This window comes from Sorangium sp. So ce1335, assembly GCF_051521615.1.
GTDB lineage: Bacteria > Myxococcota_A > Polyangia > Polyangiales > Polyangiaceae > Sorangium.
The window spans coordinates 3,391,372-3,449,042 of sequence record NZ_CP150363.1 but is presented as its reverse complement, the minus strand read 5'-3'; the positions used below and the strand labels follow the sequence as shown (position 1 = coordinate 3,449,042).

Annotated in this window: 41 protein-coding genes and 2 tRNA genes (2 of these 43 only partly in view); 34 read left to right on the top strand and 9 right to left on the bottom strand. The window is 71.9% G+C overall.

What is annotated here, in order from left to right; genetic code table 11:
- Both WMF24_RS12925 and WMF24_RS12920 read right to left on the bottom strand, forming a co-directional pair.
- Window positions 1-1,225 carry the 5' portion of a formylglycine-generating enzyme family protein gene (locus WMF24_RS12925; protein ID WP_437736693.1) on the bottom strand. It extends 68 nt beyond the left edge of the window, so the window shows 1,225 of its 1,293 coding nt (coding positions 1-1,225); the start codon lies at window positions 1,223-1,225; its stop codon lies beyond the left edge, outside the window.
- Window positions 1,226-1,229: 4 nt separating this feature from the next.
- Window positions 1,230-2,681 carry a sigma-54-dependent transcriptional regulator gene (locus WMF24_RS12920; protein ID WP_437738799.1) on the bottom strand — a complete coding sequence of 484 codons (1,452 nt, stop codon included), beginning with the start codon at window positions 2,679-2,681 and terminating at the stop codon, window positions 1,230-1,232.
- A gap of 395 nt (window positions 2,682-3,076) precedes the next feature.
- Between WMF24_RS12920 and WMF24_RS12915 the strand changes: the two genes are divergently transcribed.
- From WMF24_RS12915 to cyaY, 10 genes are all read left to right on the top strand, one after another.
- Complete coding sequence (locus WMF24_RS12915) at window positions 3,077-3,880, top strand: tetratricopeptide repeat protein (protein ID WP_437736692.1); 804 nt, start codon at window positions 3,077-3,079, stop codon at window positions 3,878-3,880.
- Between the two features lie 187 nt (window positions 3,881-4,067).
- On the top strand, window positions 4,068-5,219 hold the full coding sequence (locus WMF24_RS12910; RefSeq protein WP_437736691.1) for a hypothetical protein: 1,152 nt from the start codon (window positions 4,068-4,070) through the stop codon (window positions 5,217-5,219).
- Window positions 5,216-6,499, top strand: coding sequence for a hypothetical protein (locus WMF24_RS12905; RefSeq protein WP_437736690.1), 1,284 nt, complete (start codon window positions 5,216-5,218; stop codon window positions 6,497-6,499). Before WMF24_RS12910 ends, WMF24_RS12905 begins: the two co-directional genes overlap by 4 nt.
- A gap of 10 nt (window positions 6,500-6,509) precedes the next feature.
- Window positions 6,510-7,088: a hypothetical protein gene (locus WMF24_RS12900; protein ID WP_437736689.1), complete on the top strand. Its 579-nt coding sequence runs from the start codon at window positions 6,510-6,512 to the stop codon at window positions 7,086-7,088.
- 173 nt (window positions 7,089-7,261) lie between these two features.
- Complete coding sequence (locus WMF24_RS12895; RefSeq protein ID WP_437736688.1) at window positions 7,262-7,963, top strand: winged helix-turn-helix domain-containing protein; 702 nt, start codon at window positions 7,262-7,264, stop codon at window positions 7,961-7,963.
- Window positions 7,964-7,966: 3 nt separating this feature from the next.
- A complete protein-coding gene (locus WMF24_RS12890) occupies window positions 7,967-9,343 on the top strand; it encodes a histidine kinase dimerization/phospho-acceptor domain-containing protein (RefSeq protein ID WP_437736687.1) in 1,377 nt (458 codons plus the stop codon).
- A 293-nt stretch (window positions 9,344-9,636) separates the two neighbouring features.
- Window positions 9,637-10,377 (top strand): polyprenyl diphosphate synthase, encoded by a 741-nt coding sequence (gene uppS / locus WMF24_RS12885; RefSeq protein WP_437736686.1) that lies wholly within the window; start codon window positions 9,637-9,639, stop codon window positions 10,375-10,377.
- Between the two features lie 161 nt (window positions 10,378-10,538).
- Window positions 10,539-10,612: transfer RNA gene (locus WMF24_RS12880), tRNA-Arg, on the top strand.
- Between the two features lie 63 nt (window positions 10,613-10,675).
- The gene (locus WMF24_RS12875; RefSeq protein ID WP_437736685.1) at window positions 10,676-10,960 is read left to right on the top strand and encodes a hypothetical protein; all 285 of its coding nucleotides are present in this window, start codon (window positions 10,676-10,678) and stop codon (window positions 10,958-10,960) included.
- A gap of 54 nt (window positions 10,961-11,014) precedes the next feature.
- A complete protein-coding gene (cyaY, locus tag WMF24_RS12870) occupies window positions 11,015-11,353 on the top strand; it encodes an iron donor protein CyaY (protein ID WP_437736684.1) in 339 nt (112 codons plus the stop codon).
- A 10-nt stretch (window positions 11,354-11,363) separates the two neighbouring features.
- On the opposite strand, the gene WMF24_RS12865 is transcribed toward cyaY, so the two are convergent.
- Window positions 11,364-12,983, bottom strand: coding sequence for a hypothetical protein (locus WMF24_RS12865; RefSeq protein ID WP_437736683.1), 1,620 nt, complete (start codon window positions 12,981-12,983; stop codon window positions 11,364-11,366).
- Window positions 12,984-13,442: 459 nt separating this feature from the next.
- On the opposite strand from WMF24_RS12865, the gene WMF24_RS12860 reads away from it, so the two are divergent.
- From WMF24_RS12860 to WMF24_RS12820, 9 genes are all read left to right on the top strand, one after another.
- Window positions 13,443-15,638, top strand: a complete 2,196-nt coding sequence (locus tag WMF24_RS12860; RefSeq protein WP_437736682.1) for a pseudouridine synthase — start codon at window positions 13,443-13,445, stop codon at window positions 15,636-15,638.
- Between the two features lie 283 nt (window positions 15,639-15,921).
- Window positions 15,922-17,409 carry an HD domain-containing phosphohydrolase gene (locus WMF24_RS12855; RefSeq protein WP_437736681.1) on the top strand — a complete coding sequence of 496 codons (1,488 nt, stop codon included), beginning with the start codon at window positions 15,922-15,924 and terminating at the stop codon, window positions 17,407-17,409.
- A 2-nt stretch (window positions 17,410-17,411) separates the two neighbouring features.
- Window positions 17,412-18,260 (top strand): lipoyl(octanoyl) transferase LipB, encoded by an 849-nt coding sequence (gene lipB / locus WMF24_RS12850; RefSeq protein ID WP_437736680.1) that lies wholly within the window; start codon window positions 17,412-17,414, stop codon window positions 18,258-18,260.
- A 72-nt stretch (window positions 18,261-18,332) separates the two neighbouring features.
- On the top strand, window positions 18,333-20,606 hold the full coding sequence (locus WMF24_RS12845) for a hypothetical protein (RefSeq protein ID WP_437736679.1): 2,274 nt from the start codon (window positions 18,333-18,335) through the stop codon (window positions 20,604-20,606).
- Window positions 20,607-20,772: 166 nt separating this feature from the next.
- Window positions 20,773-21,486 (top strand): hypothetical protein, encoded by a 714-nt coding sequence (locus WMF24_RS12840; RefSeq protein ID WP_437736678.1) that lies wholly within the window; start codon window positions 20,773-20,775, stop codon window positions 21,484-21,486.
- Window positions 21,487-21,610: 124 nt separating this feature from the next.
- A complete protein-coding gene (locus tag WMF24_RS12835) occupies window positions 21,611-22,162 on the top strand; it encodes a hypothetical protein (protein WP_437736677.1) in 552 nt (183 codons plus the stop codon).
- 23 nt (window positions 22,163-22,185) lie between these two features.
- Complete coding sequence (locus tag WMF24_RS12830; RefSeq protein ID WP_437736676.1) at window positions 22,186-23,424, top strand: PQQ-dependent sugar dehydrogenase; 1,239 nt, start codon at window positions 22,186-22,188, stop codon at window positions 23,422-23,424.
- Window positions 23,425-23,586: 162 nt separating this feature from the next.
- Window positions 23,587-26,682 carry a hypothetical protein gene (locus WMF24_RS12825; RefSeq protein ID WP_437736675.1) on the top strand — a complete coding sequence of 1,032 codons (3,096 nt, stop codon included), beginning with the start codon at window positions 23,587-23,589 and terminating at the stop codon, window positions 26,680-26,682.
- A 102-nt stretch (window positions 26,683-26,784) separates the two neighbouring features.
- A complete protein-coding gene (locus WMF24_RS12820) occupies window positions 26,785-28,911 on the top strand; it encodes a S9 family peptidase (protein ID WP_437736674.1) in 2,127 nt (708 codons plus the stop codon).
- A 144-nt stretch (window positions 28,912-29,055) separates the two neighbouring features.
- Here the strand turns inward: WMF24_RS12820 and WMF24_RS12815 are convergent, their stop codons facing one another.
- Window positions 29,056-29,781, bottom strand: coding sequence for a hypothetical protein (locus WMF24_RS12815; RefSeq protein ID WP_437736673.1), 726 nt, complete (start codon window positions 29,779-29,781; stop codon window positions 29,056-29,058).
- A 469-nt stretch (window positions 29,782-30,250) separates the two neighbouring features.
- Here WMF24_RS12815 and WMF24_RS12810 point away from each other — a divergent pair, with 469 nt between their 5' ends.
- The gene (locus tag WMF24_RS12810) at window positions 30,251-31,054 is read left to right on the top strand and encodes a hypothetical protein (protein WP_437736672.1); all 804 of its coding nucleotides are present in this window, start codon (window positions 30,251-30,253) and stop codon (window positions 31,052-31,054) included.
- A gap of 40 nt (window positions 31,055-31,094) precedes the next feature.
- Window positions 31,095-33,338: a type VI secretion system Vgr family protein gene (locus tag WMF24_RS12805; protein ID WP_437736671.1), complete on the top strand. Its 2,244-nt coding sequence runs from the start codon at window positions 31,095-31,097 to the stop codon at window positions 33,336-33,338.
- 139 nt (window positions 33,339-33,477) lie between these two features.
- Here the strand turns inward: WMF24_RS12805 and WMF24_RS12800 are convergent, their stop codons facing one another.
- The 3 genes from WMF24_RS12800 to istA form a co-directional block, all read right to left on the bottom strand.
- Window positions 33,478-34,557: a hypothetical protein gene (locus tag WMF24_RS12800; RefSeq protein ID WP_437736670.1), complete on the bottom strand. Its 1,080-nt coding sequence runs from the start codon at window positions 34,555-34,557 to the stop codon at window positions 33,478-33,480.
- 578 nt (window positions 34,558-35,135) lie between these two features.
- Window positions 35,136-35,957 carry an ATP-binding protein gene (locus tag WMF24_RS12795; protein WP_437730028.1) on the bottom strand — a complete coding sequence of 274 codons (822 nt, stop codon included), beginning with the start codon at window positions 35,955-35,957 and terminating at the stop codon, window positions 35,136-35,138.
- Complete coding sequence (gene istA / locus WMF24_RS12790) at window positions 35,957-37,522, bottom strand: IS21 family transposase (protein ID WP_437730029.1); 1,566 nt, start codon at window positions 37,520-37,522, stop codon at window positions 35,957-35,959. Before istA ends, WMF24_RS12795 begins: the two co-directional genes overlap by 1 nt.
- A gap of 745 nt (window positions 37,523-38,267) precedes the next feature.
- Between istA and WMF24_RS12785 the strand changes: the two genes are divergently transcribed.
- The 7 genes from WMF24_RS12785 to WMF24_RS12755 all read left to right on the top strand — a co-directional run bounded on the left by WMF24_RS12785 (window position 38,268) and on the right by WMF24_RS12755 (window position 46,862).
- Window positions 38,268-38,401 (top strand) — tRNA-Ser (locus tag WMF24_RS12785).
- A 133-nt stretch (window positions 38,402-38,534) separates the two neighbouring features.
- A complete protein-coding gene (locus tag WMF24_RS12780; RefSeq protein WP_437736669.1) occupies window positions 38,535-40,133 on the top strand; it encodes a TROVE domain-containing protein in 1,599 nt (532 codons plus the stop codon).
- 212 nt (window positions 40,134-40,345) lie between these two features.
- The gene (locus tag WMF24_RS12775; protein ID WP_437736668.1) at window positions 40,346-43,012 is read left to right on the top strand and encodes a DUF2169 family type VI secretion system accessory protein; all 2,667 of its coding nucleotides are present in this window, start codon (window positions 40,346-40,348) and stop codon (window positions 43,010-43,012) included.
- The gene (locus tag WMF24_RS12770; RefSeq protein WP_437736667.1) at window positions 42,999-44,063 is read left to right on the top strand and encodes a pentapeptide repeat-containing protein; all 1,065 of its coding nucleotides are present in this window, start codon (window positions 42,999-43,001) and stop codon (window positions 44,061-44,063) included. Before WMF24_RS12775 ends, WMF24_RS12770 begins: the two co-directional genes overlap by 14 nt.
- 18 nt (window positions 44,064-44,081) lie before the next feature.
- Window positions 44,082-44,732: a DUF3540 domain-containing protein gene (locus WMF24_RS12765; RefSeq protein ID WP_437736666.1), complete on the top strand. Its 651-nt coding sequence runs from the start codon at window positions 44,082-44,084 to the stop codon at window positions 44,730-44,732.
- A 40-nt stretch (window positions 44,733-44,772) separates the two neighbouring features.
- The gene (locus tag WMF24_RS12760) at window positions 44,773-45,165 is read left to right on the top strand and encodes a DUF4150 domain-containing protein (protein ID WP_436611144.1); all 393 of its coding nucleotides are present in this window, start codon (window positions 44,773-44,775) and stop codon (window positions 45,163-45,165) included.
- 320 nt (window positions 45,166-45,485) lie between these two features.
- Window positions 45,486-46,862 carry a hypothetical protein gene (locus WMF24_RS12755; protein WP_437736665.1) on the top strand — a complete coding sequence of 459 codons (1,377 nt, stop codon included), beginning with the start codon at window positions 45,486-45,488 and terminating at the stop codon, window positions 46,860-46,862.
- A 74-nt stretch (window positions 46,863-46,936) separates the two neighbouring features.
- Here the strand turns inward: WMF24_RS12755 and WMF24_RS12750 are convergent, their stop codons facing one another.
- A complete protein-coding gene (locus WMF24_RS12750; protein WP_437736664.1) occupies window positions 46,937-48,160 on the bottom strand; it encodes a hypothetical protein in 1,224 nt (407 codons plus the stop codon).
- A 145-nt stretch (window positions 48,161-48,305) separates the two neighbouring features.
- Window positions 48,306-49,553 carry an aspartate kinase gene (locus WMF24_RS12745; RefSeq protein WP_437736663.1) on the bottom strand — a complete coding sequence of 416 codons (1,248 nt, stop codon included), beginning with the start codon at window positions 49,551-49,553 and terminating at the stop codon, window positions 48,306-48,308.
- Window positions 49,554-49,923: 370 nt separating this feature from the next.
- Between WMF24_RS12745 and WMF24_RS12740 the strand changes: the two genes are divergently transcribed.
- From WMF24_RS12740 to WMF24_RS12715, 6 genes are all read left to right on the top strand, one after another.
- On the top strand, window positions 49,924-51,117 hold the full coding sequence (locus WMF24_RS12740) for an ATP-binding cassette domain-containing protein (RefSeq protein WP_437736662.1): 1,194 nt from the start codon (window positions 49,924-49,926) through the stop codon (window positions 51,115-51,117).
- Window positions 51,118-51,122: 5 nt separating this feature from the next.
- Window positions 51,123-51,857, top strand: a complete 735-nt coding sequence (locus tag WMF24_RS12735) for an ABC transporter permease (protein WP_437736661.1) — start codon at window positions 51,123-51,125, stop codon at window positions 51,855-51,857.
- Window positions 51,858-51,865: 8 nt separating this feature from the next.
- The gene (locus tag WMF24_RS12730) at window positions 51,866-53,707 is read left to right on the top strand and encodes a GldG family protein (protein WP_437736660.1); all 1,842 of its coding nucleotides are present in this window, start codon (window positions 51,866-51,868) and stop codon (window positions 53,705-53,707) included.
- A 27-nt stretch (window positions 53,708-53,734) separates the two neighbouring features.
- On the top strand, window positions 53,735-54,814 hold the full coding sequence (locus WMF24_RS12725; RefSeq protein WP_437736659.1) for a DUF4340 domain-containing protein: 1,080 nt from the start codon (window positions 53,735-53,737) through the stop codon (window positions 54,812-54,814).
- A 485-nt stretch (window positions 54,815-55,299) separates the two neighbouring features.
- Window positions 55,300-57,117: a fatty acyl-AMP ligase gene (locus WMF24_RS12720; RefSeq protein WP_437736658.1), complete on the top strand. Its 1,818-nt coding sequence runs from the start codon at window positions 55,300-55,302 to the stop codon at window positions 57,115-57,117.
- On the top strand, window positions 57,104-57,671 hold the 5' portion of the coding sequence (locus WMF24_RS12715; RefSeq protein WP_437736657.1) for a class I SAM-dependent methyltransferase. 317 nt of this gene lie beyond the right edge of the window; only the first 568 of its 885 coding nucleotides appear in the window; its start codon is at window positions 57,104-57,106; its stop codon lies beyond the right edge, outside the window. The genes WMF24_RS12720 and WMF24_RS12715 overlap by 14 nt, the downstream gene beginning before the upstream one ends.

Here is a 57,671-nt window from a genome sequence, read left to right as displayed (position 1 = left end):
TCCCCCACTCGTACGTGACGCGGCGACGGAACGCGCCCAGCGCGTCGCCGCCGTAGAGCAGGAGCTCGCGCGGGGAGTCCGTCTCTCCCAGCGTCGGCTCCCAGAGGTCCGACGGGACGAACGCGAGCAGCGCCGGCGCGCCGGAGCGCATCCGGGCGACGATGAGCCCGCACGCCGTCCCGTCCGCCGGGCGCGCGCGCTTCGCGCGCTTGCCGCGACCGCGCGGCTCCGCCTTCGCGGCGCCCGGGCGCGCGCAGCCTCCGCCGAGCACGAGCTCCTCGTTGTCGCGGGGGTGCCACGTCCACGTGCGCTCGACCTTGAACGCGTCCTCGGCCGGCGCGGGCCCGGCCGCGGCACGCACCTCCTCCGGCGCGAGCAGCGAGAGCTGCGCCGCCGCGCGCGGGTCGAAGAGCGGCTCGAGCCGGAGCGGGCGATCCCGATCCACGTCGAGCACGACCTCGAAGCTGTTCACCTCGCCGGCGCAGCAGCGCACGCCGACTTCGGGGCGGCGCGCGTCGGGCTTGACGCCGCGGCCGTGGGCGCAGCGCCCCACGAGGTCGCCGCTCGGCCCGTTGCCCCCGCGCAGCGTCACGAGCCCCGGCTTGCTGCGGTCCCGCAGCCACTGGCTCGAGGTCCACGTCCACACGCCGCCGTGCAGGTCGTGCACGCCGAACCCGCTGATGCACCCGGCGTTCACCCCGTTGGGCGTCAGCACCCGGCTCTGCCCTGTCGCGCAGGCCGAGGCCTTGTACGTGTCGCCGTACTCGTACGTGGTGTTCTCGGGCCCCTTGCAGGCCCGCTCGATCTCGAGCTCCGTGCAGAGGCGCTTGCCCTGCGCCTCGCAGAGCGCGCGCGCCTCTTCTTGCGTGACGTTCGTCGTCGGGATCGCGCCGACCTCGTTGGGGTACGAGTAGACGTCGATGTAGAAGCCGTGCATCACGACCTGCGCGCCCGCCATCTCCTCGTCGGCGATGCGCGGCAGCCGGTCCGGCGGCGTGCCCGCGATGAGCACGCCCTTCGGGATCCACGCCATGCCCGGGCGCGGCTCCGGCTCGGTCAGGCTCACGTCCCAGGGCGGCGCGGCGTCGAGCTCGGCGTCCGCGCGCGGCGACGCGCCGCCGCGATCGCAGCCGGGCGAGGCCGCGAGGAGCCCGGCGAGCGACACGGCGGCGGCGAGGGCCTTCCCCCTCGGCGCGCGGTCGGAGCGCTGCTCGCCGGTGCCCACGGGATCACTCGGGGTCGCGCTCGCGGAGGTTCAGCTCCTTCATCTTGAGCTGGAGCCCCTTGCGCGAGATCTTGAGGAGCCGCGCGGCGTGCGTGACGTTGCCGTGCGTCTGCTTGAGGGCGCGCTCGATGAGGTCGCGCTCGAGCTTGCTCATCGCCGCCTTGACCTGCTCCTTGAGCCCGTCGGGCGTCGACGGGGCCAGGGCCAGGGCCGGATCCGCGGCCGCCGCCACGAGCGGCACCGACGCGCCCGTGGACGAGCTGGGGCCGCTGCGGATCTCCTCCGGCAGGTCGTCGAGGCGGATGCGCGAGCCGTCGGCGAAGAGCAGCGCGCGCTCGACGACGTTCTCGAGCTCGCGGATGTTCCCCGGCCACGCGTGCGACGAGAGGCGCTCGAGGGCCTCGGGCTCGATGCCCTCGATGCTCTTCTTCAGGCGCGCGTTGAACTTCGCGACGAAGTGGGCGCAGAGGTGGGGGATGTCGCTCCGCCGGTCGCGCAGCGCAGGCAGCGCGATCGGGACGACGTTGAGCCGGTAGAAGAGGTCCTCGCGGAACGTGCCCGCCGCGATCTCCCGCTTCAGGTCGCGGTTCGTCGCGGCGACGAGCCGGACGTCGACGTGGATCGTCTTGATGCCCCCGACCCGCTCGAACTCGCTCTCCTGGAGCACGCGCAGGAGCTTCACCTGCATCTCGGTCGGGATCTCGCCGATCTCGTCGAGGAACAGCGTCCCGCCGGAGGCGAGCTCGAAGCGCCCCGGCTTGGACGCGACCGCGCCCGTGAACGCCCCGCGCTCGTAGCCGAAGAGCTCCGACTCCATGAGATCCTTCGGGATGGCCGCGCAGTTGACCTTGATGAACGGCCTGTCGCGCCGGCTGGAGTTCTCGTGCAGCGCCCGCGCGACGAGCTCCTTGCCGGTGCCGCTCTCGCCGCTGATGAGCACCGTCGTCGGCGTGTCGGCGACCCGCTCGAGGATCGCGTAGAGCTCCTGGATGGGCGGGCTCTCGCCGATGATGCCGAACCGGTCGGAGCCGCCCCGGGGCGGCGCCGCGGTGACGTCGCGCGTCGCGTCCGCGCTCGCGAGGTCGCGCGTGCGGAGCGCCTTCTTCACGACGACGCGCACCTCGTTCTGATCGAACGGCTTCGTGATGTAGTCGAAGGCGCCGGTCTTGAGCGCCTCGACGGCGTTGTCGACCGTCCCGTGCGCCGTGAGGAGCACGACGGGCCGCGAGGGGTCGTCGCGGAGCGCGGCGCGGAGCAGGTCCATGCCGTCGACCTTGGGCATCCGGAGATCGGTGATCACCAGGTCGATGTGGTGCTCCTTCAGGAAGGCGAGGCCTTCCTCGCCGTCCTCGGCCGTGTGGACCTCGTAGCCATCCCGGCCGAGCTGGGCGCTGAGGACCCGCCGGAGGTTCGCCTCGTCATCCACGACGAGGATCTGCTTCTTTTCGGGGAGCATCACCGGGCGAGACTAGCAGAACCGGCACCTTGGCAAGCGTCGGGACCGCGCCTCTCCCTGTCGCGCCCCCGCGCCGGCGCGCCCTCGTGCGCCCGCACCGGCGCGCCGTGACGCCGCGCGCGCCGCGCCGTGATGCCGCGCTCGCCGCCCGCGCGGGCGCGCTGTACGGGCGTCGGCTTTCCCTGGAGGCCCTCGCGGGGCGCCTGGCTCGGCCGCCCGGTCCGCCGGTCCGGCAGGCCGATCGCATTGCCTCGAAGTCCGTCGTGATTCCTTTTTCTCGCTGCCGGCGAGACGGATCAGTATGCTGCGCCCACTTCTCGTGGAGGGCGGCTCGGATGCGTGTGCTTCGGACTTGGCTGGTCGGTCTCGGCGCGGGGATGTTCCTCGCTGCGGGGTTGGCCCTAGCAGGAGATCCGGCCACCCAGTACCCCGAGTGCAACCGCACGGCGACGCCGGCCGACCTCGAGGGCGCCAAGGGCGCGCACAAGGCCGCCACGCAGTTCTACGAGCGGGCTGACTACGACCGCGCCATCCAGTACTGGAAGGACGCCTACCAGCTCGACTGCACGGCGCACCCCGTGCTCATCAACATCGCCAACGCGTACGAGAAGAAGGGCGACCGCGCGGAGGCGATCAACGCGCTCGAGACGTACCTGGCCCGCACGCCGGACGCGAGCGACGCGCAGACGATCCAGGACAAGATCCAGAACCTCAGGAACTCCCTGCGGTCGGCGCCGACGCCGACCGCGAGCGAGTCCGCGTCGGCGCCCGTGCCGCCCCCGCCTGTCCCCACCGTCTCGGCGGTCCCGAGCCGCACGGTGGAGGCGCCTCCGCCGCAGCCCCCTCACGGCTACGCGCCGTGGATCGCCACGGGCGCCGGCGTCGTCACGCTGCTCGTCGGCGGCATCCTGACCTCGAGCGGCTTCGGGGACATCAGCGCCGCCGAGGAGAGCTGTCCGACGCGGATCAACTGCGAGCCGGACGTGGCCGATCAAGGAAACCAGGGCCGCACGTACGCGACCGTCGGCGGCGTGCTCCTCGGGCTGGGCGCGGCCGGCATCGCCGGTGGCCTCATCTGGGAGCTCGGGTTCAACCAGCCCCGGTCGCCCTCCGGCCTGCTCGCCCCCGCCGCGAAGCTCCGTGTGACCCCGGTCGCCGGGCCTGACGCGGCCGGCATCGGCGTGTCCGGCCGCTTCTGAGCGCGGGTCACCCCGTGAGCCGCCGGCGGCGGGCGCGGGGGCAAGGTGAGCTGCCACCCCGGACGACCGGGGCGCACCGGCGCGATCCCGCAGGTAAGGGGGCGATCGCCGGCGCATCGTTTACTCTTCCAGCGTGCGTCTCAGCTCCTCCGCCCGCTCTCTTCTGATACGGTTCCGCCTGAGCAGAATGGCGCTCGCCGGCGCGCTCGCGATCGCCGCGGCGGCTGTGCTCGCCGACGGCGGCGAGCGCCCTGCGCCCGCGCTCGCGCCGGTCGGCCGGCTCCTCGTGCCCGCGGCCCTCGCGGCGCCGGCCGCGAACGCCGCCCCCGTGCAGGTGGCGATCCTCGCGACGTACCCGGGGACACCCCGGACCACGCTCCACATCGCCCCCGTGGGCGGCGCCAAGGCTGGCCCCGCGCTCGCCACGCTCCGTCATCTGGACGATGCGGTCGTCCGCGCGCGCGTCGTGCCGCGGACGCAGATCGTCGTCGCGACCGCCGACACGAGCCCGTCCCGCGATCGCTCGTTCAACGCGAGCCTCTTCCGGATCGAGCCGCACGCGGAGCCCGTCGCGCTCTGCGACGGCGTCGTGCACGCGAGCCGCCCGCTCGTCACCGCCGGCGGGCGCGTCTTCGTGTCGCGCGGGGTCGCCGGCCCGGAGCCGCCCCCCGACGGCGATGTCGCGCGCCTGCGGGTCGATGCGCTGACCATCGACGAGGTCGACCTCGCCACCGGCGCGACCCGCGCCGTGCACAGGCACACGGGCTACCTCGCCTTCCTCGCCGGCGCGTGGGGCGGCGAGCTCGTGATCTACCGCGTCGCGCCGGGGTCGGCCGACATCGTCCTCGTGAACCCCGACACCGGCGCGACGCGCGTGCTCGCCCCGTCGATCCCGCCGTTCGCGCGCGATTTCTCCATCGATGAGGCGGCGGGCGCGCTCGTGTACCAGGGGCGGCACGAGGTCGACCCCCGCACGTGGGTCATCGATCGGATCGATCTCGGGACCGGCAAGCGCACCCGGCTGGAGACGAGCGCGAGCAACGGCCTCGCCCCGCACGTCTGGCCGGGCGGCGGGCTCGCGTACACGCCGGATCCCAGGAAGGGGCTCGTCCTCGTCGGCGCCCGCGCCGCGGTCCGCGGCCCGCTCGGCGCCGGCGTCGACGCCATCCAGGCCGTCTCGCCGGACGCCGCGTGGGTGGCCGCGCTGCACACGAGCCCGTCCGCGTTCCCGGTGCCGTTCGCGATCCGCGCGGAGAGCGGCAAGGTCGCCGCGATCCCCGCGCCACCCGGGGCGCGCGTCGCCGTCGCCGGCTTCACCACGTCGGAGGCGCCGCGATGAGCCGCCGCCTCCTCGCGAGCGCCGCTGTTTTCGCCGCGGCCGCGCTGATCGCGCCGGCCGCGCGCGCGGCGTACTGCCCCTGCTACACCGCGGCGAGCGCCTACAACGATCGCGGCTGCGCGATCGACGCCGTGCCCGGCGCCAACCCGTCGATCGCGGAGTGGAACGCCATCTTCGATCGCGTCTCGCGGGGCCCCGCGGCCTGGGGCGACGCCGGCCCCGCCGCGTTCAATCTCCGCCAGGGCTGCGACGCGCCCGAGGCGCCGCGCGACGCCTCCGCCACGTTCCCCTGCGAGCTGCTGAAGGCGATCGGCATGCAGGAGTCCGGGTGGCGGCAGTTCTGCGCGCCGGACAGGCCCATGGACCAGGTCGGCGGGAGCTCGCAGACGATCATCTCGTTCGACTGCGGCTACGGTGCCGTCCAGATCACGAGCGGCATGCGGAGCGGCGACAGCCCGGACTTCGATCCGCGCCGCGTCGCCGCGGACCCGGCCTACAACGCGGCCACCGGCGCGCACATCCTGGCGATGAAGTGGAGGGCCACGCGCTGCGTTGGCGACCGGCAGCCGTCGGTGATCGAGCACTGGTACAGCGCCCTGTGGGCCTACAACGGCCTGTCGTACGTCAACAACCCGAACAACCCGAACCACGACGCGGGCCGCGGCGTCTACGACCCGGCGATCGGCGGCGCGGCGCCGTACCAGGAGCGGGTGCTCGGCTGGATGGAGCACACAGGGGAGCGCTGGGAGCGGACCCAGGTCGCCTACCCGGCCCTCGGCGAGATCGGCGGCGACAGGGCGCCGGCCGCGCTCCCGGATCCGCGCTGCGCTTCGCCGACGGACTGCACGCGCACGCGCCCGCTCCACGTCACGCGCTGCGCGGACGACGGCGGGGAGACGGGCGGCGGCGGCGAGGGCGGAGCCGGTGGCGAGGGCGGCCCCCGCGGCGCGGGCGGGGCCGGAGGTGAAGGCGGAACTGGCGGCGCCGGCGGAGACGGCAGCGGAAGCGGAGCCGGCGGCGCGGATGGAACCGGCGGAACGGACGGCCACGCGGGAGGCGCGCCGATCACGGCGGGCCAGGGAGGCACGGGAGCCTACCCGGGCCACGAGGACGACGACGGCGACGACCCCTCGACGACGGTGGGCATCTATGGCCGCTGCACGTGCGACGCGCCCGGGAGCGGCGCCGCGGCCGGCGCGGCGTCGTGGCTCGCGCTCGGCGCCGGCGCGCTCGCCGCGGCGTGGCGGCGGAGGCTTTCGGGGCGCCGCCGCGCCGATTAACCTCGCCGACATGCTGCCTCCGCCCGGATCCGAGCTCATCGCATCGTGGGCTGCCCGGCGCGGCCTCGCCTTCACCCCGCGCCCCGACGAGGGCTGGTTCCGCCGCTGGGAGCCGTACGACACGATCGCGCCGCCCTCCGCCTACGTCTCCGCTTGCACGTGGACGGCCAACCCCGGGCACGCGGTGATCGTCGAGCCCTGGTACGCGGAGGGCGAGGCCGAGCCGCTCGAGCGGTCGCTGCTCGGCTTCGCGACGCACCCGGCGCTCCCGCGCCGCGCCGCGATGCGCGTGGGCGAGCACTTCCTCACGCGGGTCGCGTTCATCGAGAGCCCTCCCCCGCCCCGGGTCGAGCTCGGCGACGCGCTCTGGGACGCGCACGTGACGACCTTCGCCGCCTCCCGGAGCGACGCCGCCGCGGCGTTCCATCCGCGCCTGCGCAAGCTCCTCGCCCGCCGCGGATTCCAGGGGCACCTCGAGCTGCGCCGCGGCGGGCTCGTCGTCCACTGCGCCGGCCTGCGGCCCGTCCCGGAGCACTACGAGAGGCTGCTCAACGTGGTGCGCGAGATCGTCAACGCGGCGATCGCGTGAGCGCATGAACCAGCGGGAGGCATGGCCGCGCAAGCTGACACGACGAGCTGACGCATGACGACGTGATCGCGCGCCCATGCGGCCACGCCGCTACGTGACGCGCAGCAGCGACGGCCGCCCCCGCCGGCCTGCCCAGTCGACGCGTCCGCCGCGCCGTTCTAGGCTCCCGGACCATGGCCAAGGTTCTGGTCGTCGAGGACGAGCCGGCGATCGCCGAGTCCATCGCCTACTTCCTGCGGCGCGACGGGTTCGTCGCCACCGTCGCCACGACGCTCGCGACCGCGGAGCGGGAGATCGACAAGGCCGACCTCATCATCCTCGACCTCATGCTCCCCGACGGCAGCGGATTCGACCTCATCGGCCAGGTGCGGCGGAGCGCGGCGCGCGCCGCGATCATCGTCCTGTCGAGCCGCGACAGCGAGGCCGACCGCGTGGCCGCGCTCGAGACCGGCGCCGACGACTACGTCACGAAGCCCTTCTCGCCCCGGGAGATCGTGGCGCGCGTGCGGGCCGTCCTGCGCCGCGCCGCGCGGCCCTCGCCCGCCGCCGACGCCCCCGCGCCGCTGCCGCTCGCCGTCGACGAGGCCACGCGGCGGGCGCACGTCAACGGGCAGAAGGTCGACCTCACCCGCGTCGAGTTCGATCTGCTCGCCTGCATGCTCGCCGCGCCGGGCCGGGTCTTCACGCGCGCGCAGCTCATCGACAGGGTCTGGGGCGACGGGTTCGCGATCACCGACAGGACCATCGACTCGCACGTGAAGGGGCTCCGGAAGAAGGTCGTCGAGGCCGGCGGCGACGCCGACCTCATCGAGACGGTGCGCGGCGTGGGCTACCGCGTCACGGACCGACCGGGCCCCAGGGAAGGCGGCGACTGACGCATGCTGCGCCTCGTCGTCACCGCGGCGGCGGCGGTCTCGATCATCCTGCTCGTCGCGCTGTTCGCCTCGCGCCTCGTCCGCGCCCGGACGGCCGGCATGAGCATCCGGATGCAGATCTTCATCGCGCTCGGCGGCATCGTCGGCGCGTTCGCGTTCGGGCTCGGGCTGCTCGTGATCGATCGCATCGAGGCGCGCGCGACGCTGCTCGCCGAGGGCAGCGCGCGCGACGAGGCCGCCGCGTTCGCCGCCGTCGCCGCGATGGAGATGGAGGTCCGCGGCGTCGACCTCGCGGCCGTGCGCGCGCTCGACGGCGAGGCCGACGGCCCCGCCGCGCAGAGCATCGCGCTGCTCGACCCGGACGGCCGCGTGCTCCGGGCGCGCGGCGCCTCGCCGGGCGAGCCCGGGACCGTCTTCGTGACCGCGCCCATCGAGGTCCGCGGCCGGCGCGTCGGGAGCGTCCAGGTCGTCAAGCCGACCATCGTCGTGCAGCGCATGGTCGCCGACTTCGCCCCGCCGATCCTCGTGATCAGCACGGTGCTCGGCGCCGCGGCGGCGCTCTCGTCGTTCCTGATCGGCCGCGCCATCGCGACGCCGATCGAGGCGCTCACCGAGTTCGCCGTGCGCGTCAGCGAGGGGGAGGTGCGCGCGGCGCCGCCGCCGGCCCAGGGCCGCGAGGTCCAGCGGCTGACGCGCGCGATCGACTCGATGCGGCGCCAGATCGAGGGCCGCCCCTTCGTCGAGACGTTCGCCGCGGATCTCTCGCACGAGCTCAAGAACCCGGTCGCCGCCATCCGCGCCAGCGCGGAGGTGCTCGCCGAGGGGGCGCTCGACGACCGCGAGGAGGCGGGCCGCTTCGTCGCGCGCATCCGCGAGGCGATCACGCGCATCGAGGCGCTCCTCGGGGAGCTCCTGTCGCTCGCGCGCCTCGAGGCGCGCGGCGTGGAGCAGGCCGCGGTCGTCGACCTCGTCGAGATCGCGCAGAGCGCCGCGGCGCGGGCGCGGGAGCGCGGCAGCCGCGTCGAGCTCGACGCCCCGGGCTCGGCGGCGGTGCGCGGCGACGAGCTGTGGCTGTCGCGCGCGCTCGACAACCTGCTCGACAACGCGCGCACGCACGGCGACGCCGCCGCCCCGATCCGCATCGCCGTGTCCCGCCTGGGCGGACAGGTCGCGATCTCGATCCGCAACCGCGGCGAGATCGGGCGGCACGTCGCCGGCCGCCTGTTCCGCCGGTTCGTGACGACCCGCGCCGACCGGGGCGGCACCGGCCTCGGCCTGGCGATCGTCAAGGCGATCGCCGAGGCGCACAGCGGCTCGGCCGAGTGCACCCACCGCGGGCCGCCCGAGGTCGAGTTCAAGATCACGCTGCCGGGCGCCTGATCCGGGGTCCTCGCGCGCTCCCCGGCGCCCCCGGCCCTCCCCCTGCACGCCCTCCTGGTTTCCGGCAGGTTTCCTCCATTTGACACCGCGCGCGATCGGTGGTTGCGAGGGCGCGACCGGCGGTCGAGCGAGGCGATCCGGGCGCTCGCGTCGCGTCACGGGCCGCGTCACGAGCAACGCCCTTGAGCTCTCCCGCGCCATCCTCCACAGAACCTCCACAATCGCATCACCGTCGGCCCCCCTACCGCGCCCATCCTCGGCGCACAGTGCGCCGTCCCCACCCAGGAAACCCCATGACGTCCAGCACTCTCCCCAAGCACGTCGCGATCATCCTCGATGGCAATGGCCGCTGGGCAGCGGCACGGGGCCTGCCCCGCATGCAGGGGCACCAGCACGGCGCGAAGGCCGTGCGCACCTCGGTGCGCGCCTGCCGCGATCGCGGCATCCCGTACCTCACGCTCTACGCGTTCAGCGTCGCGAACTGGTCGCGGCCCAAGGACGAGATCGACGCGCTGATGCGCATCTGCCAGGAGTTCGCCGAGGGGGAGCACGACGAGCTGATCCGGCGCGGCATCGCGGTGCAGGTGGTCGGCGACCTCGAGGACATCCCGACCCCGACGCGGCGCGCGATGGAGAAGCTCGTCGAGGACACCGCGGGCGGCACCGAGATGACCCTCGCGCTCGCGCTGAGCTACGGCGGCCGCCGCGACATGGCGAACGCGATGCGCGCGCTGGCCGTCCGCGCGCGCGCCGGGCTCGTCATCCCGGAGGAGATCAACGAGCACTCGCTCCGGAACTTCCTGACGACCAGCGCGATGCCCGATCCGGATCTCATCATCCGCACCGGCGGCGAGAAGCGCCTCAGCGACTTCCTGCTCTTCGAGGCGGCCTACGCGGAGCTGTTCTTCACGGACACGCTGTGGCCCGATTTCACCGAGGCGACCTTCGACGAGGCGCTCGCGACCTACAGCCGGCGACAGCGGCGGTACGGCCGGACCGGCGAGCAGGTCCGGCGGCTCGCGGCGTCGACCTGATGCGGAGGCGGCGCGGCGCTCGCGAGCGCGCGCCGCGCCGACGCGCCCGCGACGCCGCTCGCGACGCGCTCGTCACGCTCGATGGACGCGCGGATCAGGCTCGGATTGCGCTCGATTCCGGGCCCGCGATGCAGTACGAGAGATGCGCTTGTCGTCCCCAAGCGCCCGTAGCTCAGCTGGATAGAGCGGCGGCCTTCTAAGCCGCGGGTCGCAGGTTCGAATCCTGCCGGGCGCGCCGAACGTCCTCGGTGCGTCGCTTGACGGTGCCGCCCGCCGCGGACCACCATGTCGCTGGCCCATGGACAAGAAGGTCGTGCTCGTGCTGGGCGGTCTGGTGCTGGGCGCGGCCTGTGCGCTCGCGACGGGGCGGGTGCGGGCCCAGGTGCCGGCGCCGAGCGCGCCGCCGGCGCCGCGGTGGGAGCAGGACTGCGAGCAGACGCACGGCATCGACGAGGCGCGCGCTGTCGCGAAGGCGCGCGGCGAGAACGGCTGGGAGCTCGTGGCGCTCGACGCCGGCGTGATGTGCTTCAAGCGGCTGGCGCCGGCGCCACCGAAGCCGGCCGAGCCCTGGCCGGGTTACTGACGGCGGGCGAGCTTCCCATACCGCCTGGGCGCGCGCCGGTGTAAGCGGATCGGCATGAGCGGAGAGCCCCTGTCGGAGCGAGAGTTCGACGCCGTGGCCGATCGGTCGCTGCGCGCGCTGGATCGGGCGATCAACGAGATCCCCGACGGCGTGGAGGCCGACCTGCAGAGCGGCATCCTCACCCTGGAGTTCGAGGACGGCGTCAAGTACGTCGTCAACAGCCACCGCGCGGCGCGGCAGATCTGGATGGCCGCCGAGCGGGCCGCGTGGCACTTCGACTACAGGCCGTCCGAGTCCCGCTGGGTGGCGCAGCGGACCGGCGAGGAGCTCTGGAGCACGGTCGAGGCCGTGCTGTCGCGGAAGCTCGGCCGCGCCGTGAAGCTCGAGCGCTGAGCCGCCGCGGTCAGAGGGCGACGCGCATGCCGAGCCCCCCGAGCAGGCCCGTCACCGAGGCGCCGACCCGGAGATCGAAGGCGACGCGATCCCACGGCCGGAGCGCGATGCCGATCTCCGGCAGCACGAGCCACGGATAGACGACCGGCTTCAGGCCCTGCGGCCTGCCCTTGGGGCGGGTGAACCAGCTCGGCTCGGCGTAGCCGGGGTAGTGGTCCGCGTCGTAGTCGAGCTGGTTGCAGTACCGGAAGCTCCCCGCCGGGTCGTTCGGCGCGCTGCACTTCTTGTAGCGGTACGGGTCCCCCGGCACGAAGGTGCTCGGGTCGCCGGGGACGGCGTCGCCCGGGTACGCCTGGGTCCGGTAGAGGTCGCCGAGGAACGTCCAGCCCACGCCGATGCCCGCGCCGAGGCGGAAGGCGAACACCTCGTCGCGATCGAGCGGGACGTTCCAGACAAGGCGGGCGCCCGCCTGGAGCGCCTGGAGATCGCTCTCGACGATCTCGTAGTCGGTGTCGGGGTGCCCCTTCGGCTTGAAGGGCGTCTCGGGCATCCAGAAGCGCGCGTACGCGACCGAGAAGACAAGGTCGAACCGCCCGAGCCTCGTGGAGAGCGCGATGTCGCCGCCGGGAACGAGGACGTCCCGCCCCCCTTCCCCGAGGAGCTGGAACGCGACCTGGGGGATGTAGAAGCCCTGGAAGCCGGCGCCGAGCCACACGTCGCGCTGCCTGCGCCGCGGAAGGGGCGTCGGCTCGGGCATCTCCACGGGGCGCTCCGCCACCTTGCCACCGCCCGGCTTGCCCTCGGCCTGTGCCTCGGCGCGGCGCGGCGACCCGGAAGGCGGCTCGGGCGCCGCCGGCTTCTCCGGAGGCTTCTTCGCCGGCGGCTTCGTCGCCACCGGCTTCTCCGGAGGCTTCCTCGCCGGCGGCTTCGTCGCCACCGGCTTCTTCGCCGGCGGCTTCGTCGCCACCGGCTTCTTCGCCGGCGGCTTCTCCGGGGGTTTCTTCGCCGGCGGCTTCGTCGCCACCGGCTTCTCGGGCGGCTTCTTCGCCGGCGGCTTCGTCGCCACCGGCTTCTCGGGCGGATTCTTCGCCGGCGGCTTCGTCGCGCCCGGCTTCGGCTTCAGCCGCAGCTTGATCTCGCGCCGCTGCTTCTCCTTCAGCGTGATCTTCTGCGACGTCTCCTCGTGGCCCTCGGCCCTGGCGACGACGACGAGCTGCACGCCTGGATCGAACCGCTGCGGCGTCGATGGGTCGCCGACCGCCTCGCCGTTGATCTCGACCACGAGCCCCTCGTAGGGCTCCACCGGCTTGACCACGAGCGTCGGGATGCGCGCGTCGATCTGCGCCGCCTTCTTCTTCGCAGATGTGATCGCGGCGACATCTCGCGCGGTGTACCCGGGCTCCTTCTTCTCGCTTGCGACGCTGTGGTAGATCTCGCTCGCCTTCAGCAGCTCGCCTCGCTTCGCGTAGCAGTCGGCGAGCGGGACCGCCGAGCTCGGGCGGTGCCGCTGGCTCTCGGCGGATTCGAGGAGCGGGATCGCCCGCTTGCAGAAGCCGCCCCTGGCCGCATTGATGCCCTGGTTCGCCTCCTTGTCCCCCGGCGCGGCGAGCGCCGGATGAGCGAAAAGCACGACCAGGAGGCCCACGAGAGAAGCGATCGAAAGACGCAAGAGGCGGTCAGTCTACCACCTCGCCCGCTGGCCGCGCGGGCCGGAGGTGCGCTCGCGGTCGCGGATGTCGCGAACGGCACGGCCGAGGCGCCGTGACGCGCAGCGCGGAGCGCCGCCCACATTGGCACCTGGCTCACCGACCGACAGTCGGCTCGACGGAGCGAGCCGATCCTGGACGTCTGCCGTGCGCCCACCCGCAACGCACCCGCAACGCGTCCAGAACGCGCCCCGAACGTCGGGGCACGACAGACGAAAAGCTCGACGCGCTCCGCTTTACACCTTCGACGCTGGACGAGAGCCCCTGTAAGCTCCCCGGGAATGGCTTCCGGCGCAGGTATCGAAGAACCGCACGGGCTGGGCGAGAGCACCAGCGCAGAGGGATCGGGCGGCGGCGTTTTGTCCGGACCCGTGCGGCGCACATTGAAAGCAGGCGAGATCCCGAACACGTTGATCGAGTGCGCGCACTCGGTCGAGTGCGCGGGCTGTCCGCTCATCGCGGGCGATTACGCTGAGCAGCTCACGACGAAGCGCGCGCGGGTCGTGTCCGCAGCGGCGCACTACCCGTCGCTCGAGCTGCTCCAGACGAGCCCGGTCATCCCGGCCGATCCGATCACCGGCTATCGCGGCCGAGCGAAGCTCATCGTCGCCCCCTCCGGCGCGATCGGGCTGTACGGCCGCACGGGGCACCACGAGGTCGTCGACATCCCGGGCTGCCGGGTCCTCGCCCCGGCGCTCGCCGCGGTGACCTCGCGGCTGCGCGAGCTGATCGCGTCGCCGCCGCCGGAGGTCCGGCCGCTGCTCTTGCCGTACGATCCGGCGCGGGGCGGCGTGCTCCGCGCGCTCGATCTGCGCGAGGTCCACCTCGCGCCGGGCACGCCGCTCTACGCGGAGCTCGGCGCGACCGAGGACAACCCGGCGTTCGTGCTGATCACGTTCGTCCTCCAGCGCGAGCGCGCGTGCACGCGCGACGAGCTGCGCGAGGCGGGCCGCGCGATCCGCCCGATGCTCCCCCGCGTCATCGGCGTCGCGGCGAACTTCCACGACGCGGAGGCGCCGCAGATCCTCGGCCCCGAGACGATCGTGCTCGACGGCGTCTCGCACGCGGAGGACCGGATCGGCCAGACGTACCACATCGCCGCGTTCGGCTCGTTCGTGCAGGCGCACCGGGCGCAGGCCGCGCGCGTGCACGCGCTCCTCTTGCGCGAGATCGCGTCGCTCGAGAACGACGGGCCCGTGATCGAGGGCGAGGCCGCGATGGGCCCGGCCTCCCGGCGCAAGGAGCCGCCGCGCATCCTCGACCTCTACGGCGGCTCGGGCGCGATCTCGCTCGCCCTGGCGCAGGGGGGCAACCGCGTGCTCATGGTCGAGTCGTTCGCGCCCGCGGCGTCGAACGCCCGCGCGGCCGCGGAGGCCCAGGGCCTGAGCCAGCGCGTCGAGGTGCGCACCGGCGACGTCTCGGAGATCGTCGGCTCGCTCGTGAGCAGCTCGGAGAAGTTCGACGGCATCGTCGTGAACCCGCCGCGCCGCGGCGTCTCCCCGACCGCGCGCGAGGCGATCGCGCGCCTCGGCGCGCCGCTGCTCGTCTACGTCTCGTGCGACCCCGACACGCTCGCGCGCGACCTCGATCACTTCTGCCGCCTCGGGTACTCGTCGACCGAGCTCACGCCGCTCGACATGATCCCGCTCACGGAGGAGATCGAGACGATCGCCGCGCTCCGGCGGACGCCCCCGCCCGCGCCGAAGGTCATCTACGACGACGACGGCGTGCTGGTCGTCGAGAAGGGCCCGCACGAGCCGGTCGCCTCGCAGGCGGAGTACCTCGGCTCGCTGCTCACCCGCTGCGCCCGCATCCCGGGCGTCACGTCGACGCCCGTCATCGTGCACGCGCTGGATCCGGGCACGAGCGGCCTCGTCATGCTCGCCCGGAGCGAGGAGGCGGCCGCGCGCTGGGGCGAGGCGCTCACGAAGACAGGTCGCCTCATCTACCTGGCGGCGGCCAAGGGCGTCACCCCGGGCAAGGGCGCGATCACGCGCGACCTCCGGGAAGGCACGCGCACGTACACGGCGCGCACGCGCTATCGCCGCCTCGCTGTCGCGTCGGGCCACTCGATCCTCCGCGTCATCCCGGACGGCGGGCGCACGCACCAGATCCGGCGGCACCTCGCCGCGATCGGCCACCCGATCCTCGGCGACGAGCGCTACGGCCACGTGCCGACGAACCGGTACTTCGAGGAGAAGCACGGGCTCGATCGCTCGTTCGTCCACCTCGTGCGCATCGAGATCGAGCACCCGCGCACCGGGGTGAAGATGATCATCGAGTCGACGCTGCCCGGCGATCTGCGGTCCGCGCTCGAGCGCTCGACAGGCCCCTCGGTGCTCCGCTTCCTCGAGCAGAAGCACGCCCTCGGCGAGCAGCGGGCCGTGGCCGTGCTGAGCACCGCCGCGGACGAGCCGGCGCCGAGCAGCAGGATGATCCCGCTGCGCACCGAGGACTCCGAGTCCGCGCCACCCCCCTCGATCCGCAGCCCCGGGCCCATCTCGATCCGCGTCCCGGATCTCGACGAGTCGCCCCGGACCATCCGGCACCCGATCATCTCGACCGGCGACGAGGACTGAGCGGCCGTACGGCTGTGCCCGCTTCGGGCGCAGCGTCCGGCCGCACGCGGCCGTGGCGGCCTCCGGCACCTGCCCTTCCCCTTCCCAGCGACATCGCTCCGCCAGCGGCCGCGGATTCAGCGCTTTCCCCCCGACGCAGCGGGAGCCGGGACCCCTCGGCCCGGCGCTCCACCGCGGCGCCACGGGGCGCGCGAGCCTCGCGGCGCGGGTCGGCTCGCGTGCCCGACCTGAGCCCACCTTGGATCGATGTGCAGCGGGCGGATCTGGTAGGCTTGCCGGCCGCATGTCCACGTTTCCAGAAGACCGCCCTCGCATCCTCGTCGTGGACGACGAGAAGGTGATCCGCGACATGCTGGCCGACTTCCTCGGCATGGAGGGCTACTACGTCCGCACAGCGGAGGACGGGACCAGCGCGCTGAACGAGCTCACGAAGGGTCACTACGACCTCGTGATCAGCGACCTCAAGATGCCGCGGATGGGCGGCATCGCGCTGCTGGACGAGATCGGCAAGACGGCGCCGAACGCGCTCACGGTCATCATGACGGGCTTCGGCACCGTCGAGACCGCGATCGACGCGATGAAGCGCGGCGCCTACGACTACGTGCTCAAGCCGTTCAAGCTGGACGAGGTGGTGCACGTGGTCCAGCGCGGCATCGAGAAGCAGCGGATGGCCGCGGAGAACATCCGTCTGCGCGAGGCGGTGTCGCTCTACAAGGTGAGCGAGGCCATCGCGGCGAGCCTGTCGCTCGACCAGGTGCTCGAGACCGTCGCCGACAGCTGCCTCCACGAGGTGCGCGGCGATCTCATCTCGACGTGGCTCGACGACGGCGAGGGGAGCTTCTTCGAGCGGCAGCACCTCCGCGGCGCGTCCGTCCCCGCGGACGCCGACCTCGGCCGGCTCGACCCGGCGGTCGTGCTCGATCACTTCCGCCCGGACGCGCAGCTCCTCGAGCAGGGCATGAAGGGGCTCAGGTTCTTCGCGGCCGAGCCGGCGCTACCGCTGCAGTCGCTCGTCGCGGTGCCGCTCCGGATCCAGAAGAAGCTCATGGGTTTCATCGCCGTCGCGTCGTTCACGCGGACGAAGCGCTTCGACGAGGGGCAGCGCAAGCTGCTCAGCATCATCGGGTCGCGCGCCGCGGCGGCGATCGAGAACGCGCGGCTCTACCAGGACCTCCAGGCGACGTTCCAGCAGACGATCGAGGGGCTCGCCAAGGCGATCGACAAGATGGATCGCTACACCGCGGGCCACTCGGATCGGGTCGCGGTCTACGCCGTGATGCTGGCGGAGCGGCTCGGCCTCGGCCCGCACGAGATCGAGATCGTCCGGCAGAGCGCGCTCATGCACGACATCGGCAAGATCGGGTGCGTGCTCAACCTGAACAAGCCGGGCAAGCTCACGAACGACGAGTACGAGGTGTTCAAGCGGCACCCCGCGTACGGGCGCGACATCCTCGATCCGATCAAGTTCCTGCACCCGCTCATCCCCGGCGTGCACCTGCACCACGAGCGCTGGGACGGGCGCGGCTACCCGCTCCGGATGCGGGGCAACGAGATCCCGATCATCGCCCGCATCATCTCGGTGGCCGACACCTACGACGCGATGACGAGCGACCGCTCGTACCGCAGGGCGCTCCCCCACGAGGTCGCGGTGGCCGAGATCGAGCGGTGCTCGGGCTCGCAGTTCGACCCCGAGGTCGCGGCGAGCTTCACGACGCAGATCGAGGCGTACCGCGACGAGCGGCGGGCGCTTGGCGAGAAGATCCCCGAGTAGCCATGCCGAACACCTCGCTCCGCGATCTCCTGAAGCCCGCGCCGGACCAGGGCCCGGCGCCCGGGGCGGCCGGGCCGAGGCGCGCGCGCGCCGTGTGGATCGGCCGGCGCCGCTACGCCCCCATTCACGACCTGCAGAAGCAGCTCGTCGAGGCGCGCGCCGAGGGGCGGATCGGCGACACGATCCTGCTCCTGGAGCACGATCCCGTGATCACGCTCGGCCCGCGGGCGAACCCGGAGAACGTGCTCCTCGACTCGGGCGCGCTGAACCAGCGCGACATCGACCTCGTCGCGACCGGCCGCGGCGGCGACGTGACCTACCACGGGCCCGGCCAGCTCGTGTGCTACCCGCTGCTCGATCTCAGGCCCGACCGGTGCGACGTGCGCCGGTACGTGCGGTCGCTCGCGGAGGTGATGATCCTGCTCGCGCGCGAGCACCACGTCGAGGCCGGCGTCGTGGACGGGATGATCGGCGTCTGGGTCGACCGCGCGGCCCCGGAGGAGTGGGGCGGCTCCGAGTGGGCGCGCGAGATCGCGAAGATCGGCGCCATCGGCGTGCGCCTGTCGCGCTGGCTCACGATGCACGGCTTCGCGTTCAACATCGCGGTGGACCTGAAGGCGTTCGATATGATCGTGCCCTGCGGCATCCGCGAGCACGGGGTGACGTCGCTCCACGAGCTGACGGGGCGCAGGCTCACCGTCGCCGAGGTCGCCCTCGCCAGCGCCCCGCAGCTCGCCCGCGGGCTCGACATCGAGGTCCCCCGCGTCGAGGATCTCTCCGGGGTCGCCGACCTCGCGGGCGCGCTCCTCACCCCGGAGGCCGGCGCCGGCGAGGGCCGGAGCGCGCTCTAGCGCCGCCTGACCTCGGCGGCGCGGCCAGGCAAACGGTGTCGCTCGGCCGTGCCGTGGGCTAAAAGCCGTCGCGTGCGCGCGCAGCCCACGACCCCGCCCCGTGAGGACGACCGGGGCTCCCCCCTCCGACGCGGCGCCGCGACGGCGCGCCCGCCGTGGCTGCGGCCCCTCGTCGCGTCGCTCGCCGCAGCGACCGCGGCGCTCGTCGCCCTCGCGCTCCTCGGCCCCGTCGCGATGGTCCTCGTCGGCGAGCGCCGGGCCGCCGCGTGCCTCGCCTCGATCGAGGCGCCGCGCGGCCCGGCGCTGCCCGACTGCCGCCCCGGGATCCGCTGGTTCGCGCTGCCGTCCCGCCTGCCATGGACCCACAGGGCGGCGAGCGCGCACGCCGAGGAGCTCGGCGCGCGCGCCGCGGTCGCCGCGTACATCGACGCCGCCGTCGGCCGCCCGGATCGCGCGGCGCTCGCCGGCGCGACCGAGGCGGTGGAGACGGCCGAGGCCGTCGTCGCCGCCGGCTCCGCGCGCATCACGTTCGACGCGCTGGGGCCTGCCTGCGGCGCCCCGCGCCTCGGGCGCGAGGCGGCGAGGCTCGGCGATCGCCGCACGCTCCTCGGGCAGCCGGATCGCTGGCCCGACTGGCACGTCCGCGTCCACACGTTGCGCGCGGCGCTCGCCGAGGGCGACGTGGAGCGCGCGATCGCGATCGCGAGAGGCTACGCGGTGATGGATCCGCGCGACGAGGACCTGCGCACGACGATCGGCGCGATCCTCTGCCTGGGCGACGGCGCCGAGGCGAAGCGCGGCATCGAGCTCTTGACGCTGAACCAGGACGACCGCGCGTCGAAGCGCCACGCGGGCATGGCGCGCGACTGGGGCGAGGTCCGCGCCGTCCTGGTCGCGTGCGCGGCGCGGGCCGGCGTGGAGCCTTCGCCGATGCCCGAGGCCGCGGAGGCCGGCGTGGCCGACGCCGTCGAGGCGCGGCTCGCGCAGCGCGCCCGCCTCGCCGCCGCCGCCGCGGCCGGCCCGGGCGCCGCCGAGGCGGGGCGGCGCGCGATCCGGTCGATCCGCGACCTGCTCGGCTCCGCCGCGGCGCTCGCGCCGGGGGCGCGCAGGGACCTGCTCGCTGTCGCGCTGGCGGACGGCGACGCGATCGACGCGGCCGAGGCCGCCGCGCTCGCGCTGCCGGAGGCCGGCGGGGACGAGCCTGCGACCGGGGACGACAGCGCTGCGGCGCCCGCCGCGGCGATCGGAGCGGCGGGCGCTGCTCCCGCGGGCGCCGCTCCGGCGCTGCGGGCGGGCTCGCTGCTCGCGCTCGACTGGCTCCCGGAGCGCGGGCTCGCGAGGCCGGTCGTCGCCGGGCCGCTCCGCGCGCGCGCCGCGGCGCGGGCCGCCGAGCTCGCCGCCGCCCCCGAGCTCACGCCGCCGGAGCGCGACGCCCTTCGCGCGGCCGCCGGGGCCCTCGCGCTGGACGCCGCGCGCGAGCTCGCCCTCGAGGGCGACGCCCCGGCGGCGATCGACGCGCTGGACCGCCTCGGGGCGCTCGCCCCGGAGCTCGCGCCCGAGCCGGCCCGCGCGCTCGCGCGATCGAGCGCGTGGCGCCTCGCGGGCGATCGCGATCGCGCGCTCGACCTCGTCGAGCACATCGACATCGCCGCGGCGCCGCCATCCCTCCGCGCGGCCGTGCTCCTCCAGCGCGCCGAGCTCCTCGCCTCGCGCGGGCGCCGGCTCGACGCCGCGCGCGCGGCCGTCCTCGCCGACGAGGAGGCCGCCGCGCGCTCCGACGTCGCGCGCGGCGCGCGCGACGACCTCGACCTGCTCGACGCCCGCGCGCGCTGGACCCGGCTCGCCCTCGCCCGCCCCCCGGACGCCGCGCCGCTCCGCCCGGGCAGCCCGCCCGCGCTGCTCCCGGCGGACCTCTCCGCCGCGTGGCCGTGGGTCGGCTTCGCGCGCCCCGACGCGCCCTGGGCGCGCGCGGACCAGCCGGCGTTCTCGCGCGCGCTCGCCGCCTGGAGCGCCGCGCGCGACGCCCCGCCGGCGACGCGCCGCGCCCTCCGCTACGCCGCCCTCCGCCGTCGCGGCGACGCGCCGCCCGCGCTCGTCGCGTACGCCGCGCTCGCCGCGCAGCTCCTCGGCGACGGCGAGGGCGACGCCGAGGTGTGGCTCGACGCCTTCCTCGCGCTCGACGCCGCGCGCTTCTCGCTCCGGCACCACGCCTTCGCCCGGGCCGAGGCGGCGCGGTGGCGCGGAGACGACGGGAGCGCGGCCGCCTGGCAACGCCGGTACGACGCCCTCCGCGCCGTGGCCGCCGACCCGACCCGGGCCGAGATCGCGCGCTACCTCGGCCTCTGAGCCCGCGCCACGATCAGCGCACCCGGGACGTACCCTCCCGCAGCGTGGCGTTTCGTCCCATGCACCGAAATCATGGAGCTCGCGCCGCCCGACGGCTGGCGGTGGAGGTGCTCGGTTCCTACGCTACAGCCTGGCTCGCGGGGGATCGCTCGCGGGGAGAGTCCTCATGTGCCCTCATTGCGGAAAGAACGCGCCCGTCATCCACCGCGGCCTCGCTGCGTATTGCACCGCGTGCGGCCGGGAGCGCCTGCCCTTCGCGGGCAGGTCGGTCAGCCTGGCGGGGAAGCCGTCCAGGTTCGGCGGGGCCGTCGCCGGCGCGCTCGGCTGGCTGGTCCTCATCGGCGGCACCGCGCTGGCGCTGCTCCTCGGCCTCGGCGCGGCCGCGCTGTTCCCCGGATCGATCGCCGGGCTCGCGATCGGCCTGCCGATCGGGTTCGTCGCCCTCACGCTCGGCCTGCTGCTGCTCATCGGCGGGCGGAAGCTGTCGCGATCCGGGGTGAAGGCCTCGCGCGACGCCCAGGTCCAGGCGATCTTCTCGCTCGCGGCGCACCGCCGCCGCCCGCTCACGGCGCAGGAGGTCGGCGTCGTGCTCGACCTGCCGGCCTCGGAGGCGGACGTCCTGCTCACCGAGCTCGCCAAGGAGCGCCCCGACGAGGTCGGCGTCGAGATCGGCGAGCGCGGCGAGATCCTCTACACGTTCCCCGGCGTCCTGGGCCCCGGCATCTCGGGGCAGCCCGGCGTCCGCTTCCCCCAGCCCTCGCTCCGCGTCGACGCGCGCGACGGCGCGCCGGACCCCGCGGCGCGCATCTACGCGGAAGAGTTCGAGGACGAGGACGCGGGGATGTCCCGCGCCACGCCTCGCCGCCAGCAGCTCCGCTGAGGATCCCCGCGGTGCGCATGCTAGCCTCGCGCCGCGCGCGCACACCGAGAGCCCGGCGCGCGCGCCGTCGCCGCGACGCATCGTTCGACGCGGGGGCGCTCCGGGCCGATCGCCGCCACCGACCATGAGATGCTCCCCTGCCGCCCCGCTCTCCGCCGCCGCGCTCGCGCTCACCGCGCTCCTCGCCCCCTCCCGCGCCGACGCCTTTGAACGGCAATGGCACGCCGGCGCCAGCGTCGGCTACGCGCTCCTCGCCGACGGAGGGACGTACCCCGGGATCGGCGGCAGCTTGCACCTCGCCTATGGCCTCACGGACGCCTTCAACGCGATGGTCGAGCTCAACACCGCGTCGCACCCGGGGGGCGATCTCATGCTCCTCGGCGCGTCGGCCGGCGCCACCTACGTCATCGACATCCTGCAGTGGGTCCCGTACGTCGGCCTCATGACCGGCGCGTACGACAGCGTGCGCCTCGCGCCCTGCGGCTCGTACGGGCGGCCGGGCTGCCACCGCGCCCAGTTCGGGGTCTCCATCCCGTTCGGCATCGACTACGCCTTCAACCGCGATTTCGCCGCGGGCTTCGCCGGCAAGTACACGCTGCTCCTCCCCGGCGCGGGCGACGGCTCGGGGAGCTACTTCACGGCGTTCGCCCGCGCGGAGTTCCTCTGGGGCTACTAGCCCCGCGCGATCCGGAGGCAGTGGTGAGTCCAAGGGGGGCAGGCGACGGCGGGGAACACGCGAGGCGCCGCGAGCGCGCCGCGCCTCCCGCGCTGCTCGGCCTGCGCGCGATCCGGCGCTCGCTCGCGGCCGTCGCGGCCGTCGCGGCGGCGCTCTCCCCCGGCTGCACGTGCGGCGCGCCCGCGCCGCCGCCGCCGAGCCAGGACGCCGCCAGCGCCGTGACGCTCACCGTGTTCGCCCGCGGGCTCGACGCGCCCGTCGCGCTCACCTTCGCGCCGGGCGACGCCCGGGAGCGCCTCTTCGTCGTCGAGAAGACCGGGCGGATCCGCGTCCTCGAGGAGGGACGCGCCGAGGGCGCGCCGTTCCTCGACCTGTCCGCGCTCGTCTCGACGGGAGACGAGCAAGGCCTCCTCGGGCTCGCGTTCCACCCGCGCTACGCCGAGAACGGGCGCTTCTTCGTCAACTACACCGATCGACGCGGCGACACCCGCGTCGTCGAGCACCGCGCCGCGCAGGGCGACCCCGATCGCGCCGATCCCGCGACGGCGCGCGAGCTCCTCCACATCGAGCAGCCATACTCGAACCACAACGGTGGCCACCTCGCCTTCGGGCCGGACGGCAGGCTCTACGTCGGGACCGGCGACGGCGGCAAGCGCGACGACCCCCACGGGCACGGGCAGAACCGGCGCTCGCTGCTCGGCAAGATGCTCGCGCTCGACGTGAGCGGCGCCGGGCAGGATCGGCCCGCGCCGGAGATCGTCCAGATCGGCCTCAGGAACCCGTGGCGCTACAGCTTCGACCGCAAGACCGGCGACCTCTACATCGCCGACGTCGGGCAGGACCGCTACGAGGAGGTCCACGTCGTGCCGGTCGACCGGCTCGCCGGCCACAACTTCGGGTGGAACGTGGTGGAGGGGGACGGGCACTGCCTCCGCGGCCTCTCGTGCAGCCGCGACGGGCTGACGCCGCCGGTCGTGGAGTACCCCCACAACGACGGCTGCTCGATCACGGGCGGCTTCGTCTACAGGGGCGCGGAGCTGCCGGAGCTCGACGGGCTCTACTTCTACGCCGACTACTGCACAGCGCTCCTCCGCAGCTTCCGCTGGAAGGACGGGCGCGCGACCGAGCCCACCGACTGGAAGCCGATCCTCGATCCGGAGAACGCCCTCTCGCGCGTGACCTCGTTCGGCGAGGACGCGCGCGGAGAGCTCTACGTGCTCTCGCAGGACGGCGAGATCTACAGGTTCACCCGGCGGCGATGACCGGGGCCGGCGCGCCGCGGAGCCCTGCGGCCGGGCGCGCCCGAGGCGCGCTTCCGGCGGAAAAGGGCTGTCATTTCCATGACGTCCGGCGCGGGAAGCGTCTACAAAGGGCGGGCGCAGTCGTGCGAGGCCTCCGGGCGAGCCAGACGGAAGGAGCGGACCGTGGAACAGCTTTGGCAGCGCGTCTCTGAGGGCCGGCACACGGCCCTGCTGGACATCGTCCCCGGCGAGCCGCCGCCTCAGCTCGGGCTGCGCGTCCTGCGCGTGCGCTGCGATGTCCCCGAGGCGGCGCTGGGTCCGCTGCACGAGGTGCGGACCAAGGTCGAGCGGCTCGTCGGCGGGGCGCCGCCGCTGCTCGATCAGGCGCGGAGCCGCGTGGTCTCGGGGCTCCGGCGGCGGCTCCTCGGCGACGTGCACGAGCGCATGGCGGACGCCGAGTTCGTCGAGACGGTGAACCGCCTCGCGCAGCAGACCGATCGCCGGTGGGCGATCGTCTTCGACGCGGTGGAGCTCGCCGACCAGGCCACGCTCGAGGTGCTGCGACGGGTCGTGTCCCGCCACGAGGCGCTCCGGGTCGCGCTCGTCCTGTCGTTCCGCCTGCGCGCGCCCGCCGGCCCTGCCGGCGATCTGCTCGGCGCGGTGCGCGCGGCGCTCGGCGCCGACGCCGTCCTCCGGCCGCCGGACGGCACGACGACGCTGACGAGCGTGAGCGCGCCCCCGCCGCCGCCGCAGATCGCGCTCCGCGAGCTCCCCGGCGAGGTGCTCCGGGTGCTCCGGGCCGGCGCGATCGTCGGCTCGGGGTTCGAGAGCGATCTCGTCGCCGCGCTCCTCCGCGTCGATGCCGTCGACGTGCTCGAGGCGCTGCAGCGCGCCGCGGACGCGGGCGTCCCGGTCGAGGACCGCGGCGAGGGGCGCTTCCACCTCCCGCAGGAGACGGTCGAGGCGCTCCGCAGGTCGATCCTCCCGTCGCTCGCGCGCGTGTGGCACCGTCGGCTCGCGACGCTCCTGAGCGAGGACGCGCTCGACGCGGACGCGCCGGCGCGCGAGCCGTCCGCCGCAGCCACGCTGGAGCCGAAGGCCCCTGGCGCGGCGCCGTCCGCCGCAGCCACGCTGGAGCCGAAGGCCCCTGGCGCGGCGCCGTCCGCGCACGCCGCCGCGCCGCCGGCCCAGAGCGCGGCCGTGGTGGCGTCGCCCGTCGAGCGGCACGTCATCAGCGGCGCGAACCTGAGCGCGCCGCGCGGGGACGACGCGGCCGCGCGGGCCGCCGCGGCGCTGGCGAAGGCCGGGACGGCGCCGGGCCCGGCCGCCCCGGCGTCGACGACGTCGGCGCCAGCGATCGCGACGCCGCGCACGATCGCTGGTTCGCCTCCTCCGCCCGCAGCCGCGTCGCCCGCAGCCGCGTCGCCCGGCGCCACCGCCGCCGCGGGGTCGACGACCGCCGCCGCGGGGTCGACGGCGGAGGGCAGCGGCGCGCCGGCCACCGGCGAGCGCGAGGACGACCTCGAGCCCGGCCTCCCGGCGCCGCTCGGCGCGGCGCCGCGCGCGACCGACACGCTGCGACCGCCGCCCGCCATGGCCCACGCAAGCGCGGGCGGCGCGCACACGAGCAGCGCGCGCCGCGCGCCGCCGCGCGACCCGCAGGATCGGCCCACGCCGATCGCGCCCGCCGGACCCGGCAACCCGCCGTGGCCCTACGCCGAGCTGTTCCACCGGAGCCCCGAGAGCCGCCGCCTCTCCGAGCCGCCCGAGTCGATCCGGTTCGACGCGCCGCCCGACTCGCTGGACGCGCCCATCCCGGGCCCGGTGCGCGTGCCCCCCGATCTCTCGCCCGCGGCCGGCGGCGCCCCTTCCGACGAGCCGCTCCGCTCGGCGCGCGGCGCCTCGCTTCGCGTCCCCTCGGCGCTCTCCGAGCGCTCGCCCTCCGCCGCGTCCCGCGCGCCCTTGCCGTGGCCCGCGGCCGACACCGCTGCCCCGGCGCGCCTCGTCGACCCGGCGCGGGCCGCGGCCGGAGCCCCGCGCGCCGCGGCGCCGCCCGGCGGCGTACCCCTCCCCCCGGCCCCGCCGGCGCCCGATCGCGCGGACGCGGCGAGCGCGGCGGCCGCCGCGGGCGCGTCGCAGCACGGCGCCGGACGCCGGGCCCACGACGCGCGCGCGGCGGCCCACCTGACCGAGGCGGGCGAGCTCGAGGAAGCCGCGCGGCGCTACCGCGCGGCCGCGGCCGAGGCGGCGGCCATGGGCGCGTACGCCCAGGCGCTGAGCTACGGGCAGAAGGCGCTCGCGCTGCTCGACAGCCTGCCGCCCGCCCCCGCGCGCCGGAGGCTCCGCATCGGCGCGCTCGCCGGGATCGGCCGCGTGCAATGGCAGGCGGCCGGCCCGGATCCGGCCTTCACGCTCGCGGGCGCGCTCGAGGTGCTCGGCGCCGCGCGCGCGCTCCTCGCGCAGGGCGACCCGCCCGAGCTGCACGCCGAGGTCGCCGCGCTCATCGCGAGCGTCTGTTACGACATCGGCGACATGCGCTCGCTCGAGCGCGCGCTGGACGAGCTCACGACGGCGAGCCGCCTGCTGCTCGACGCCGGCGACGCGCTCGGATCGGCCCGGCTGCTCAACGATCAGGCGGCTGTCTACGTGCGCATGGGCGACCCCGTCCGGGCGGCGCACCTCCTGACCGAGTCGCGAAAGGTCTTCGAGGAGCGTGCCCGGCTCGATCCGGTCGCGCGCGTCGAGCTCGCGGAGACGGACCACCTCTTCGCGCGGATCCCGCTCCACGTCGCCGCCCGCCCCGGGCGCGAGTCCGACGCGCTCTCGATGGGGATCGACCACGCGCTCGCCGCGGAGCGCACCTACAAGCAGCTCGGCGACGCCCGGGAGCTCGCGCGGGTCTGGGAGACGATCGGCCGGCTGGAGCTCCGCAAGGGGCGCCTCGATCGCGCCACGCAGCGCCTCACCGCCGCGATCGAGGCCGAGGAGGCGCTCGGCGACCTCATCGGCCTTGCCCGCTCGACGGCCGCGCTCGCGGAGGTGCTCTCGGCCAAGGGGCTGCACCGGGAGGCGCTGGCGGTGCTGGCCGAGTCCATGGCGATGAACCTGGAGAAGGGCTCGCCGCTCGGGCTCGCGTACAACCGCCGGGCCCTGAACGCGCTCGTCCCGAACATCTCGCTCCAGGGCGAAGAGGCCGAGATGCTGCGCCAGATCGCGGCGCAGCTCGCGGCCGCGGAGGCGGCCCTCGGCCGCCTGAGGCTCCCCGGCGAGCCCGACTGAGGCCGGGCCCCGGCGCTACCCGGCGCCCGGCGCTGCCCGGCCCCCGGCGCTGCCCGGCCTTTGACCTTGCCTGGGCGCGGCTGCTCCGGCGAAATGTGCCACATGTCGTCTTCCCCGAAGCAGCGGCGGCGCCGTGGCGGCGCGCTGGTCTCCCCGCGGCAGCGCCGGTGCAGCGGCGGTGCCCTTCTCTCCCTCGTCGCCCTCGCCGCGGCGTGCGCCCCCGCCCCCTCGGGGCCGGGGCCCGCGGCGCCCGCGCCTGCCGCGTCCGTGCGGCCGGCGCCGGCGGCCCCGGCCGAGGCGCCGCGGCCAGCGCCCGCGCCGGAGCGGCCGGGGTACGAGGGGCACGGCGCGACGAGCGTTTCCCCTGAGCTGCTCGCCCGGTACGCATCGCCTCCGCTCCCGGACGACGTGTCGCGTCAGATCCAGGCGTTCCTCGACGTGCGCGCGCCCGGCGGCGGCGTCCTCGGGCCGGACGGCAAGGCGCTCTACTTCACCTGGACGATCACCGGGACGAGGCAGGTCTTTCGGCTCGACGGTCCCCTGCGCTTCCCGCAGCAGCTCACGGGCGGCGAGGATCCCACGGTGGTGCAGGAGGTCACGCCGGACGGCGCGCACCTCGTCCTGTCGCGCGACCGCAAGGGCGAGGAGAACCCCGGGCTCTACCTGCAGGACGCGAAGGGCGGCCCGCTCCTCGCGATCCAGCACAAGCCCGGCGTGCAGACGCAGCTCCAGCTCGTCACCGACGACGGGCGGCACATCTACTATCGCGCCAACGACGTCCGGAAGGACGCGTATGCCATCTACCGTTACGACATCGCGTCGAAGCAGCGAGAGCTCGTGTTCGATCGCGAGGGCATCTGGCGCGCCGTCGACGTGGCGGCCGACGGACGCCTGCTGCTCGCGAGGGACGTCGGCTCCAACATGAGCGAGTTCTACGAGTGGGCGCCTGGCGCGAAGGGCGCAGCGAAGGCCGGTGCGGCGGCCGGGGAGCCGACGCCGCTGTTCGGGCAGGGCGAGCGCGAGGACTACAGGGCTCTGTACGGCGCGGCGCCCGGCGAGGTCCTCGTGCTCACGCCGCGCCTCGGGGAGCACCGTCGTCTCTACAGCTGGAAGGCGGGGAAGCTCACGCCGATCACGCCGGAGATCCCGTTCGACGTCAGCGCCTTTTCCATCGACCGAGCGAAGAAGAGGATCCTCTACACGGTGAACGAGCGGGGCTACACGCGGCTCCGCGCGCTCGACGCGAGGACGCACCGCGAGGTCAGGCTGCCGGCGCTCCCCGCGGCCGATCATGTGGTGCCGGTCGCGACGACGCGGGACGGCCGGTACACGGCGCTGCTCCTGGAGACCTCGAGGTCGCCTGCGACGGGCCATGTCCTCGACTGGACGACCGGCAAGCTGACGCAGTGGCACGCCCCGAGCATGCCCGAGATGGCGCCGGACGCGTTCGCGGCGGCCAGCCTGGAGTCGTATCCGGCGCGCGACGGGACGCAGATCCCGATGTTCGTTCGCCGCCCGGCGGCGTGCGAGCGGCCGTGCCCAGTGATCGTGCATTTCCACGGCGGCCCGGAGAGCCAGGTGAGGGCGGGGTTCAGCGCGCGCGCGCAGATCTTCGTCGACGCGGGGTTCGTGTTCGTCGAGCCGAACGTGCGCGGGAGCGACGGTTACGGCAAGACGTGGCTGCACGCCGACGACGGCGCGAAGCGGCTCGACGTCATCACGGACATCGAGGACGCGGCGAAGTTCGTCCGGGCGACGTTCGGCCACGAGGGTCGGCCGCCCAAGGTCGGCATCTTCGGCGGCAGCTACGGCGGGTATTCCGCGCTGATCGGCATGACGATGTTCGCGGGGGCGTACGACGCTGGGGCGGCCGTCGTCGGCATGAGCAACCTTGTCACGTTCCTCGAGAACACGGCGCCTTACCGGCGCATCCTCCGGGTCTCGGAGTACGGTGATCCCGAGAAGGACCGGGAGGCGCTGATCAAGCTGTCGCCGATCACGTACCTGGACCGGGTGAAGTCGCCGCTGCTCATCATCCAGGGGGTGACGGATCCGCGGGTGCCTGCGGGCGAGTCGGTGCAGATCCAGCGGGCGCTGGAGGCAAGGAAGATCCCGTCCGAGCTCATCTTGTTCCCCGACGAGGGGCACGGGGCGCAGAAGCGGGACAACCAGGTGCTCCAGTACGGGCACCTCGTGCGGTTCTTCCGGACGCACCTCGGGGGGCGGTAGGCACGGTCGATGTTCGTCGGGTGCGCGGGGTGAGGAGGTTCGGCGTGGCCCGGGGGCGCGACATGGCCCCTCGCCGCGCCGCGCGACGAACCCCCTCCCCTCGGGCCTACCGAGGATATCGGGCCTCGGCGCGACGACGACCCATCACGAGGGCGCGGGCGCGTCGGCGGGCGAGCCCGGCGCCAGGGCGGTCGCCCCGCGGGCGCGGGTCGCGTCCGCGAGGTCGTCGAAGATCTCCGGCATCAGCGACACCTTGCCGTGGAGCCGGAGCACGCACTCGACGAGGAGCTTCGCCGCGCCGTAGGTGGTGATCCACGCGTCGCGCGCGGCCTTCACCTCGGGCGTCATGGTGCGGCGCGCGAGGCGGGTCTTGCGCACGCTCCTGAGGAGCGGCTCGAGGGCCTCGCGGGAGCGCTGGAGCTCGGCCGCCCACGCCTCGCGATCGGGCAGCCGACGCCTGTCCTGCTCGATCACCTCGAGCGCGTGTGTCAGCGCGGCGGCGAGCTTCGCGGGGCGGCCGCGGAGCACGGTGGCGAGCGTCCGGCCCTGGAGGAGGTCGCGGGCCAGCGCGACCCCGCCGGGCCGCGACGCGGCGTGCTCGACGAGTCGGCGCATCAGGTCGCGGGCCCCCGCGACAGGATCGGCCCGACCCCGCCTCGATGCGCGGGGCGCCGGCGCGGCCACCGCAGCGGCGGCCGCCCTCCGCCTCGCCTCGATCAGGGCCCCGGTCGCGGCGTCGAGGCGCGTCACGACAGCCCGCAGCGCCTGCCTGAAGCCCGCGTCGACCGGCACGACGAGCCTCTGGATCTGTGACGAGGTGAAGCGGCCATAGGCCTCGATGTCGCGCTGGTAGATGGTGGGATGGGGCATGAGGGCAACTCCACTGCGCGGGCGCGTTCAGGGCCTGTCGGTAACCGCCGCACCGCCACGACCACCTGGCCAGCCACGCCGCCGAGCGCGGGTGGCATGAGCAGCAAGCGGCCACAGCCGGTGCTCTCTACCCGACACGCGCGAGCGGAGGGAGGGGATTTTGCGGCCCATCGGCGTGACGAGGCGCCTCGATCGAGGGCGCTCGCCGGCGGCCCGGCCAGGGCGACGATCCCTCCCGATGCGTCCAGCATGAGCGGAACTCCGTCGAACGCCGCCGGTGCGTGGAAGCGGCACACCATGGCGCCGCGCCGATGCTCAGCGTCTCGCGGCGCAGCCCGAGGCGCGCGGCGCTGCGCCCGTCGCTGCCGTGCGTTCTTGCGTCGAGACCGCCAGCGCCATGATACCTGTCGCTGGCGTTGAAAAAAGCGGTCGCCTGGCGGGCGGGGGAGCGGCGGCACGGCCGACAGCGATGATCACGAAACAGCTCAAGAGCCTGCTGATGATCCCGTCGCCCAACGCGCTGCGACCCCGGTCGAGCGCGCTGCCCCAGGAGGCAGCCGCGGGGGCGCGCGCCCCCGCCGATGTGGCCGGCGCAGCGCGCCAGGAGCCACCGGCGCCGCGCGATCCGGGCGAGGCGCCGCGGCCGAGCGGCGCGCCTGTCCCGGGCCGCGCGCCGGCCGTGCCGAGCTACCTGCGCGACGCGCCGGTCGCCTCGGGCTCCGAGCCCGCCGCGAAGCCGGCGGACCCGATCTCGCTGGTTCCGCCGGGCATGCGGGGGTTCGGGGATCTCCGGGGCACCCAGCCCACCTCCGGCGCCGCGTCCACCGCGCCCGTGCTGCCGTTCGGTCCCCCTGCCCCGCCGGTCCCCGCGACCCGCGCCGCAGAGGCGGCCGTGGTGCCCCGAGGCATGCGCCACTTCACCAGCCTGACCGGAACGCACCCGACGTCCGGAGCGCCCGCGGCGGCGGTGTTGCCGTTCTCGTCCGCCGCCCGCGCCACGCCTGCCGCTCCCTCGAGCCCGCCCTCGGCCCCGGCGCTCTCGCTGGAGCAGTACGCGTCCCTGTGCGCCGAGCTCGCCGTCGCTCCCGGCGACGCCGAGGCCCTCTTCGCCCGCTACGGCCTCGACCGGCCCGACGCGCGCCTCGCCGTGGACCGATTCTGGCGCGACCGGCTCGCGCGCGACGAGGCGGCGCACCGGCGCTGGCAGGAGCTCTACTGGCAGCATCGAACCCGCTGTTCCGCCGCCGGGAACAGCCCGCACGAGCCCAGATGAACGCCGCGCCCTGCGGCGCGAGACCCGAGGAGACCCGACCATGGCCATCGACGTGAGCCTGACGTTCCCCGGATCCGGAGTCACCGGCTTCGAGGTCCACCAGATCGACTACAGGGACGCGCTCAACGAGCTCTTCGAGCTGACGCTCGACGTGACGAGCACCGATCCGGAGGTCGATCTCTCCGGCGTCGTGGGCGAGGAGATCGTCGTCGAGCTCAAGGGAGAGCCCTTCCTCAAGAGGGTGCAGGGCATCGTGCGTCGCGTGCGGCAGCTCTCGGCGGAGCCCACCGGCGTGTCGCGCTACGAGCTCGTCGTTGTGCCCCCGCTCTGGCTCACGACGCGCGGATCGGACCATCGCATCTTCCAGAACCTCACGGCGGACGACGTCGCCCGGGTCGTCGTCGGCGCGTACGGCGGCCGGATCCCGGCGCCGTGCTCGCTCATCGCCTCGCCGGACCGGCCGGCGCGCGAGTACCGCGTCCAGTACGGGGAGACCGACTTCGATTTCATGTTCCGGGCGCTCTCGGAGGAGGGGCTCATCTCGTATTTCGACCACGGGTCCGGGAGCAGCGACTGGGTGCTCGCCGAGGACACGGCGTTCACCGACGATGGCGCGCCCCGGGTGCGCTTCGTGCCGCCGGTGGGCGTCGGCATGAGCGCGCCGGAGCCGACGGTCTCGTTCATCGCGATCACCTCGTCGATCGAGACGTCGATGGTCACGGTTCGCGACTACGACTTCAGGAAGCCGGAGTACGTGCTCGAGCAGCGGGCCGAGACCTCGCAGGAGGCCTTCGTCCGCGAGGCGACGCTGGAGCGCTACGAGTTCTCGACGAACCGGTTCGCGGCCGCCACCGAGAAGCACGGCGAGGCGCTCGCCAGGCGGTACCTGGAAGAGGCCCGGTCGGAGCGGCGCACGTTCGAGTGCCACACGAGCTTCGCGCTCGCCGCCGGCGGCCGCTTCACGGTCGAGGCGCACCCGCGGGCCGACGTGAACGGCCAGCTCCTCGTGGTCCGGTCGCGCTGCACGGTGGCGGAGGGCGCCGACGGGCGCCCGGTGCGGCGGCACGTCCTCGTCTGCGTGCCGGCGGTGGATCCCTGGCGTCCGGCGCGCCGGCCCAGGCCGCGCATCCTCGGCACGCAGACCGCGTTCGTCGTCGGCAACAAGGCCGGCGTGGACGAGATCGACGTCGACGAGCACGGCCGCGTGAAGGTCGAGTTCCGGTGGGATCGGCGCGACCTCCACGAGGGCAATCCGACCCGCTTCGTCCGCGTCTCGCAGGGATGGGCCGGGCTCGACTACGGCATGGTGATGCTGCCGCGCGTGAACGAGGAGGTCATCATCGCCTACCTCGACGGCGATCCGGACGAGCCCGTCATCGTCGGCCGCCTCCACAACGCGTGGAGCGTCGCGCCGCTCAAGCTGCCGGCCGAGAAGACGCGCTCGATCTGGAAGAGCAAGACGTCGCCCGGGGGCGAGGGGTTCAACCAGATCATGATGGAGGACAAGAAGGGCGAGGAGCTGCTCGAGCTCCACGCGCACCGCGACAACCTCGTCACCGTCGGCGCGACCCAGACCGTGGATGTCGGCGGCGACCAGAAGGTCCACGTCGCGGGCCAGCGCGAGGACCACGTGGAGGGCGCGGTCACGGAGAGATACGACACGTCGCTGACGACGACCGTCGATGGGCAGCAGAAGACGACCGCCAACGACGTGATCGAGCGCTACGCCAGCCAGGACACCGACATCGTCGGAAAGAAGCACACGAAGGCTCGCGACGTCGACGAGGACTTTGCGAGCCTCAAGACGACCGTCAAGGGGCTGCACGAAGAGACATTCGAGACGATGAAGCTCACCGGCGGCAACGTCGGCTGGACGGTGGGCGCGCTCGACTGGCAGACGAAGGGACTCACCTGGACGCTCAGCGGGGGCGGCACCATCAAGGCGCCGAGCTTCGTCATCGACGCACCGGAGTTCAAGGTCACTAACGCGGGGAGCCACAAGGAGACGAAAGGCTTCGTGGACACGCTGATCGCGAGCTGGAATGACAGGACCTGGTACAAGTCGGCGGTTATAGGAGTGGAGACGAAAGCCGTAATCTCCGAGACAAAGACCTTCGGCTGGAGCGTCAACATCGGCTATCAAAAGCTGGACGTCACCGGATTCAAGGTCGACTTCGCCGCCTTCAAGATGCAGAACAATTCTATCAATCTCAAAGATGCCGCAACGAAGATCGACAAGAACGGGCTAAGAGCAACACTCGTTGGCATCTTTTCGATCGCATGACAGCCCCTTCTCGACAATGACGCGTTCGGGCGCTCTTCGATCCATATCAATGGACCATACCACTGCAACGAGACAACGACATATCAAGCACACAGCAATTGGTACGCGCCCCGCAGTTCACCTCTTCAAGGCGAGGACATCACTCCAGGGTGGTGGGCATCGCTTCGACGTGGACCAAATCCGGCCTGCCTGGGACCGCCCATGCGCGGATCTTCCCCCCGTCGCCGCCGAGCTCGGCAAACCGCACCTCGGAGATATGCTTGAGAACAGTGCGCGCTAGCACGGCGGATGGTTGGCGCGGCGGCGCGATCAGCACGTCGACGCGATGACGTAGTCTCCAAGGTCCACGCACGTGACCGACGACCTCGTACTCGGGGCGACAAATACGTCGATAGCGCCATCTCCCTCGTAGCCAGACGGCAAGAACGACGATCAGCGGGATGACCAAGCCGGCTGCGGTTACGATAAGGCTGCGAAGCGCCGTAACAGCAAGCATAATTATCTCAAATCCAAGACACACAGAGAGAAGGCATCCGAGGGCTGCCGGTTCATCAAAAGCTCTCGGGTTCGCCGGCTCCCGCCGCGGATCGTCGGCCACGTGCACCGCCAGCCACCACCGCCTCTTGACGCGCGGCGGGTGCAGCGCAGCCCACACCGCGTCGGGCAGCGCCACCCGCGCCGCGCAGTAGCCGCACGGCACGATCCGGCTCGACCCGTCCGCCACGAGCGGCCCGCCGCACTGGGTACACGCGACGTGCACCGGCTCGCGCGGCCGCTCCTCGGCCATCACCGGCTCGTCGCTCACGAACCCGAGCACCGGGCTGTCCGCCGGCAGCCACGGCGGCTTCGGCAAGATCGCGCGCCCCGCGCCGCACGCGCCGCAGACGCAGCCGCCCTGCGGCGCGAGGCGCATCGGCCGCTGGCACCGCGGGCACGGCGGCGTGTCGTGCCCGCGCAGCCACTCGACGTGCGGCCCAGGCGGCGGGCCCCCATCGCCCCACTCCGGGCCGTGCCGCAGGTACCCGGGCGCGAACTGCACAACGTCCTTCTCGACGCCGCGCAGCGCCTCGTCCCAGACCGACGGCGGCAGCGCCGACTCCATGAGGCAGCTCGAGCAGCGGCAGCGGTCGGTCAGCGTGTTGACCGCCATCGGCGCGCTGCAGTGGGGGCACGGGCTGAGGAGCTCGATGCCGGCAAACTCGACGGTCGCTGTGCTCATCCTGTCTCTGGGTCGACGGCGCGCTCGAACGCGTTGCGCGACTGTACACGAAGCGGCAGCGCGCACCGCGGCTCGGCGGCGCACAGGGCGTGCTGGACCACGACGCTCCCCCCGCTCCGCAGTCGCCGGGGGCACCGCGACCAACCCGCTCCCTCGTTTCACAGCCCCGCCCACGTCCCGACCTGTCCAATCCGTCGAAATCATGCGGTGCGACAGGTCGCGACCTCTCCGATCTGCCACGTCGCAGGGTCATGGGGCCACCCCTTTGCAGGGTCATGGGGCCAGGGGGAGACGACGTGATCGGTCTCGACCATGCCCGAGACCGCGAAGCGTGTCGAGGTCCCCGGAGCCGGGCGCGAAGCGACCGGCGACGTCCCTCTTTTTTGCAGGGTCATGGGGCCACCCGGGCCCCCTGGTAGGTCCGGCGCAGGGGTCACGACGCTCAGGAGCAGGAACGTCCACCCCGCCCCCGGCGCCCCTCGCGGCCATGCTGACGAGGGTGGGCGAGGCGCGCCGAGTGGAGCGAGGGGGTCAGCGGCGCGGCCCCGGGATCGACGTCCTCGCCGGGGCCGCAGCGGTCATCGCCGCTTGCTGCGTGGATGGGTGGGCGGCTTGCTGCGCGCGGGCACTGGCGCGGCCGTGTTGCTCTCGTCGAGCTTCGGCTTGAGCCGTGGCCTGTACGACTCGCCCTCGACGATGAAGTCGAACGCCGCGTTCTTGAACCGATCGACGGCGCTCTGCGCGAGCAGCACGTCGTCGAACATCGCGAGCCACTCGGCCGTGTCGCGATTGCTCGTGACGATCATCGACGCGTGACCCGTGCGCTCGAGGAAGAGCTGGTAGACGTCGCGGCTCTCTTCCTTGCTCATCGCCTCGAGCGCGAAGTCGTCGAGGATGAGCAGGTCGACGGTCGTGAGCGCGACCATCTCGGCGTCGCGTGAGTTGTCGAGCCTGCTCTGGCGCAGCCTGCGCAGCATCGCGTCGGCGCGCAGGAAACGCACGCTGTAGCCGTGCTGGCACGCGAGGTGTCCGAGCGCGTTCGCGAGGAAGGTCTTGCCCACGCCGACCGAGCCGAGGATGACGATGTGCTTGTGCTCTTCGAGGAAGCGCAGGCTCGTGAACCCACCGAGCAGACGCTTGTCGAAGCTGACCTTCGCGGTCTTGTCCCAGAGCTCCAGGCGCATGTTGGGATCGAGCCCGGCGTCGCGTACGCGGCTCTCCGTCGCGCTCGCCTCGCGGCGCGCGATCTCGTCGGTGAGCAGCATGAGCAACATCTCCTCGTGCCCCATCGACTGCTTCTCGGCCAGCAGCAGCCGCTCACGCAACGTCGCTGCGATGCGGCCGAGGCGCAGGCGCTTGAGCGCCGTGACGAGCGCGGGGTCGACTTCGCTCGAGCTCATCACGCCTCCTCCTTCGTCGCGGCAGCCGCCAGCGTGCGTGTCGCGAAGTGCTCGGTGCTGCGCGCGAACCGCGGCGTGGGGAGCGCAACGACCTTGCGCTCATCCGTGGGCGGTGACGCGGGCGTCTTCGCCGTCTCGAGCATGCGCGTCACGCGCTGCACGTCGACGACATCGAACGCGAGCGCGCTCTGGCAGATCGCCTCGACGCGCCCGTTGCCGAACTTGTTGCACAGCCGCAGCAGCGCATAGACGAGCCGCATGCGCGTCCACGGTAGCGGCACATCGAGCAGCCGCTCGGCGTAGATGCCGACGTGCACGCCGCACTTCTTCGCGCTCGCGATGAGCGAAGCCACATCGCGCTCGGCCGCGATGTCCTTGCCCACGGGGTAGTCGCTCGGGTCGGTGGAGCGCTTGCCCGGCGCAACGCGCGCGTGCACCTTCACGAGCTGCGTGCCGGCGTAGATCCTCACGGACACGCTGTCGGCGCGAACGCGCACCGTGCTGCCGACGTAGCGCGTTGGCACGCTGTAGAGCGACCGGAGGACCTGCACGTGATGGTCCGGGTGCACCTTTGCATCAGTCCAGTGCGGTACGTCGAACGGAGCTGTCGGCGCCGGCTTCATGGCGCTCCTCTCGCGTGCCTCGAACACCTCGCGCGGCACTTCGCGCGTCGTGCCGTGGACGCGCGCACCGGCGACGTGGCGACACCATCGCTCAGCGGACGCGCGCGCCTCGTCGAGGCTGGTGAACGACTCGCCGTCGAACCAGCTCTCGCGCACGTACGCGACCTGATTCTCGACACGCGCCTTGTCTTTGGGCGACCTGACTCGCGCGGCATCCACCAACACCCCGCGCGTCTGCGCGTAGTCGAGGAACGCCGGCACGAGCACGGGGGCGAGCTCGTCAGCGCGCAGCACGATGGCCTTCATGTTGTCCGGGAGGATCACGCGCGCCATCGCGCCGAAGAACCTCCACGCCGCATCCAGCCCCGCGCACACCGCCGCCGTGGTCTGCTCGAACGACGGCCACACGAACTGGTAGCGGCTGTACGCGAGCGTCACCACGAGCACCCACAGATTTCGAACCCGCTGCGTCGCTGGATCGAACAGCTTACCCATCAGGCCGAAGTCGATCTGCGCGACCTCGCCGGGCTCGGTGTCAGCGACGCGAACCGTCGGCGTCTTCTTGCGCCACGCGAGCTCCTCCATGACGAAGCGCCGGAGCGTGTCGTAGCTCGCGCTGACGCCGTGGTCGCGCTTGAGCAGCGTGTGGATCTTCGTCAGCTTCAGCGGCCGAGGCTGGGCGAGCCAGGCCTCGATACGTGCGCGATGCGCGCCGATCTCTTTCCACTCTTCGCTCGCGTCGGGCACCGGGCGCGCCTGCACGCGCTGGGCGATTGCGTGGATCTCCTCGTCCGTCGGCTCGCGATCGGGCGGCAGTGGCAATGTCGCAGCGGCCTCGAAGTACCTGCCGACCGTCTTGCGATCGAACCCTGTCTCGCGCGCCACGTGACGCGCGCTCTGCCCCGCCGCACGACGGCGGAGCATTTCCTTGATGTCAACCATGATCAGCTCTCGGTAGGGCATCGGCCTCCTTCCGACGGCGACCCGCGCCGTCGTCGGAAGGAGCCCGTCTCAGATCCCGACCGCGGCGTCCCGAGCTGGCCCCATGAGGCTGCAAAAAACCTCGGAAGCCGGCCCCATGACCCTGCAAAAAACTGGGTCACGCCCCCGCGCGGGTGGCCCCATCCTCCTGCGTTTGGGGTGGCCCCATGACCCTGCAAAAAACGCCGTCAGGTGGCCCCATGAGGCTGCAAACCGGCACCGATCCGTCGAAATCATGCGGTGCGTTTGGTCGCGACCAGTCCGATCCGTCGAAATCATGCGGTGCGTTTGGTCGCGACCTCCGCGCGCGCTCGTCACGAGCGCCCGCCACGGTCGCCACCTCCCGGACCCCTTCGAGCCACCCGGCCGGTGCCGCGCCGGCCCGTGCCCGGCCGTGCGCCTCGGCCCCCACGCCGTGCGCCTCGGCCCCCACGCCGTGCGCCTCGGCCCCCACGCCGTGCGCCTCGGCCCCCACGGCCGTGGAGCCCCTTCGCGCGCCGCCGGCCGGGCGGCGGGAGCTCGGCTGGCGACAGCTCGCCCCCCCCCGCGTCCGCGGCGGCGCGCCGCTCCTCTATCTCTTCGTCTAATCGTTTATCCTACACGATAGGACCCACCCGCGCCCCCGCGCGCCTTCCACGCGGCTCCCCCGAAAAACCCCGCCCGAGCCCGCCTGGCATCCCTCCTGCAATACCCCCTCAGCGTCCACGCCAGAGTAGCTCAGCGGTCAGAGCACGAAACAACCCCGGACGGTGTTCTCCGGCGCGATGAGCGCCGGCAGTGAGCGCCGGGGTTACTTCCCTTCTCAGGACGAGGTCGCGGGTTCGAATCCCGCCTCTGGCACAAGGGCGCAGCGCGGCAGTGAGCGTCACGGTTCCTTCGTTCCAATCACGACAACCCCGTGACCACCATCCTCCGCGCTGCGCCCCCCTTCTCGATCCCTCGCCGCGCGTGCGTCGAGGAAGGAGGTGTCATCATGGCGTTCTTTCAGCAGCAGAAGCGCAAGGCCAAGCACGACAGCGCGTCGCACCTGAACTGGATGGGCGGGCGCTCCTACGACATCGCCGATCCGCTGAAGCGCCTCCGCCTCGCGGCCTCCTCGTGCTTCTTCGGCGAGCCCATGTACTACCACCGCGACCCGGCGGACCCGCGCCCCGTCAAGGCGAAGAAGACGCGCCCCGCCGACAGCGCGCGGCTCTCCGACGCCGACGTGAAGCGCCTGCGCGAGACGCTCGGCGCCGTCGACCCGGCCGAGTGGCGCGCGCTCTCGCCGGCGGCGCTCATCGAGAAGGCCATCGACGAGGCGCTCGCGGCCGATCCGGAGGCGACGCTCGCCGAGGCGGCGCGGCTGCGCGAGGAGGAGCACCTGCGCACGACGCCCCAGGTCATCCTCGTGCGCGCGGCGAACACCGCCTCCGTGCGCGGGACGGGCCTCGTGCGCCGCTACGCGCCGCGCATCCTCCGGCGCGCGGACGAGCCGGCGGTCGCCCTCGCCTACCAGCTCTACCGGTTCGGCAAGCCGGTGCCCAACGCGCTGAAGCGCGCGCTGCGCGACGCGCTCGAGCGCTTCGACGATCACGCCCTCGCGAAGTACCGACTCGAGGGCAAGGGGAGCAAGACCGTGGACGTCGTGAACCTCGTTCACCCGAAGAGCCCGAGCGTGGACCGCCTCGCGAAGGGCGCGCTCCGCGCGACAGGCCGCACCTGGGAGGCGATCATCTCGTCGCGCGGCTCGAACCGGTGCGCGTGGCGCAAGGCGCTGCCGGTCATGGGCCACATGGCCCTCCTGCGCAACCTGCGCAACCTGCTCGAGGCGGGCGTGCCGCACGACGTGTTCCTGCCGAAGCTCGTCGCGACGGCGGCGGAGGGCAAGCAGCTCCCCTTCCGCTACTACAGCGCCTACTGCGCGGTGAAGGACCGCGCGCCGGGCGCCGTGCTGGACGCCGTGGAGCAGTGCCTGCACCGCTCGCTCGGCCAGGTGCCGCACTTCCCTGGCCGGGTGATGGTGCTCTGCGACAACAGCGGCTCCGCGCAGGGCACGACGACGAGCAGCCTCGGGACGATGCGCATCTCCACGATCGCCAACCTCACGGGCGTCGTGGCCGGGATGCGCGCGGACGACGGGCACCTCGGCGTCTTCGGCGACCGGCTGGAGAGCTTCGCGGTGCGAAGGAAGGAGAGCGTGTTCTCGCAGCTCGACCGGGCCGAGCAGATCGCCCGCACGATCGGCACGGCGACCGAGAACGGCGTGTGGCTGTTCTGGGACCGCGCGATCCGCGAGCGGCAGCGCTGGGACGCGGTGTTCGTGCTGAGCGACATGCAGGCCGGCCACGGCGGCCTCTACGGCTCGCGCCCGAAGGACTACGCGGAGTTCGCCTGGAACGAGCGGTACATCGACGTGGCGAAGCTCGTCGCGGCCTACCGCGCCCGCGTGCACCGCGACGTGCGCGTGTTCCTCGTGCAGGTCGCCGGGTACCAGGACACGCTCGTGCCCGAGTTCTACGATCGCACGTACATCCTCGGCGGCTGGGGCGAGGGGCTCCTGCGCTTCGCCGCGGCGATGGCGCAGGCGTAGCGGCGCGCGCCGCCCGACGCGAGCCGGGCGGCGCGCGCCTGAACCCCCGCCGGTTCCTGGCCGCCGCATTGACGGATGCGAGCGGCTCGATGACAGTGGCGCCGCGGCGTGCACCGCGCCGACGACGATCCACGGTCAGCCCCAGGGGGCCTCGCGCCCCATCGGCGTCGAGGCCGTCGGCCTGCTCTCCGGCGGCGCGCCTCCCCTCCCCCATGAAGACGATCAAACCCCAGAAGCTCGGCCTCCTTCACCGGGTCTTCGAGGACGGCAGCGACTGCTATCTATCCGTCACGATCCTCGCCTTCTTCTCGTTCGGCCCGCCGTCAGCCGTCCTCTCGGAGATCGATCTCTGGAAGTTCACCGCGGCCGAGCTCGGCAAGGACGCGGTGCTCGACATGGGAATGCCCAAGCCGAGAGGAGAGCTCCTGATCTCCGGGCGGGCGTATCCCCGCGAGGGGCGGGCGCCGGCGTGCGCCGTGCGGGCGCGGCTCGGCGCGGTGGACAAGACCCTCTACGCCGTCGGCGACCGGATCTGGCGGCGCGGCATGCCCACCGAGCCCGAGCCGTTCACCGAGATGCCGATCGTGTGGGAGCGCGCCTTCGGCGGGCCGGGGTTCGCGATGAACCCCGTCGGCAAGGGCGCCCGGCCGGTCGAGACGGACACGGGAGAGCTCCACCCGCTTCCGAACATCGAGCTGCCGGGGTCGCTGATCACGTCGCCGGGCGACCAGCCTGCGCCGGCGGGCTTCGGGCCGATGGACCTCATGTGGCCGCAGCGCTTCGCGAAGATCGGGACCTACGACCAGAAATGGCTCAAGGAACGGTTCCCGGGCTTCGCCGAGGACACGGATCTCGGCCTGTTCAACGCCGCGCCCGAAGACCAGCAGATCCAGGGGTTCTTCCGCGGCGACGAGCCGATGGTGCTGGAGAACATGCACCCGGACAAGCCCGTGATCGAGGCGGCGCTGCCGGGGATCGCGACGCGCGCGTTCCTCAACCGGAAGGGCGGTGACGGCGAGCGCTTCAGCGAGGTGCCGATGCGCCTCGAGACCGTGCACCTCTTTCCTCACGCCGAGCGCGGGGTCCTCCTCTTCCGGGGCATCGCGCTCGTCGACGAGGACGACGCGGCCGACGTGCTGCACATCGTGATCGGCGCGGAGGCGCTCGGCGAGCCCAGGCCGGTGGAGCACTACCGCGACGTGCTGGCGCGGCGGCTCGACCCGAAAGAAGGGCACCTGGCCGCGCTGCGCGAGAGCGATCTCCTGCCGCCGCTCCCCTCGGGCGCGCGGCCGCCGCGCGACAGGTCCGATGTCGAGCGGCTCCTGGAGAGCGACGATCTCCTCCGGAAGAACATGCAGGGCGGCGCGCGGCGCAGGGCCGAGGCGAACCGCCAGAGGGCGCGCGCGACGGTCGTGGAGCTCGGGCTCGACCCGGCGCAGTTCGGCCTCGATCAGGCCGACGAGCCCGCCGTCGAGGAGCCCATCCCCGACATCGAGGATCTGGGGCCTTTCGTCGAGGCGCTGGAGGCGCGCGCGGAGCGGGAGCGAGCCGAGGCGGAGGACCGCCGGGCCAGGGCGGAAGCCGAGGCGCGCGCGGCCTACGCGGCGGCGGGGATGGACTACGACGCGCTCCAGGAAGAGGCGATGAGGCAGGCCGCCGGTCCACCGAGGTTCTCGGCGAGGGCCGAGCGCGAGCGGCTGGAAGATCTCGCGACGCTGCTCGCGAACGCCGGATACCCGAACGCCGAGCTCGAGGCGACGCTCGCAGATCCCGCGCTGGATCAGAGGCTCGCGCAGATGGAGGCGCAGGTGCTGGAGGGATACCGGCAGACCGCGCACTTCGGTCCAGCGGCCGGCAGGCTCGCCGGCGAGGCCGCGCGACGGCTGCGCGACGAGGTGGTCGAGGCGCACCGCGCGGGGCGCTCGCTCGCCGGGCGCGACCTGACCGGCGCGGATCTCTCCGGCCTCGACCTCCGCGGCGCGATCCTCACCGGCGCGCTGCTCGAGGGCGCGAGCCTCGCGGACGCCGACCTCCAGGAGGCCGACCTCGAGCGCGCCGTCCTCGCCCACGCCGACATCTGCCGCGCCGTGCTCCGGGGCGCGAAGCTCGAGGAGGCGAACCTCGGGTTGGCGAAGCTCAGGGGCGCCGACCTCTCCGGCGCGGACCTTTCGGGCGCTGTGCTGTACAAGGCGGATCTCACGGGTGCGTCGTTTCGCGGCGCGGAGCTCACGCTGGCGGATCTCTCGGAGGCCACGCTGCGCGACAACGACCTCTCCGGCGCCCTGGCGCAGCTCCTCACGCTCCTCCGGGTCGACTTCGCGGGGTCGCGGCTCGCGGGCGCGGATCTCTCGAGGTCCACGTTCATCGAGTGCAAGCTCGAGGGCGTCGATCTCTCGGGCGCCCGGCTGATCTCGACCGCGTTCTTCTCCTCGGAGGGTCGAGGCGCGGTCTTCCGCGGCGCGCACGCGGAGAACCTGCGCATGGTCAAGGAGTGCGCGTTCGACGGCGCCGACTTCCGCGGGGCCACGCTGAGCGGCGCGAACCTCCGCGGGGCGAGCCTCTCCGGCGCCGATTTCACCGAGGCGCGGATGAACGGCAGCGACCTGAGCGACTGCGACCTCCGCGGCGCCCGGATGGCCTGGATCGCGGCGAGGGAGGCGCGGTTCATCCGCGCCGAGCTGTCGGACGCCGATCTGACGTATGCCGATCTGATGCTGGGCGTCCTCCAGAAGGCGCGGCTCATGGGCGCGGATTTCACCCGGGCCAACCTCTTCCGCGCCGATCTCGCGAAGGTGTTCGGCGACGAGCGGACGCGCTTCGACGAGGCGAACATGGACGAGGTGCGGTTCGTGCCCCGGAGGCAGCGTGGACAGGGCTGAGCTCATCGCGATGATCCAGGGCGGCGAGACGATCGCGGGCGCCTGCCTCGACGGGGAGGATCTGAGCGGCGCCGATCTCTCCGGCGGGCTCTTCGAGCAGGTGAGCTTCAAGGGGGCCCGGCTCGCTGGCGCCTCGTTCAAGGAATCGATCCTCACCGCGTGCGACTTCACCGAGGCGGACCTGACCGGCGCCAACCTGCACCACGCGGCGATGCACCGGTGCGTGTTCTCCCGGGCAAAGCTCGTCCGGAGCACCTGGGCGGCGGCGCAGGTGGCCGAGTGCGATCTGTCGTTCGCCGATCTCTCGGAGGCGGACCTGATCATCGCCGCGTTCGCGAGCTCTCGCTTCGCAGGCGCGCGGCTCGCGCGCGCGAGCCTGGATCGCACGGTGCTCGTCGACGCGGACGTGACGCACCTCGATCTCTCGGGAGCTCGGCTGGAGTTCACGCACCTGATCAAGGCGGACATGACGACCGTCGCGCTCGCCTCGGCGCGCTGCCGGAGCGTCGTCTTCATCGGCGGCCGGTTCGCGGGGATGGACCTCTCGGGGCTCGACTTCACCCTGAGCCAGTTCACCGAGGCCGACCTCACCGGCGCGAACCTCACCGCCGCGAACCTCACGCAGTGCGGCTTCAAGGGCGCGAACCTCACCGGCGCTCGGCTCGACGAGGCCACGGCGGCGAACGCGATCTTCGTCGAGGCCAACCTGACGGACGCGAGCCTGCGCCGCGCGCTGCTGAGGCAGGCCATCTTCGTCGACGCCGAGCTCGCGGGCGCGGATCTGTCGAGCGCCACGCTCGATCAGAGCATCTGGCACCGCGCGCGCTGCGAGCGCGCCCGCTTCCCCGGCGCGGAGCTCACGTACGCCGACTTCTCCCACGCGGACGTCCGGGCGGCGGATTTCACGGGCGCGACGCTCTTCCGGGCGCGCTTTCACCGGACGCGGGACGAGCGGGCCGTCTTCACGAGCCGCGCGCTCGCGCTGGGCGACGACGAGCGGCTCGCCGAGGCGGAGGCGTGGCAGGACAGGTTCCGAGGCAAGGCCGGCTGAGCCGGCGCGGGAGGCACGATGCGAAACAACGTTGCGAGGAAGATCGAGCCCGAGGCCGTTTACCAGGAGGTCGGCCGCGTGGTGCGCGCGGCGGCCGGCGCGTTCGTTGTGGCCTCCGGCGCCGCCGAGCTCGAGGCGCGCCGCGCCGTGAGCTGCATGGTCGAGCCCGAGGCGGACGACGTGGTGCTCGTCTCGGTGCTGCCCGGGCGCGGCGCTTACATCCTCGCCGTGCTGGAGCGCCACGGGAGCGACGTCAGCGTGGTGCTCGAGGGGGATCTGCGCGTGAAGCTGCCCAGCGGGCGGTTCGTCGTCGGCGCGGCCGAGGGCGTGACCTTCGCGTCCGCCAAGGAGGTCGGGGTGGTGGCCGGCGAGGTGAAGGTCAACGCGCGCCAGGGCAGCATCCTGGTGGAGAGCCTGTCCTACCTCGGGACGGCGGTGCAGGCCGAGATCGAGAAGGCCAGGGTGAAGGCGGCGGCGTTCGACGCCTCGGTCGAGCGGATCGTCCAGCGGGTGAAGCGGGCGTACCGCTTCGTCGAGGAGTTCGAGCAGCTCCGCGCCGAGCGCGTCGACTACGTGGCGAAGAAGAACATGAGCCTGCGCGGCGAGAACACGCTCGTGACGGCCGAGGAGCTGGTCAAGCTCGACGGCGCGCAGATCCACCTCGGCTGAGCTGAACGGGGAGCAAACGGGGAGCAGAGGAGCAGAAGCGATGTTTGCCAATTCGCAGATGATGGGCATCGACATGGGGCTTCCGGACGTGTGCTTGACGCCCTCGCCCGCGCCGGTGCCCGTGCCCTATCCGAACATCGCCGCCGGGCCGATGGGCGTGCCCGCGGTATACAACGTGCTCTTCATGGCGGCGCCGGCGCACAACCTGGCCACGACGATCCCGCTGACCAACGGCGACAACGCCGGCGTCGCGATGGGGGTCGCGTCAGGCACGGTCATGGGCCCGAGCCGCCACCTGACCGGGGCCTTCTCGGTCCTGATCCGCGGGATGCCGGCGAGCAGGCTGACGAGCATGTCGCTCCAGAACAGCACGAACTGCCCGGGGATGCGCGTCTCACCGAGCCAGGTGAAGGTGCTGATGCTGGCGCCGTGAGGAATCGGTTCAGCTGCGCGTGAAGAAACCGCGGATCACCGTTACACACATGACACTGTAGGGTGCTGGTCATGAGATATGGATTTCTGCAACGCCACTTCCAACTTCTTGCAGTTGCGTTCGCAGGGACCGGAGCCGGATGCGGGCTGCTGTTGGAATTGGACGATTTCAAGGATGCTCCTCCATCCCAATCAAGCGGAACCGGAGGCGCAGGAGCAACCTGCGAGCCAGACAAACCTGTCAGTTGCTATGATGGCCCACCTGAAACGAGAGGGATTGGCATCTGCCAGGACGGAAAAAGAACGTGCAACGATGAAGGCATGTTCGACGACGAGTGCCTGGGACAAATGACGCCGGGTCAGGAGACGTGCGTGGACACACGGGACGAGGATTGTGACGGAACCGATTGCGTCCTGTGGGCGAGCAGATTCGGAGACGTAAGCAATCAGACCGCGCCAGCTCTCGCGGTTGATCAGGACGACAATGCCATCATTGCTGGCTATTTCCAAGGAACACTCGCATTTGACCCGGAGCGCCCGATCTCAGCGAACGGCCCCGATATTTACCTATCCAAATTCGACCCCACGGGTAAGCCTCTCTGGAGCAAGCGATTCGGTGACAGTGGATTTCCGGACGTCCGTGGTACCGGGGTCGACGATTCGGGAAGGATCATCCTCACTGGTGAGTTCGACTCAACGATCGACTTTGACGGCAGCGTGGTCACACCGGGAGGCTATCGGAGCATATTTCTCACCCAATTCACTCCGCACGGTGATGTCACTTGGGCGACGAGCATCGACCGCGGCGACTCTACGGAGGCGCCCAAGCTCGCAGTGAGTACTTCAGGCGACATCGCGATCCTGGGCAAGCAGATATGCACCCCCTGCGACTCCGGATTCACTAACCAGCTCTGGTTGGCCAAGTACCGCCACGACGGCTCAGTCGCCTGGACCAAGAGATTCCTCGAGACCGACGTAGGTACCCAAGAGGTAGTCGAACACCGATCAACGGGCGGAGTAGCGTTCGATCCATTTGGCAACATCGTGATCACGGGCAGCTTCGTAGGCACCGAAAAATTCAGCGTAGTCACGCTCACGAGCGCCGGAGGGAGCGACGTGTTCGTGGCGAAATTTGACTCCGAGGGTAGCGTCGTGTGGAGTGCTCGTTACGGTGGCGAGCTGAGTGAGCACGGAGCCGGCATCGGAGCCGACTCGCTGGGCAACGTGATCATCGTTGGAAACTACGCAGGAGAGATAAATTTTGGATCTCCTGCCGACGCACTCACGTCCGCCGGAGGTGACGACATCTTCGTGGCGAAGTTCAGCAGCGCCGGAACTCACCTCTGGAGCAGGTCATTCGGTGCCACCGGCGATCAACATGGCTCGGCTGTCGCGGTCGACGAGGCCAACAACATCGTGTTCACGGGTAGCACGACAGGAGTCGTCAGCTTCGGTGGACAGAATCTTCCCGCAGGCGGAGGACTCGACTTCCCGCTCGTCAAGCTCGACAAGGATGGAAACCACATTTGGAGCAAGAGCTTCGGTGATGCAGAGGACCAGTTGGGCCTCGCCATCGCGACATCGTCTCGATCGGAGGTGCTCTGCACGGCGACGGTCAGGGGTACCGTGAACGTGGGGGCAGGTGATCTCCCTGCCAGTGGCGGCGCCGACATCTTCCTGGGAAAATTCGCGCCCTAAGGACACATCGGCGGTCGAGTAGACGGCTCTTCTGAAGCCCTCGACGACCGTGTCATCGCGTTACGTGTTCCGCTCTACAGACAGCTCGTCTCCACGTCGCATGACTCGCTGGCCGGAACGAACCCGGTGCACGGATCGACGACCTGCAAAGTCCAGATACACTCATCCAACGTACTGAACCCGTCGATCTGACTCCACACCGGCGTCGTGCCCGAGAACGTCGGCCCCTTGTGACAGGCGTCCTCTGGGGGCGCATACCCGCGGTAGTAAATATTATTACCGACCTGAAGCGTCGCCTCGCCTATCTCCTGGTCAAGATCCACAACGATGTTACCAAAATTGACGACATTTCCCTTCGACCACGGAACTGCCGAGACATTGGCGACTCGCACCTTCACACCGCCCCATCGGTCATGAAAGCGCTCATCGGTAGGCGAGCTCAGCAAGATGTCTTCCTGGCTATCCAGCACATGTGGCGCAGGCACGGACGCCTTGCCAACCTTCTCCATCTTGTCGATGTAGGCGAGCTGTCGCTGACGAACCTTGCTGTCCGCATACGGCAAAGGGTCCGGGCTACAGTCCTCCCAACATTGGTGCTCGCCCGCGGCGCACGCCGTCCGTTCGTCGTAACATGCACGCTCTTGCTCGTCACAGAGCAGATCGCCGCATGCATCCGTGCCACAGAAATTAAGCGAGAAATACGACGGCTGCCCGACCACGTTCAGAACGTCACCAGGCACCACATCGTCGGGGATCTCCCCCCCCGCGGGTTGCTCACCGAGCTTGGCGCAATGAAGTTTCGTGTCGTCGCCGGTGGACGCGTCGTCGCCTCGATCGACAGCGAGAATTCCCGAGTACGCTTCGGTCTCCGTGAGCCCTGGCGCCGAGAGATAAACCCCGTAGGTACAGCGCCCCGTGTTGCTCTGGGACACGAGGAACTTCGGGCTCATCGCGACGACGCCCCTCAGCTCCACGATCCCGGACGTGACCGTCCCCATGGTGAGGTCCTCGATCGTCGCCACCCGCGCCGCCGGCGTGTCCTCCGTCCCGCCGCCGCCCCCGCCGGCGCTCCCCGTGGTCGCCGTCCCCCCGTCGCCCTCGCCGCCGCCCTCGCGGCCGCCGTCCCCCGAGCTCGCCGTCTCCGCCCCGCGGCCGCCCTGCCCGGTGGTCCCTCCCGGCCCCTCCGACCACCCCGGCGGCCTCGTGTTGCCCTCGGGCTGGCAGCCGCCAGCGCCGACGGAAATTGCCACCGCGCAGAGCGCGCCCAGCCCCAGCAGCCCAACTTCCCTGCCACGCATGCGAACCTCCACGAGGACCCGAAGCGACGCCGGGCGCCCCTCAGGAGCGATCGCGACGCCATGACGCGACGCGCTGCGAGCAGCCTTCCCGACAGTGTCGGCGGCCGCTCACAGCGAGCGCATCACGACGGTAGCACAGGTTCTGTTACGCCCTGGCGCCGAGGCCGAAGCCATCGTGCAGCGCGCGCACGGCGAGCTCAGCGTACTTCGTCGAGACAAGGCACGAGATCTTGATCTCGCTCGTGGAGATGGCCTGGATGTTGATCCCCTCCGCCGCGAGGAGCTGGAACATCCGCGCCGCCACGCCCGCGTGCGTGCGCATCCCGAGGCCGACGATCGACACCTTCACGATGTCCTCCTCGTAACGGATGCCCACCGCGCCGACGCCGCCGGCGATCTTCTCCATCACGAGCTTCGCGCGCGGGAGGTCGGCCTTGCCGACCGTGAACGTCACGTCCGCCTTCACCTCGCCGGACGCGCCGCGCGCCTCCTGGCCGTAGCTCGGGGCGTTCTGGATGATCATGTCGACGCTGATGTTCTCCTCGGCCAGCGCGCTGAAGATCTGCGCCACGACGCCCGGCTTGTCGTCGACGCCGACGAGCATCACCCGAGCCTCGTTCCGCTCCAGGGCGACGCCCGTCACCGTCACGCTCTCGAGCGACTGCTCCTCGCCGACGACCCACGTGCCCGGCACGTCCGAGAACGACGACCGCACGTGCACCGGGACACCATACTTCATCGCAACCTCCACGCTCCGTATCTGAAGGACCTTCGCGCCCAGCGACGCGAGCTCCAGCATCTCTTCGTAGCTGATCCGCTCGATCTTCCGCGCCGTCTTGCAGATGTTCGGATCCGTCGTGTAAACGCCGTCGACGTCCGTGTAGATCTCGCACTCGGCGCCCACCGCCGCCGCGATCGCGACCGCGCTCGTGTCGCTGCCGCCGCGCCCGAGCGTCGTGATGTTCCCGGCGTCGTCCACGCCCTGGAACCCCGCGACGACCGCGATCTTGCCGCCGGCGAGCGCCTCGTGCAGCCGCTGCGCGTCGATCGCCTTGATCCGCGCCTTCGTGTAGGCGCTGTCCGTCAGGATCTTGAGCTGGTGGCCGAGGAAGCTCCGCGCCTGGCCGCCCTGCGCCTGGATCGCGATGGCCATCAGCGCCGCCGAGACCTGCTCGCCGGTCGCCGCCAGCGCGTCCATCTCCCGCGCGTCAGGCACGGGCGCGATGTCCGACGCCAGCTTGAGCAGCCGGTTCGTCTCGCCGGCCATCGCGCTCACGATGACCACGACGTCATGACCGGCCCGCTGTGTTGCAAGCGCACGCGCGGCCGCCCGCTGGATGCGCTCGATGGACCCGACGGACGTGCCGCCGAACTTCTGGACGATAAGGCTCACGCGAGGTGTGGCCAACTAGTCCAACGTGGACGCCTGGGTCAAGAGGAATTTCAACAGCACCACGGACAGACGGACACAGCACGTCCCGGAAGAACCGCCCCCCATCCTCCAGGGTCGAACCCGGGATAGCCCGAACATTACGAGCCCAGTGGAGCCCCGATCGCCGGGAATAAACCCCCGGATCCGGTCGCTTCGGGTCGGCGCTGTTGACAGAGATCCCCCCGCCGCTACGATGGCGCCGCCTTTCGCCTGGGTAATGGGCGATCCAGGGCGCCCCGACGGCGCGCCCGTCAATCAGGGCGGGGGATCGCGAAGGGCGAACCGCGGAGCAGGGCGCTCCGCGTCCAAGGAACCATCGAAGGAGGTCATTTTGGCTAGCGATGTGATGATCGAGGCGAGCTCGCTGACCAAGCGCTATGGGTCGCTGCGCGCGCTCGACAAGGTGAGCTTCGAGGTCCATCGCGGCGAGGTCGTCGGCTTCCTCGGACCGAACGGGGCCGGCAAGTCGACGACGATGCGCATCCTCACCTGCTTCATCTCGGCGTCGGCCGGGACGGCGCGGGTCCACGGCTACGACGTCTTCGACGAACCGCTCGATGTGCGGCGCAAGCTCGGGTACCTGCCCCAGCGCGCCCCGCTCTACGGCGAGATGAACGTCTGGGAATACCTCTCCTTCGTCGCCGACATGCGCGGGCTCGATCAGTCGGTGTTCAAGAAGCGGATGAAGGGGATCGTCGAGGTGTGCGGCCTCGCCCAGGTGCTCGGCAAGGACATCGGCACCCTCTCCCACGGTTACCGCCAGCGCGTCGGCCTCGGGCAGGCGCTCGTCCACGACCCGCCGATCCTCATCCTCGACGAGCCGACGAGCGACCTCGACCCGAACGAGAAGGCGGAGGTCATCCGCTACATCAAGGAAATCGGCAAGGAGCGGACGATCCTGCTCTCCACCCACAACCTCTCCGAGGTCGAGGCCGCCTGCGCCCGCGCCATCATCGTCTCGAAGGGGCGTGTCGTCGCCGACGGCCCGCTCGACGAGATCCGCGCCAAGAGCGGCAAGGTCCGGTACGTCGTCACCGTCCACGAGAAGAAGGTCTTCGAGGGCGGCGAGGGCTACCGGTCCGGCAGCCGCAAGCCCCCGACGGCCCAGGAGGTCCAGGAGGCGCTCTCCCGGCTGCCCGGCGTCACGAGCGTCACCGAGCTGCCGACCGACGACAGCGCCCACAGCTTCCAGCTCCTCGGCGCGCTCGGCGGGGACATCCGGCCCGAGCTCTTCCAGCTCATCGTCCAGAAGGGCTGGCTCCTCCTCGAGATGCGCCGCGACTCGCAGAGCCTCGAGGACGTCTTCAAGTCGCTCACGCGCGGCGACGAGCGCAAGGACCGCGGCCGCAAGCTGATCACCGACGACGAGGACGAGGACGAGGCGAACGCCGCGGCCGACGACGACGAGGACGAAGACGAGGACGAGGACGACGACAGCGCCGACGACAAGGACGCCAAGGACGGCGACGACGGCGACGACGAGGAAGGCGCGGAGGACAAAGCGCCGGCCAAGAAGAAGGGCTGAACGGTATGAGCACCACCCTGACCATCGCGAAGCGGGAGTTCCGCTCCAACTTCGATTCCCCCCTCGCCTATGTCGTGATCTGCTTCGGGCTGATCGCGCTCGGCGTCATCTTCTTCTTCATGAACGGCGGCTTCTGGCAGGCGGACCGCGCCTCGCTGGTGCAGCTCTTCACGTGGGCGCCCGTCGGGCTCTCGTTCCTCATCGTGCCCGTCATCACGATGCGGCTCCTCGCGGAGGAGAAGCGCAGCGGCACGCTCGAGATGCTGATCACCCTCCCCGTGCAGGACCACGAGGTCGTCCTCGGCAAGTTCCTCGGCGCGTGGGGCCTCGTGCTCGTGCTCGTCTTCTCGACGATCCTCTACCCGATCCTGATGTTCACGTGGCCCTGGCACCTCGGCGCGCTCGACACGGGGCCGGTGGTCTCGGGCTACATCGGCCTCGTGCTCTACAGCGCGGCGGCGGTCTCGATCGGCCTCCTCATCTCGTCGCTGACCGACAGCCAGGTGATCGCGTTCTTCATCACCTTCCTGGTGCTCGCGTTCCTGCACGGCGTGGACAACTTCTCCGACTACGCCCCGGCCTTCGTGCGCGACGTCCTCTCCTTCATCAGCTTCGACACCCGCCTCGCGCCGTTCGCGCGCGGCATGGTGTCCACTCGTGACATCGTCTTCTTCCTCTCGGTCACCGCAGGCTGCCTCATGGCCTCGTTCAGGGCGCTCGAGCGCAGGAAGTGGGCGTAAGGACTACCATGGAACGGAAAGCCAAAGCCGCGACGCAGACAGGCGTCTATCTGGCCATCGTGGCCGCCATCCTCGTGGTGGCCAACGTCATCTCGCTGAGCGCCTACAAGCGCGTCGACATGACGAAGAACGAGAGGTTCACCCTCTCGAAGGGCTCGGCCCACCTCGTCCGCGAGGGGCTCAAGCAGGATCTCCAGATCGACGTCTACGTCACCCGGGGGCTCCCGAAGCACGAGGCGTTCATCCAGGACCTCACCGACCTGATGAACGAGTACGAGCAGGCCTCGAACGGCAAGCTCCACTACACGATCATCGAGCCCAAGACGGACGAGCAGCGCGCCGCCGCCAAGGAGGCGGGCCTCCAGGAGGCCGCGTTCGGCGAGGGGAGCGAGACGGGCCAGGACCAGGCCACGATCACCCGCGGGTTCATGGGCATCGCCTTCAAGTACGGCAGCGAGAAGGAGGCGATCCCGATGCTCTCGCCCGACCAGGCGCAGGGCCTCGAGTTCTGGATCACGAACACCATCCGGGAGATCCGCGACAAGGCGGACGGCATCGAGACGAAGATCGGCGTCGTGACCGGCAAGGACGAGATCAAGCTCGGCGACGCGAACCTCGTCCCCTCGCAGGGCGGCCGCGGCGGCCCCTCGATGCGCGCGCTGCTCGAGCACCACTTCCCGTTCTACAAGTTCGAGGACGTCGACCTGAAGGGCGGCGACAACGAGATCAACAAGGAGCTCGCCGGCATCGTCATCACCCAGCCGGGCAAGGAGTTCACCGAGAAGGAGCTGCGCCGCATCGACCAGTTCCTGATGCTCGGCAACAAGGCGCTCGCCGTGTTCGCCGGCGCGGTGAACCTCAAGGCGTCCGACCCCTCGATGAAGGCGACGCTCAACACCTGGGGCCTCGAGAAGCTGCTCGACGGCTACGGCGTCGAGATGAAGAAGGAGGCGATCCTCGACTGGAGCCGCTCGATGGCCATCCCGGTGCAGACGCAGACGGGCCAGCTCATGTGGTTCCGCGCGCCGGGCATCCTCCAGCTCCAGGAGGACAGCCGGTTCGACGAGAACGAGCAGATCCTCGACTCGTCGTTCCCCGGCTTCTTCCGCCTGCCCGAGCTCGCCTTCCCCTTCCCGTCGACCCTGGTGCCGCACCCGGAGAAGCAGCCCGAGGCGACGATGAAGGTCGTCGCCCGCTCGACCCCGAAGACCACGGTCGACACGTCCGAGAACATCGACATGAAGTTCTCGGCCGACTGGAAGCCGACGGGCGAGTACGCGCAGCGCGCGATCGCGGTGACGATCGAGGGCAAGCTGAAGAGCGCCTTCGGCGGCCAGGAGGGGCTCGGCATCTCGGCGCCCGCGGAGAGCGCGGACCGGGGCCGGATCCTCGTGATCTCGGCGTCGCAGTTCCTCGCGAACCCGTTCGCCCGCTCCGGCAACCCGCCCCCCATGCCGCCGCAGATGCAGATGATGGGCGGGATGGGCGGCGACGAGGATCTCCAGATGCTGTCGCAGTCGTACGCGCAGAAGTACCTGACCGCCACCATCCTGGCGTTCAAGAACACGCTCGACTGGATGGCGGGGGACAGCACGCTGCTCGCGGCGACCGCGAAGATGTTCAGCGAGACCAACCTGACCTACGCGGACATCGAGAAGCCGAAGCAGGAGGCCACGGACGACGAGGCCACGCTGGCCAAGAAGGCCGAGGAGTACAGGGCGGAGCGCAAGAACGTGCAGCAGCGCGTGCAGTGGACGCTCACGATCCTGCCGGCGGCCCTCTTCGCGGCGTTCGGCCTCGTCCGGTGGCGGCGGCGCGAGAGCGCCCGCGAGAACATCAAGCTCGACTGAGCCAGAGCCCCGTGGGGTGAAAGAGCCATGAAGACCGAGCACAAGATCTACATCGCCCTCGTCGTCCTCGCGCTCCTCGGCGTCGGCGTGTTCTTCACGCAGAAGCGAGAGAGAGCGGAGCGCGAGGCGCACTCGGCGACCGCCGCGACGGCGGATCTGCCGAGCGTCGGGTTCTCCAAGGACGACGTCGAGAAGATCACGAAGATCTCGATCAAGAACGCCGACAAGTCCGACGTGACGCTCGAGAAGAAGGGCGACACGTGGGAGGTCACGAAGCCCGTGAGCGCCAAGGCGCACACGGCCAACGTGCGGAGCGTCCTCGACAACCTGAAGGAGCTCAAGATGAAGGAGGCGATCGACCGGACGACCGCCACCTACGGGCAGTACGAGCTCACCGACGAGAAGGCGCTCCACCTCGTCGCCTACAAGGGCGACGAGAAGGCGCTCGACATCTACTTCGGCAAGAGCGGCTCGCGCGGGCAGATGGCGCGCGTCGAGGGCAAGGACGGCGTGTACGTCGTGGGGGGCTACTCGAGCTACCTCTACACGCGCGAGGCGAAGAACTGGCGCGAGAACTCGATCCTCAAGTTCGAGGACGACAACGTGATCCAGGCCTCGGTCGAGAACAAGAACGGCCTGTTCAGCTTCTCGAAGAACGGCGACGTGTGGTCCGGCACGTTCGCGCCGCGCAAGGCCGGCAAGCTCGGCCCGGCGGGCGCGAAGTGGGAGAAGCTCGACCCGGAGAAGGTGAAGGACTTGCTCCGCGCCTATCAGGGCCTCGGCGCGGAGGACTTCGGCGACGGCAAGCCCGCCTCCGACACGGGGCTCGACGACCCGATCGCGAACGGCGGCGTCATCAAGATCAAGCTGAAGGACGACGCCGGCGACTTCACCATCAACGTCGGCAAGACGGCGAAGGGGCAGAGCCGCTACGCGACGAAGGAGGGCGGAGACGGCACGATCTACGTCATCTCGTCGTGGTCGGCCGACTGGGCCCTCGCGGAGCCGAAGAAGTTCGAGAAGGCCGAGAAGAAGGACGACAAGAAGGGCGAAGACGCCCATGAGGACGAGGCCGCGGGCCACATGGACATGGGCCATCCCGAGTAGCCGGCGTCGCGCGTGAGCGCGCGCAAGGCGCGCTCGATCGAGAGGCGCCGGGAGACCGGCGCCTCTCGCGTTTTGGGCGCCGGAGGGCTCGCGAGCCGCCGCGCGGAGCGCGCCGCGGAGAACCCGAGGCAACACCCCGGCAGCCGTGGTAATCGGTCGCGGCGGCGCCCCCGCCCGCGCCAGCGCCCGAATCGGCATCGACGGCAGCGCCGGACGGCGCCCCCCGGAGACACGCGAAAACCCGTTCGCGCCCTGGGCGTCATGTGACGAATATTCGACGCACTCTGCGCACGATTTTTCGTCACTCGAGGCGGGCCCATGTGGCTCGAGGCGGGCCCGCGCGGCGAAATCAGGCTCGGATCCTGGACATCATTGTTTTCTGTTTGCCCTGGTCCGGATTTCGCTTATGGCTGCGCTCACTCAGGCCCGGGGCGTCCCTGTGGGACGGATACCTACGTCCAGTCGGTCTGAGATGTCAGGCAGCCATGCGAACGTTCGTCGAAGTCCTCCAGCAGAATGCGGTGCACGCCGATCGAGCGGTCACGTTCGTTCGCAGCTCGGGGGAGGAGCGCTCGGTCAGCTACGCCGAGCTCTGGCTCGAGGCGCAGCGCAGGGCGTACGCGCTCCGCAAGCTCGGGCTCCGCAAGGGTGACCGCGTCGCCCTGATCCTGACCGAGGCCGACGAGTTCGTCCTCACCTTCGTGGGAGCGCTCACGGCCGGCATCGTCGCCGTCCCGATGTATCCGCCGCAGTCGCTGGCGAAGCTCGAGGCGTACAGCGAGACGGTGCAGCACATCCTCACCGCGTCCGGCGCCCGCGTGCTCGTCACGAACGAGCAGCTCAAGGAGATGATCGAGGCGTACCTCGCGGCGAACGGGCACGCCGGGGCCGCCGACGCGCCGGCGCTGCAGATCGTCGTCGAGCGCGACCTGCGCGAGCCCGAGGGGCTCGACGCCGCGGCCGCGTCGGAGCCTTGGCAGGTGTCGCTCGACGATCTCGCGTTCCTGCAGTTCACCTCGGGGAGCACCTCGCGGCCGAAGGGCGTGATGGTGACCCACCGCAACCTGTCGGTGAACAGCCACGCGATCATGTTCGACGGGCTGCGCTCCACCCCCGACGATCGCGGCGTGAGCTGGCTGCCGCTCTACCACGACATGGGGCTCATCGGCTTCGTCATCGCGCCGCTCTACGCGCTCGTGCCGGTGATGTTCCTGCCCACGACGGCGTTCATCCGCCGCCCCTCGCTCTGGCTCGACGCGATCCACAGGTTCCGCGGGACGATCACCTTCGCCCCCAACTTCGCCTTCGCGCTCGCGACGCGCGCCGTCACCGACGCGCAGGCGGGGAGCTGGGATCTCTCCTGCCTGCGCGCGCTCGGGTGCGGCGCGGAGCCGATCCAGGCCGACGTGCTGCGCGCGTTCCTGGACCGCTTCGGCAAGCGCGGGCTCCGCCCGGAGAGCATCCTGCCGTCGTACGGCATGGCCGAGGCCACGCTGGCGATCAGCTTCAGCGATCTCGAGGCCCCGCTCACCACCGACCGCGTGGACGCGAAGGCGATGCAGGCCGGCAAGGCGCGGCCCGCGAACGGCGGCGCGTCGCTCGAGCTCGTGTCGTGCGGGCGCCCCCTCCCCTGCCACGAGCTCATCATCGCGGGGCCCGACGGGGCGCCGCTCGGCGAGCGCGAGGTGGGCGAGATCTGGGTGCGCGGCCCGAGCGTGGCGGCCGGGTACTTCAACGAGCCGGAGCAGACGGAGGCCGCCTTCGGCGGGGGCTGGCTGCGGACGGGCGATCTCGGCTATACCGTCGCCGGCGAGGTGTACCTCTGCGGCCGCTCCAAGGACCTCATCATCCTCGGCGGCAAGAACTACTTCCCGCAGGACATCGAGCGCGTGGCGTCGTCCGTGGAGGGGGCGCGCGCGGGGCACTGCGTCGCGTTCTCGTGCCTCGGGGCCTCCGGGGCCGAGCGGGCCGTGGTCGTCGCCGAGGTGAAGCGGGGCGTCGCCGGGGTCGCGCAGGCGATCACGCAGGCCGTGCGCGCCGAGCTCGGCGTCCAGCTCTCCGAGGTCGCGCTCATCAAGCGCGGGACGCTGGCGAAGACGTCGAGCGGCAAGGTGCGTCGCCGCGAGATGAAGCGGCGCTACGAGGCCGGCGAGCTCGAGCTCGCCTCGGATGTCGACGAGGGCGTCCTGCCCTCTGCCCATGCCGACGTGGACCGCCCGAGCGGGACGACGTCGCGAACCGAAGGGGCCCGCGCGGGCGGCGCCCCGGCACGTGTCGAAGGAGTCATCGATGGGATCCAGTAAGGCCGAGGTCGAGGTCAGCTACGACGTCTCGAACGAGTTCTTCAGGCTATGGCTCGACGAGCGCATGAACTACACGTGCGCCGTCTACGAGTCGCCCGAGCAGTCGCTCGAGGCCGCGCAGCTCAACAAGCTCCGCATCCTGTCGGACTTCGCGAAGGTGACGCCCGAGAGGAAGGTCCTCGACATCGGCTGCGGCTGGGGCGCGGCGCTCGAGTACGTGGCCACGACGCGCGGCGTGAAGCGCGCGGTCGGCGTCACCCTGTCCACCGCGCAGGCCGCGGAGGTGAACGCCCGCAAGATCCCGGGCGTCGAGGTGATCGGCGGCGACTTCCGCACGTTCACGACGACCGAGCGGTTCGACAGCCTCATCTCGATCTGCATGATCGACCACCTGTGCTCGCCGGAGGAGGCGCGCCAGGGCAAGGCGATCGACATCTACCGGGCTTACTTCAAGAAGGCCTGGGAGCTCACGAACAAGGGCGCCTGGTTCGGCCTCCAGACGATCCTCCGCAACAGGACGCCGCGCATGACGCCCTGGGGCGGGCTCCCGGCCG

Excerpts from the sequence above, each read along its gene's own strand:
- WMF24_RS12840 (WP_437736678.1), top strand. The coding sequence starts at position 20,773 with ATGTGCCCTCATTGCGGAAAGAACGCGCCCGTCATCCACCGCGGCCTC.
- WMF24_RS12900 (WP_437736689.1), top strand. The coding sequence starts at position 6,510 with ATGCTGCCTCCGCCCGGATCCGAGCTCATCGCATCGTGGGCTGCCCGG.
- uppS (WP_437736686.1), top strand. The coding sequence starts at position 9,637 with ATGACGTCCAGCACTCTCCCCAAGCACGTCGCGATCATCCTCGATGGC.
- WMF24_RS12725 (WP_437736659.1), top strand. The coding sequence starts at position 53,735 with ATGAAGACCGAGCACAAGATCTACATCGCCCTCGTCGTCCTCGCGCTC.
- WMF24_RS12820 (WP_437736674.1), top strand. The coding sequence starts at position 26,785 with ATGTCGTCTTCCCCGAAGCAGCGGCGGCGCCGTGGCGGCGCGCTGGTC.
- WMF24_RS12810 (WP_437736672.1), top strand. The coding sequence starts at position 30,251 with ATGATCACGAAACAGCTCAAGAGCCTGCTGATGATCCCGTCGCCCAAC.
- lipB (WP_437736680.1), top strand. The coding sequence starts at position 17,412 with ATGCCGAACACCTCGCTCCGCGATCTCCTGAAGCCCGCGCCGGACCAG.
- WMF24_RS12720 (WP_437736658.1), top strand. The coding sequence starts at position 55,300 with ATGCGAACGTTCGTCGAAGTCCTCCAGCAGAATGCGGTGCACGCCGAT.
- WMF24_RS12795 (WP_437730028.1), bottom strand. The coding sequence starts at position 35,957 with ATGAGCTCGAGCGAAGTCGACCCCGCGCTCGTCACGGCGCTCAAGCGC.
- WMF24_RS12835 (WP_437736677.1), top strand. The coding sequence starts at position 21,611 with ATGAGATGCTCCCCTGCCGCCCCGCTCTCCGCCGCCGCGCTCGCGCTC.
- WMF24_RS12775 (WP_437736668.1), top strand. The coding sequence starts at position 40,346 with ATGAAGACGATCAAACCCCAGAAGCTCGGCCTCCTTCACCGGGTCTTC.
- WMF24_RS12890 (WP_437736687.1), top strand. The coding sequence starts at position 7,967 with ATGCTGCGCCTCGTCGTCACCGCGGCGGCGGCGGTCTCGATCATCCTG.
- WMF24_RS12875 (WP_437736685.1), top strand. The coding sequence starts at position 10,676 with ATGGACAAGAAGGTCGTGCTCGTGCTGGGCGGTCTGGTGCTGGGCGCG.
- WMF24_RS12905 (WP_437736690.1), top strand. The coding sequence starts at position 5,216 with ATGAGCCGCCGCCTCCTCGCGAGCGCCGCTGTTTTCGCCGCGGCCGCG.
- WMF24_RS12730 (WP_437736660.1), top strand. The coding sequence starts at position 51,866 with ATGGAACGGAAAGCCAAAGCCGCGACGCAGACAGGCGTCTATCTGGCC.
- WMF24_RS12815 (WP_437736673.1), bottom strand. The coding sequence starts at position 29,781 with ATGCCCCATCCCACCATCTACCAGCGCGACATCGAGGCCTATGGCCGC.
- istA (WP_437730029.1), bottom strand. The coding sequence starts at position 37,522 with ATGGTTGACATCAAGGAAATGCTCCGCCGTCGTGCGGCGGGGCAGAGC.
- WMF24_RS12805 (WP_437736671.1), top strand. The coding sequence starts at position 31,095 with ATGGCCATCGACGTGAGCCTGACGTTCCCCGGATCCGGAGTCACCGGC.
- WMF24_RS12780 (WP_437736669.1), top strand. The coding sequence starts at position 38,535 with ATGGCGTTCTTTCAGCAGCAGAAGCGCAAGGCCAAGCACGACAGCGCG.
- WMF24_RS12910 (WP_437736691.1), top strand. The coding sequence starts at position 4,068 with ATGGCGCTCGCCGGCGCGCTCGCGATCGCCGCGGCGGCTGTGCTCGCC.
- WMF24_RS12750 (WP_437736664.1), bottom strand. The coding sequence starts at position 48,160 with ATGCGTGGCAGGGAAGTTGGGCTGCTGGGGCTGGGCGCGCTCTGCGCG.
- WMF24_RS12755 (WP_437736665.1), top strand. The coding sequence starts at position 45,486 with ATGTTCGACGACGAGTGCCTGGGACAAATGACGCCGGGTCAGGAGACG.
- WMF24_RS12760 (WP_436611144.1), top strand. The coding sequence starts at position 44,773 with ATGTTTGCCAATTCGCAGATGATGGGCATCGACATGGGGCTTCCGGAC.
- WMF24_RS12735 (WP_437736661.1), top strand. The coding sequence starts at position 51,123 with ATGAGCACCACCCTGACCATCGCGAAGCGGGAGTTCCGCTCCAACTTC.
- cyaY (WP_437736684.1), top strand. The coding sequence starts at position 11,015 with ATGAGCGGAGAGCCCCTGTCGGAGCGAGAGTTCGACGCCGTGGCCGAT.
- WMF24_RS12765 (WP_437736666.1), top strand. The coding sequence starts at position 44,082 with ATGCGAAACAACGTTGCGAGGAAGATCGAGCCCGAGGCCGTTTACCAG.
- WMF24_RS12800 (WP_437736670.1), bottom strand. The coding sequence starts at position 34,557 with ATGAGCACAGCGACCGTCGAGTTTGCCGGCATCGAGCTCCTCAGCCCG.
- WMF24_RS12895 (WP_437736688.1), top strand. The coding sequence starts at position 7,262 with ATGGCCAAGGTTCTGGTCGTCGAGGACGAGCCGGCGATCGCCGAGTCC.
- WMF24_RS12920 (WP_437738799.1), bottom strand. The coding sequence starts at position 2,681 with ATGCTCCCCGAAAAGAAGCAGATCCTCGTCGTGGATGACGAGGCGAAC.
- WMF24_RS12855 (WP_437736681.1), top strand. The coding sequence starts at position 15,922 with ATGTCCACGTTTCCAGAAGACCGCCCTCGCATCCTCGTCGTGGACGAC.